Raw genomic sequence first — 57671 nt, forward strand, 5'->3', positions numbered from 1 at the left:
GCCTATTTGACCGATATGTTCCGCAAGGGCGGAACAGATTTTGCCGTGCTTGGGTTTGGCAGTGGCGGGGCCATCGAGCTGCCCGACGGCGTGAAGGACATCCGCATCGGCGGCGAAGGCGGACTGATCGACCCCGGCGGGCTCGCCGCGAAGCGCTACGACGCCGAGCCTGACACGGCCTATCTGCTGCGGCCCGACGGTTATGTCGCGGCGCGATTCCGCCATCCAACGCAGGCGAAAATCGCGGCGGCATTATCGCGCGCTCAAGGCTTGAACTGAAGGTTTTGCGAATGGCTCTCTCCACCAGCTCGAACTTCGCGCGGCCCGACGACGCTTTCCGCGCCATCGTCGAGGCGCATCGCGGCCTGACGGAGGAGCAGAGCGCAGACTTTGACGCCGCTCTGGTCCTGATCCTCGCCAACCATATCGGCGAAATCGACGTGCTCAAGGAAGCGATCGTGCTCGCGAAGCGCCGCATGGTCGACGGCCAGCAGCAACAGCAACAACAATAACCGTGCAAGGAACGAACTGATGGCGAAGAACTTCGCATCCACCGGCGATCTCGCGGAGAAGAAGGTCACCTTCTCCGAGATAGGCCCCGATCTCTACGCCTTCACTGCCGAGGGCGATCCGAACTCCGCCGTCATCGTCGGCGATGACGGCTGTCTCGTATTCGACGCGCAGGCAACGCCCGCGATGGCGAACAAGGTGATCGAGCGCGTGCGCACGGTTACCGACAAGCCGATCAAATATGTCGTGCTGTCGCATTATCACGCCGTGCGCGTGCTGGGCGCATCCGCCTACAAGGCGCAAGGCGTCGTCGCCTCACAGGAGACCTATCGGCTGATCGAGGAGCGCGGCAAGCAGGACTGGGATTCCGAGTATGGTCGATTTCCCCGCCTGTTCCAGGATGCGCAGAGCATCCCCGGGCTGACCTGGCCGACGCTCACCTTCGAAGGCGAGATGTCGATCTATCTCGGCAAGCGCGAGGTGCGGCTGATGCAGCTCGGGGCCGGCCACACCTCAGGCGACATCGTCGCCTGGGTGCCGGATGCCGAGGTGATGTTCTCCGGCGACCTCATCGAATACCACTCGGCCTGCTATTGCGGCGATGCGCATTTGCGCGAATGGCCGCTGACGTTGAACGAGATCCGCAATTTCAATCCCAAGGCGATCGCGCCGGGCCGCGGCGATGCGCTGAAGGGCACCGCGACAGTGCGCGAAGCGATCGCGATGACGCGCGACTTCGTCAACTCGCTCTATGGCGCGGCCGAAATCTCCGCCGCCAAGGGCCGCACGCTGAAGGAATCCATGGCGGCGACGCGTGAGGTGATGGATCCGAAGTTTTCGAGCTTCGCCATCTACGAGCACTGCCTGCCGTTCAACGTGTCGCGCGCCTTTGACGAGGCGTCCGGGATCGATGACCCCGTGATCTGGACCGACAAGCGCGACCAGGAGATGTGGGCTGCCTTGCAAGGAGGAGGATAGTCATGAACATCAATACCTCGCCTGATCAGATCGTTCGCAGCACCGCCCAGGTCACGCCGGGCTACATGTCCGGCTTCGGCAACAGTTTTGAGACGGAGGCGCTGCCGGGCGCGTTGCCGATGGGACGCAACTCGCCGCAGCGCTGCGCCTATGGGCTCTATGCCGAGCAATTGTCGGGCTCGCCCTTCACCGCGCCGCGCGGCACCAATGAGCGCTCCTGGCTCTATCGCATCCGCCCTTCGGTGAAGCATTCGGGACGCTTCGAGAAGGTCGATGCCGGCCTGTGGCGCTCGGCGCCGTGCCATGAAAACGATTTGCCGATCGCGCAGCTGCGCTGGGACCCGACGCCGATCCCGAAGGAGGAGATCACCTTTCTCCAGGGCGTGCAGACCATGACGACGGCCGGCGACGTCAATACGCAGGCCGGCATGGCCGCGCATGTCTATCTCATCACCAAATCGATGGTGGACCAGCATTTCTACAATGCCGACGGCGAGCTGATGTTCGTGCTCCAGCAGGGCAACCTGCGCCTCGTCACCGAGTTCGGCCGCATCGATGCCGAGCCCGGCGAGATCGTGGTGATCCCGCGCGGCGTCAAGTTCCGCGTGGAGATTCCGAACGGGCCGGCGCGCGGCTATCTCTGCGAAAATTATGGCGGCGCCTTCACGCTGCCGGAGCGCGGACCGATCGGCGCCAATTGCCTTGCCAACGCGCGCGACTTCCTGACGCCGGTCGCTTACTACGAAGACAAGGACACGCCGACCGAGCTCTATGTGAAATGGGGTGGCTCGCTGTTCAAGACGACGCTGCCGCATTCGCCGATCGACGTGGTCGCCTGGCACGGCAACTACGCACCCTACAAATACGATCTGCGCACCTTCTCGCCGGTCGGTGCGATCGCCTTCGACCATCCCGATCCTTCGATCTTCACGGTGCTGACCTCACCGTCGGAGACAGCGGGCACGGCGAATATCGACTTCGTCATCTTCCCCGAGCGCTGGATGGTTGCCGACAACACCTTCCGGCCGCCCTGGTATCACATGAACATCATGAGCGAGTTCATGGGCCTCGTGTACGGCGTCTACGACGCCAAGCCGCAAGGTTTTGTCCCCGGCGGCATGAGCCTGCACAATTGCATGCTGCCGCACGGGCCCGACCGCGACGCGTTTGACCATGCGAGCAACGGCGAATTGAAACCGGTCAAGCTCACCGGCACGCTCGCCTTCATGTTCGAAACCCGCTACCCCCAGCGTGTCACCGCGCATGCCGCAAAGTCCTCGACGTTGCAGGATGACTATGCGGATTGCTGGAAAGGGCTGGAGAAGCGTTTCGACCCGAACCGGCCGTAGCTTTCTCCCCCTCTCCCCTTGTGGGAGAGGGTGGCTCGCCGCGTAGCGGCGAGACGGGTGAGGGGTCCTCTCAGCACGGGAAATCTCTCATTGGAGTTCGCGGAGACAACCCCTCATCCGGCGCTTCGCGCCACCTTCTCCCACAAGGGGAGAAGGAAGAAAGGATCGAGCCAAAAGTGACAACGCACCCCAACGATCCCAGCCTCCGCTCCTTCATCGACGTCGATCCGTCCTCTGACTTCCCGATCCAGAACCTGCCCTATGGCGTGTTCTCGACGGCGGCCTATCCGGCGCCGCGCGTCGGCGTTGCGATTGGCGACTACGTGCTCGACCTCTGGGAGCTCGAGCAGGATTCCCGCCTCGACGTCGGTCCGCTTGGTGTCTTCTCCGCGCCATCACTCAATCCGTTCATGGCGCTGGGGCCAAAGGTCTGGGCCAGGACGCGGGCGCGGATCAGCGAGCTGCTGCGTCACGATCATCCTGAGCTGCGCGACAACGAGGAGCTGCGCAAGCAAGCCCTGCTGCCGATGCGCGAGGCGCGGCTGCATCTGCCGTTCCCGGTCTCGGGCTATACCGACTTCTATTCGTCGAAGGAGCACGCCACCAATGTCGGCGTGATGTTCCGTGGCAAGGACAATGCGCTGCAGCCGAACTGGCTCTACATGCCGATCGGCTATAACGGCCGCGCCTCGACCGTGGTCGTCAGCGGTACCAGGGTGAAGCGGCCGCGTGGGCAGTTGAAGCCGCCGACCGCCGAGGTGCCGAGCTTTGCGCCCTGCAAGCGGCTCGACTTCGAGCTGGAGATGGGCGTCGTCGTCGGACAGCCGTCGCCGATGGGCGGCATGCTGACCGAGCAGCAGGCCGAGGAGATGATCTTTGGCTTCGTGCTGCTCAACGACTGGAGCGCCCGCGACATCCAGCAATGGGAATATGTGCCGCTCGGCCCGTTCCTCGCAAAGGCGTTTGCGACCTCGATCAGCCCGTGGGTGGTGACGCGCGAGGCGCTGGAGCCGTTCCGCCTGCAAGGTCCCGAGCAGAGCCCGGCGCCGCTCGATTATCTCAAACAGGGTCGGCCGCAGAACTACGATGTCGAGCTCGACGTCTCCTTGCGCGCCGCCGGCACGAATGCGCCCGCGAGCATCAGCCGCACCAATTTCAAATACATGTACTGGTCGTCGGTGCAGCAATTGATGCATCACGCCTCGAGCGGCTGCGCCATGAATGTCGGCGATCTCCTCGGCTCCGGCACGATCTCCGGGCCCGAGAAGAACCAGCGCGGCAGCCTGCTCGAAATCTCCTGGAACGGCACCGAGCCGTTGGAATTGCCTGATGGCACCAAACGTTCGTTCCTGGAAGATGGCGACAGCCTCGTCATGCGCGGCTGGTGCCAGGGCGACGGCTACCGCGTCGGCTTCGGCGAGGTCGAGGGGACGATTCTGCCGGCGGAGTGAATTCCGCTGAAGTTGTAGGGTGGGCAAAGGCGCGTCAGCGCCGTGCCCACCATTTTGCCATGACGCTGGCAGAAGTGGTGGGCACGCTTCCGCCTTCGCTCTTCGAGCTACGGCGGACAAGTCGCTTTGCCCACCCTACAAGTTCAGCGCTCGTCCGGCGGCACGCCGCGGATCCTCGCGCAATGCGCCGCGACGTCCTCCACGCTGTACTTCAGATGCACCCGTTTGTCCGACGGCACGTGCTTCGTCACGCAGACGCCCGGCCGCCATTCCTGCTCGGGCCGGATCGGGCGCGGGGCGAAGCCGCCGCCGCAGTTGGGGCAGACGTTGAAGAGTTTCGTCTCGACGCAGTCCGCACAGAACGTGCATTCATAGGAGCAGATCCGCGCATTCGTAGCATTCGGCGGCAGGTCGCAATCGCAATATTCGCAGTTCGGCCGAAGTTGCAGGGCCATGGCTGAAATCTCCCGGAGCATGATCCGGAAAAGTGTGAAGCGGTTTTCCGAAGAGATCATGCTCAAACAAAAATAGGTTAGTGCCAATCATCGCAGATCACACCTCGCGCGCGAATGCCGCATTTCCCTCGATTTCAGCCAGGCGTGAGCCCCTTCAACGGCAGCCGCGAGCTCTCCTTCAGGCGGTCGAGCACGATCGAGGAGCGCACATGCGCGACGCTCTGGTGCGGCATCAGCACGTCGTTGACGAGGTTGGAGAGCCCCTTGAGGTCGCGCAGCACGGCCTTCAGCACATAATCGGCGTCGCCGGTGAGCGAATAGGCCTCCTGGATCTCGTCGATCCGGCCGACGAGCGTGCGGAACCGCTTGGCATTGTCGGGCGAGTGCGTCGCGAGCGTCACCTGGATGAAGGCGACGACGCCGAAGCCGAGTGCCTCGCTGGAGAGATCGGCATGGTAGCCCGCAATCACCTTCTCCTCCTCGAGCCGCGTGCGCCGTCGCGAGCATTGCGAGGCCGAGAGACCCGCGATATCGGCGAGCTCCTGGTTGGTGAGGCGTCCGTCATCCTGGAGCGCGGTCAGGAGCTTGAGATCGAAGGCGTCTACCGGGATCATGCGTCATTTGTCCGTTTTATGCACAAACCATGCATAGGGTACCGGAATCGCGTCCCGTTTGCACGCCCATTGCACGCCTCATGAAGGATAGTTCAGGCGAACAATTTGGGAGAGATCGCCAATGGGTCCGTTTCCGCACGATGCACCGCCTGCCACCATCAGCGCCGACAATCCGATGGGCACCGACGGGTTCGAGTTCGTCGAATATGCGCATCCCAATCCGCAAGAGCTGCACGCGTTGTTCACGCTGATGGGCTTTGCGCCCGTCGCGCGCCACAAGACCAAGAAGATCACGGTCTACCGCCAGGGCGACATCAACTACCTCGTCAACGAGGAGCCCGGCACCCACGGCTTCGATTTCGTCGCCGCGCATGGGCCGTGCGCGCCCTCGATGGCGTTCCGCGTGGTCGATGCCAAGCAAGCCTATGAGCGCGCCATCGCGCTCGGCGCCGAGCCGGCCGACGTCACCTCCGCGCAGAAGACGCTGGATGTGCCCGCGATCAAGGGCATCGGCGGCAGCCTGCTCTATCTCGTCGATCGCTATGGCGCGAAGGGCTCGGCCTATGATTCCGAGTTCGAATGGCTCGGCGCGCGCGATCCGCGGCCCGCCGGCGCCGGCCTGTTCTATCTCGATCATCTCACCCACAACGTCCATCGCGGCCGCATGGATGTGTGGGCCGGCTTCTACGAAAAGCTCTTCAACTTCCGCCAGATCCGTTTCTTCGACATTGAGGGCCGCGCATCCGGCCTGTTCTCGCGGGCGCTGACCAGTCCCGACGGCAAGATCCGCATTCCCATCAACGAGGACGCCGGTGATTCCGGCCAGATCGAGGAGTATCTGAAGATCTATCGCGGCGAGGGCATCCAGCACATCGCCTGCGGCTGCCGCGAGATTCACGGCACGATCGAGGGCCTGCGCGAGGCCGGCCTGCCCTTCATGCCGTCACCGCCCGGCACCTATTTCGAGAAGCTCGACGCGCGGCTGCCCAAGCACGGCGAGGACGTCGCGCGATTGCAGCGCAACGGCATCCTGATCGACGGCGAGGGTGTCGTCGACGGCGACCAGACCAAGGTGCTGCTGCAGATCTTCTCGGCCAACGCGATCGGCCCGATCTTCTTCGAGTTCATCCAGCGCAAGGGCGACGACGGCTTTGGCGAAGGCAATTTCAAGGCGCTGTTCGAATCGATCGAGGAGGATCAGATTCGCCGTGGCGTGCTGAAGGTGGACGACGCAGCGTAAGGACACTGCGGTAGGGTGGGCAAAGCGAAGCGTGCCCACCACTTCTGGCGCAATCCTGGACCGATGGTGGGCACGGCGCTATGCGCCTTTGCCCACCCTACGAGAGCGTTGCTACCGCCCCGCCTTCCACGCGCTCGTCACCGCACCGATCTCCGCAGCCTCAGGCTCCCGAACCACTGACGGCGTGCGCGAGAACCGCGGCGCGGGGGCGGGCTGCTTCACGCCGTGGCGCTCGACGAAGACGTTGCGCGCGACCATGTGCGGATGCTTCGTCGCCTCCGCCATCGTCAGCACCGGGGCGAAGCAGATGTCGGTGCCTTCCATGATGCTGCACCAGTCCTCGCGCGTCTTGCTCTTGAACACGGCCTTCAACTTCTCCTTCAGCGCCGGCCAGGCCTTGCGGTCCATCTGCGCCTCGAAATCGGCGTCAGTGAGCCCGGCGTGTTGCCGCAGCAGCGCGTAGAATTGCGGCTCGATCGAGCCGATCGAGATGAAATGGCCGCAGGCGCATTCATAGGTGCCGTAGAAATGCGCGCCGCCGTCCAAGAAGTTCTGGTCGCGGCCTTCGGTCCAGCGGCCCATCGCGGTCATGTCGAAGAAGAACGACATCAGCGACGCCGCGCCGTCACACATCGCGGTGTCGACCACCTGGCCCTTGCCGGACCTTTGCGCTTCCAGGAGCGCCGCAAGCACGCCGACCACGAGATAAAGCGCGCCGCCGCCGAAATCGCCGACCAGGTTGAGCGGCGGCACCGGTGCGTCCTTCGTGCCGATCGCAGCCAGCGCGCCAGTAATAGAGATGTAATTGATGTCGTGGCCCGCCGCATTCGCCAGCGGACCTTCCTGACCCCAGCCGGTCATGCGGCCGTAGACGAGTTTTGGGTTGCGCGCGAGCACGACGTCGGGCCCGAGCCCGAGCCGCTCCATCACGCCCGGACGAAAACCTTCGATCAGCGCGTCCGCGCTCGCGAGCAAATCGAGGACTTGCCCGATCGCCGCCTTGTCCTTCAGGTCGAGCTCGATCACCTTGCGGCCGCGGCCGGCCACCGACTTCATGCTCTTCTTCGCGCCCAAGCGATCGAGCGTGACGACTTCGGCGCCCATGTCGGCGAGCAGCATGCAGGCGAACGGGCCGGGGCCGATGCCGGCGAATTCGACGATGCGGAAACCTGCGAGCGGGCCGGAGGCGCGGACGGAAGAGCCTTCTGATTTGTCTTGGGCTGATTGATCGAGCACGTTGTTGTTTCCTCGGGGTCGCAAGACGGGCGCGCGAGAGGCGGCACCCGTTTGGACGTTCCTCTCTGGGGCGAGTTAATTGGTCGATTAAATTTTCCCGCCTTCGACCCGGCGAGGCAAGCGCTTTTGATGCATGGGCGCATAATAAAAGCGGCGCGCATCGCTGCGCGCCGCGGAAAATTTGCGTTGAGACGCTAAGATACGATCGTTGTCAGCCCGCCGCAGCCACCGCGCGCTGCGCCATCACCTTGATCAGATTGGCGCGGTAGTCGGACGAGCCGTGGAGATCCGAGAGCAGCCCGCTCGACGGGATCGAGACGCCGTCGATCGCGCTCGCGGCCCAGTTCGCCTTCAGCGCGGCTTCGATGGCGCCAACGCGCATCACGCCGCTCTGCGAGGCGCCGGTCACGGCGACGCGGACATCGCCCGACCTGGTCTGGGCAACGAACACGCCGGTCAGTGCGAAGCGCGAGGCCGGGTGCGGGAATTTTGCGTAGCCCGCCTTCGCCGGAACCGGGAACGACACGGCGGTGATGATCTCGCCGTCCTCAAGGGCGGTCGCGAACAGGCCCTTGAAGTAGTCGTCCGCCGCGATCGAGCGCTTGTTGGTCTTGATCGTCGCACCCAGTGCCAGCACTGCTGCCGGATAGTCGGCGGCCGGATCGTTGTTGGCGAGCGAGCCGCCGATCGTGCCGCGATAGCGCACCGCGGGATCGCCGATCAGCGAAGCCAGATACGCAACCGCCGGGATCGCCTTCTTCGCGGCGTCGCTGGTCGCGACGTCGTAATGCGGCGTCGCGGCCTTGATTGTCAGCGTGTCGCCGGAAGCATCAACGCCGATCAGCTCCTTGATCTTCGCAAGGTCGATCACGTCGGAGGGGCTGGCGAGCCGCTGCTTCATCACCGGCAGCAGCGTCTGGCCGCCGGAGAGATATTTTGCCTCGCTGCCCTTGGCGAACAGAGCGGCGGCCTCGTCGACGGAGGAGGCGCGATGATAAGTGGTCTGGTACATCTTCGTTCCTCCTTCTCAAGCCGCGTGGATCGTGCGCCACACCCGGTCCGGGGTTGCGGGCATTTCCAGGTTGTTTTTGCCGATCGCGTCCGTGATCGCGTTGATCACGGCAGCGGACGCGCCGATCGCGCCGGCCTCGCCGCATCCCTTGATGCCCAAGGGATTGCCCGGGCAGAGCGTCGTGGTGTGGCTGAGCTTGAACGACGGCAGGTCATCGGCGCGCGGCATGGTGTAGTCCATGAACGAGGCCGTGATCGGTTGTCCGTTGGCGTCATAGACCGCGTGCTCGAGCAGCGCCTGCCCGATGCCTTGCGCAAGGCCGCCGTGAACCTGGCCTTCGACGATCATCGGGTTGATCAGGCGCCCGAAATCGTCGGCCGCCACGAAGTTGACGAACGACGTCTTGCCGGTGCCGGGATCGACCTCAAGCTCGCAGATATAGGCGCCGGCCGGGAAGGTGAAGTTGGAGGGGTCATAGAAGGCGCTTTCCTTCAGGCCCGGCTCCATCCCGTCAGGCAGGTTGTGCGCGGTGTAGGCCGCAAGGGCGACCATCGGCAGCGCGATCGCCTTGTCGGTGCCGGTGACCTTGAGCTCGCCGTTCTCGATGACGATGTCGGCCTCCGACGCTTCCAGCTGGTGGGCCGCGATCTTCTTGGCCTTGGATTCGACTTTCTCGACGGCTTTCAGGATCGCGGTAAGCCCGACCGCCGCGGAGCGCGAGCCGTAGGTGCCCATGCCAAACTGCACCTTGTCGGTGTCGCCATGGACGATCGAGACCTGGCTGATGGGAACCCCTAAGCGTTCCGAAATGAGCTGGGCGAACGCCGTCTCATGGCCCTGGCCGTGGCTGTGCGAGCCGGTCAATACCTCGATGGTGCCGACCGGGTTGACGCGCACCTCGGCGGACTCCCACAAGCCGACGCCGGCGCCCAGGCTACCGACCGCCTTCGACGGCGCGATGCCGCAGGCCTCGATGTAGCAGGAGACGCCGATGCCGCGCAGCTTGCCTTGCGCCTTCGCCTGCGCCTTGCGGCCTGCGAAGCCGGCATAGTCGATCGCCTTCATGGCGGCATCGAGCGAGGCGTTAAAATCGCCGGTGTCATAGGCCATGATGACCGGCGTCTGGTACGGGAACTGGGTGATGAAGTTCTTCTTGCGCAGCTCGGCCGGATCGACCTTCAACTGCCGCGCCGCCGTCTCCATCATCCGCTCGACCAGGTAGCTTGCCTCGGGCCGGCCCGCGCCGCGATAGGCATCGACCGGCGTGGTGTTGGTATAGACGGCGACCACCTCGGCATGGATCGCCGGGATGACGTACTGGCCCGACAGCAGCGTCGCGTAGAGATAGGTCGGCACCGCCGAGGAGAACAGCGACATGTAGGCGCCGAAATTGGCGTAGGTCTTCACCTTCAAGCCGGTGATCTTGTTGTTGGCGTCGAACGCCATCTCCGCATGCGTGACATGGTCGCGGCCATGTGCGTCGGTGAGGAAGGCCTCGGTGCGGTCGCCGGTCCACTTCACCGGACGGCCGGTCTTCTTCGAGGCCCACAGCGCCACCATCTCTTCGGGGTAGATGTAGATCTTGGAGCCGAAGCCGCCGCCGACATCGGGCGCGATCACGCGCAGCTTGTGCTCGGGCGCGATGTTGTAGAAGGCCGACAGCACGAGGCGCGCGACGTGCGGGTTCTGCGATGTCGTGTAGAGCGTGAAGTGCTCTTCCGCCTCGTTGTAGTCGGCAACCGCCGAGCGCGGCTCCATCGGATTCGGCGCGAGGCGGTTGTTGGTGAGATCAAGCTTCACCACGTTGGCCGCCTTCGAAAAGGCGTCGTTCACGGCATTCTCGTCGCCGATGACCCAGTCATAGATCTGGTTGCCGGGTGCCTCGGGATGGAGTTGAGGTGCGCCGGCCTTGATCGCGTCGGTCACGTTCGCGACAGCCGGCAGTTCCTCATAGTCGACGACCACGGCTTCGGCGGCGTCACGCGCCAGGTTCTTGCTCTCGGCGATCACGACGGCGACGGCCTGGCCGACGAAGCGCACCGTCTCCGGCGCCATCGCCGGCCATGCCCCCATCTTCATCGGGCTGCCGTCCTTGGAGGTGATGGCCCAGCCGCAGATGAGGTTGCCGACCTTGTCGTCGACGATCTGCTTGCCGTTGAGCACGGCGACGACGCCCGGCAGCTTCAGCGCCGCGGAGGCGTCGATGCCCTTCACCTTGGCATGCGCGTGGGGGCTGCGGATGAAATGGGCATAGGTCATGCCCGGTAGCTTGACGTCGTCGACATACCGGCCCTTGCCGGTAATGAAACGCTTGTCTTCCTTGCGCACAACGCTTGCGCCAATGCCTTCAACACCCATGTCCTGTCCTCCCGACCGGAATTTGTTTGACCGCGCTTTCCATCGAAAGCTGCGGCGGTGGTTCGATTAGGTGAGGTCGCCGCTTACTCGGCGGCCTGCGCGACCTTCATGCGGCCGGCCGCATCCAGCACCGCCTTCACGATGTTGTGGTAACCGGTGCAGCGGCAGATATTGCCTTCGAGCTCGTGGCGGACGGTGGCTTCGTCGAGCTGGCCGCCGTGGCGGTGCACGATGTCGACCGCCGACATGATCATGCCCGGCGTGCAGTAGCCGCACTGCAAACCGTGATTGTCGCGGAACGCCGCCTGCATCGGATGCAGCTCGTCGCCCTTGGCAAGACCTTCGATCGTGGTGACGTTTGCGCCGTCGGCCTGGCCTGCCAGCATGGTGCAGGATTTCACCGCGCGGCCATCGATATGCACGACGCAGGCGCCGCACTGGCTGGTGTCGCAGCCGACATGGGTGCCGGTGAGGTTGAGGTGATCGCGCAGGAGATGGACCAGCAGCGTGCGGTCCTCGACATCGACAGAGACAGCCTTGCCGTTCACTGTCAGTTTGACTGTAGACACGTGAGTACCTCCCGATTGTTTGTTTGTAGTTATTCCAATTAGAGACAGCGCGAGCGGAACTTTGCAACTGGGATTTTGGGTGCCCTTCGTCATCGAAAGGTCATCGTGGCCAGTCGCGGGCGCGCGATTCGAGCATGACGTTCCGTGCCGCTGCCAGTGCGTGGCGCGACCCGAGAGACGCTTTCGGAAATCTGCGTCACGTCTGCCGCGGCGTGCTTTCGATGCCGCCGCGCGACGCCGCCCGCTCTCAGACCTCAGCCCTGTCGCGCGTCGTCTCTCCCTTTGATGCCTTGTTCGTTGCTTCGAATAGGAGCACGCGCTCAGGGCTTTGCAATCGCGATCTTGGTAGTAGGCGCGGGCGAGCTAAGTCATTGATTTTGTTGAGGGTGATCCTGGCGAGCCGCAGCCGGGCGGTGCGTTCTGCAAGCCGTGGTGATCGAGGGCGTTCTGGTGTCGTGGCTGCGACAGTCCATTCCGTCATTCCGGGGCCCGAGCGAAGCGAGGGAGCCCGGAATCCATCCGGCCGCACGGTACGTGGATGAATGGATTCTCAGATGCGCAATTGCGCATCATAGCTCGCGACTTCGTCGGCCCCGGAATGACATTGAGTGGATCAGACGTCAGAGCGACCGTGGTGCCGAGGGTTGGTCCGGTGAAGGCGGCGTTCAGCGGCAAGGAGACGCTGGCCGATAACCGCATCATCGGCGAAGGCGCCGGCGGCGTCGCAGGTTTCGCCAAGGGCGGCGCGAAAGTCAGGCGCGAGGAAGAATCACCCGACGTCACCATCCTGCGCGACGAGACCGAAGCGCAGACCGGCGGCAAGCTTGCGCAGCTCGGCTCGCGGCTGATCGATTCGACGTCGCGCAAGCTCGCTGCGAATTTCTTCGAGAACTTCGCGACGCTGGTAGCGCCGTCATCGTGATTGCTGCGGATGATCGACGCGCGACGTCAGGTGCAACGATCGGATCGCGGCACGATGTCGCCGCAAATCCGATCGTGCATTTCGAGCTGCAAAATCAGGGCAAGACGCGAGCGTCGACAATGAGATGAGTGGCAAGAGCCGCCAGTGATTTGCACTACTACCTTCCGCCTATACTAAGCGCGCAAAGCCGATGCTGTAATTTCGAACGATGGCTCGCAGGCAAACTGCGCATCACGAGCGCAGCGCGCTCAAGCGCCCAACATGGCGTGCACACCAACACCGCGGAGGGAATACATGACCTTTGGAACGAAGGGCTTTTTGGCTGGCATTTCGATGATTGCGATGCTGGCCGCCGGCACGTCCGGCGTTCGCGCCAACGACTCCTTGCTCAAGGCGCAATCCGATTCGAACCAGTGGGCCGTTGCCGGCCACGACTACGGCAACACGCGCTTCAGCCCGCTCAATCAGATCAACGCCGAGAACGCAGGCAAGCTGACGCTCGCCTATTCGTTCTCGCTGGCGTCGCTGCGCTCGAACGAATCCTCGCCGATCGTGATCGGCAACACGCTCTATGTTTCGAGCTCCTGGGGCCCGAAATACGTCTACGCGCTCGATGCCGCGACCGGCGCGCGCAAATGGACCTGGGAGCCCGACATTCCCGATGACGTGCTGCAATACGCCTGCTGTGACGTGAACAATCGCGGCGTTTCTTACGCCGACGGCAAGATCTTCGTCGGCCGCCTCGACGGCAAGCTGACGGCGCTCGATGCTGCGACCGGCAAGGCGCTGTGGACCGCCAAGGTGGTCGACTACAAGCAGGGTTCGGTCATCACGTCGCCGCCGCTCGTCGTTCGCGACAAGGTCATCACCGGCTTCGGTGGCGGCGAGTACGGTGCGCGCGGCGCGCTGCTGGCCTTCGACATCAACACCGGCAAGCAGGTGTGGCAGATCTACACCGTGCCTGCGCCGGATGAGCCCGGCGGTGATAGCTGGAAGGGAGATACCGCTCAGCATGGCGGCGGCGCGGCCTGGCTGGTCGGCTCCTACGATGCCAAGACCGACACCGTTTACTGGGGCACCAGCAACCCGGGGCCGTGGAATACGGCGGTTCGTTCGACCGGCGATGGCAATTTCGGCAAGCTGACCAACCTCTACACGGCATCGACGCTCGCGCTCGATCCCAACACCGGCAAGATCAAGTGGCACATCCAGACCACGCCGGCGGATGCCTGGGACTATGACGGCGTCAACGAGGCCGTTCTTGCCGATCTGAAGATCGGCAACGACACGGTTCCGACACTGATGAAGGCGGATCGCAACGGCTTCTTCTTCGTCGCCAACCGCGAGACCGGCAAGGTGCTTTCGGCAGAGAAATACGTGTTCACGAGCTGGGCACAGAAGTGGGATACCGCCACGATGCGCGCGGTCGAGGATCCCGACAAGCGTCCGGGACCGAACCATCCCGCCAAGGACATCTGCCCGAACCTGATCGGCGGCAAGAACTGGCAACCGATGTCGTTCAACCCGCAGACCGGTCTGGTCTACATCCCGTCCAACAATGTCTGCATGGACTGGTCGGTGTCTGACGTCGCCTACAAGCGCGGCGTGTTCTATCTCGGCGCCGAATTCCCGACCAAGGAAGGTCCCGGCGGCTTCCTCGGCGAGTTGGTCGCTTGGGATCCGGTGGCCCAGAAGAAGGTCTGGTCGATCAAGGAAGACCTGCCGTTCAACGGCGGCACGCTGACCACCGGTGGCGGCCTGGTGTTTGCCGGCAACATCCATGGCGACTTCCGCGCCATCGATGCGAAGTCCGGCAAGGTGCTGTGGAGCAAGAATCTCGGCTCCGGCATCGGCGCGGGTCCGGTGACTTACCAGGTCGACGGCAAGCAATACGTCGCAATCGTCGTCGGCCGCACGGCTTCGCTGCCTGCGTTTCTGGGCGAGGTAGGCAAGAAGATGACGGCCGCAGCTCCCGAGGGCGGTTCGCTCTTCGTGTTCTCCGTCCAGTGACCACTCGCGCGCGTATCTCAGAGGTGACGGGATACGCGCGCGCTTTTTCCAGACGATCGTTGCGGCATCGGCTGATGCCGTCTGCCGCAACGCCTGGTCCAACAATTCCCAACCACGGGAGATGAGGATGCGCCGCAATCATCTTGGAAGTGGCAAGAGCCGAAATCGCGCCATTGCCGGACTTGTCGCATGGGCTGCCGCGTCCGCGATGATCGCGCCGGCCACGACTGCTCACGGAGACGAGGCGCAGCCGTTCCGGCTCTGCGCCGATCCGACCAATCTGCCGTTCTCCAGCGATAATCCGTTGCAGCCGGGCTTCTATGTCGAGATCGGGCAGGCCCTTGCGCAGGCGCTCGGCCAGCCGATCGCGTATGACTGGTACAAATCCTATTTCGGCAAGCGCACCGTGCGCGTCACGCTGCTCGGCAAGCAGTGCGACGCCATGATCGGCCTGCCGCGCTCCGAAGATTTCATGGGACCGGCCGTGATCTTCTCCAACACTTTCGCGAAGGAAGGCTACGCCCTGGTGGCGGCGAAGGGGCAGGCGATCGGCGGCGTCGAGGGCCTCAAGGGCAAGCGCGTCGCCGTGCAGTTCGCCAGCACGCCGCAAAACCTGCTCGCGAGTCGAAACGACATCCAGATGGTCACCGTGCTGTCGCCCGAGGAAGGCATGCAGGCGCTCGACAAGGGCAAAGCGGACGTCGCCTTCATTTGGGGGCCCGTCGCCGGCTGGCTGAACAAGACCACCTACAGCGATCGCTATCAGATCGAGCTCACCGAAGGCGACGGCCTCTCATGGGATGCGGCCATCGGCTTCGCGAAGACGTCGACGGAGCTGCGCGATCGCGTCGATGCCGTCCTGCCGCAGCTTCAGAAGACGATCGCCGATCTCGCGGAGAAATACGGCCTGCCGACCGGCCAACCGGTTCGCTTCGGCGCGGCCCAGGCCGTGCCGGCGGGAACAACGACGGGAGCGGGAACCGGAGCCCAAGTGACTGCCCAAGTGACTGAGGTCGCCAACGTGGTGGCAACCGAGACCAAGGGTGACGCGGCCGCGCCAAGCGCCGAAGCCGTCGGCACGGGCAAGGAGATCTTCAACGGCACCTGCGCGCATTGTCACGGTCCCGACGCGATCCAGAGCGAGAAGAAGATCGATCTGCGGCTGCTGCGTCACCGCTACGGCGACGAGATGCGCGAGAAATACTGGGCCACCGTGCATGAAGGACGGCCTGCCAAGGGCATGCCGGCCTGGAAGGAAGTCTTCACCGACGACCAGTTCGACAGCATCTATTCCTTTCTGCTGACGGTTCAGTCCGAATCGGACGACTGAACGATCTTGACCGGACGCGATCGGGAGGATGTGGTAGCGTCCATCCGGCATCATCCCGGTGCCGGACGGTCGCCGCAGGAATGCGCCGCTTCCGCTCCTGCGGCGGACTCTTGTGCGATCGACTCTTGTGCGATCGATTCTTGGGCGATCGATTCCTGGGAAGGCGCCATGACCAGCTTCCTGATCATCGACGATCATCCGCTGTTTCGCGAGGCGCTTGGCAATGCGGTGCGGCTGGCATTGCCGGAGGCGCGGATATTCGAGGCGATGTCGATCGAGGACGCCCTGCATATTCTGTCGGCCGAACAGGGCATCGACCTCGCGCTGCTCGATCTGTCGCTGCCGGATGCGACCGGCTTCTCCGGCTTTCTCCGTTTGCGCGAGACCTATCCGCGCCTGCCTGTCGCCATCGTGTCGAGCGAGGAGGACCAGCACGTCGTCCGCGAGGCGCTGGCGCTGGGCGCCGCCGGCTATCTGCCGAAGTCGACGTCGAAGCGCGAGCTCGCGCAATCGATCGAGGGCGTGCTGAGCGGATCGGTGTCGGTGCCAAAGGATTTTGTCGCAACGCCGCAGCGGCGCCGCGCCGACACCAGCAAGGCGCTTGCGGTCAAGCTGCGCGAGCTCACGCCGCAGCAGCTTCGCGTGCTCGATCTCCTGCGCCGCGGCTATCCGAACCGGCAGATCGCCCAGGAGCTTCAACTCGCCGAATCCACCGTGAAGGCGCACATCACCGAGATCCTGCGCAAGCTCGGCCTGTTCAGCCGCAACAAGGCGATCATCGAGATCGGCAAGATGGACCTGCCCGATCCCAAGGGCCGGCCGTATGCGCGGCTCGATCGCGGCAGGCCGCAATGAGGCGCACTCTCGTTCTTGACCTGGATCAACCTGGTTCGCCCCGGCTGAGGCATTCTCATGTTAACGTCGAACCCGGCAACATATTGGGCAAGATCTTGGGATCTTAGAAATGGCTCAGGCGTGATGCGATTTCTGATTGTCGAAGACCATCCGCTGTTTTGCGAGGCGCTTGAAGGCGCGCTGCAGATGGTGGCGCCCGAGGCCGACATCCTTCAGGCGACGTCGATCGACGGCGCGCTCGAGCTGTTGTCGGCGACCGCGGGGCTCGATCTCATTCTCCTTGATCTGTCGATGCCGGGCACGACGGGTCTTTCGGGCATCATTCGCATCCGCAAGGCATTTCCCAAAATTCCCGTCGTCATCGTGTCGGGGCATCAGGATCCGCAGATCATTTCCGGTGCACTGTCGCTCGGCGTCGCCGGTTACATCCTGAAATCCTCGTCCAAGCAGGATTTCGCGCAGTCGATCGGCGAGGTGCTGCGCGGCGCGGTCTGCGTTCCCACCGCCTACCGTGCGACCCGTCCGCAGCGCGCCGCCGGCCCCGCACAGGATCTCATCAAGCGCCTGCACGAGCTGACGCCGCAGCAATTGCGCGTGCTCGAAATGCTCAAGCGCGGCCTGCAGAACAAGCAGATCGCCTATGAGCTGAAGATTTCGGAGACCACCGTGAAGGTCCACGTCTCCGACATCCTGCGCAAGCTCAATGTGCTGAGCCGCACCAAGGCGATCGTCGAGATGTCCCGTATCGACTTCGCGACGCTGGCGAGCGAAGGGGCGAGAGCGAAGCACGATCGCGCGCAGTCCGAGTAGCCGGACGGCTGCGATAGCCCTTGCCGCTCTTCGCGACGATACCCTTTTGCCGGTGATTTGCCCGACGTGTCAAACTATTTTCGGATAAAGCGCAGGGCGCGGCCACCAAGCCGCGTCTACTTTGCATGGGGTTGTTTTGGGGATTTTGTGGCGGCCGGTGTGATTACCCCGATCCCATCCCACCTCAAGTCAGCAGGAACGACAGCAGCGCGCGCATCTCGGCGGGCTTGATCGGCTTCTTCAGCACCTCGAGGCCGTGGAGGCTGGCTTCCTTCGCGGCCTTTTCGGAGTAGTCGGCCGTGATGATCATGGCCGGTACGTCCAGCTTCAAATGCGCCCTGATGTCGGCGACGGCCGACAGGCCGCTCTCGCCGTGATCGAGATGGAGATCGGCGATGACGGCATCGGGGGCGCCGCCGAGCTCGCTGAGGCGCAGCAAGGCGTCCGCGGCCGATCGCGTGGTCGCGACGTCGCAGCCCCAGCCCTCCAGCAGGGCGGCCATGGCCTCGGAGCCGTTCGGATCGTTCTCGATCAGGAGGATCTTGGCGCCTTCGAGCCCGCCATAGTGCCGCTCGGCCAGCTTGACCTCGTGCACCTCGTCGCCGACTTCAGTGAGGTCGGCCGGCTCCAGCTCGAGGGCGAAGGTCGATCCCCGGCCGACCTGCGACGACAGCCGCACCTCATGTCCGAGCACGGTTGCGAAACGGCGGACGATGGAGAGGCCGAGGCCGAAGCCGGCCTGGTCGGTGGCGCTCGCCTCGCCGCGCTGGAATTCGCGGAAGATCGCTTCCTGCTGCGCCTGCGCGATTCCCGGCCCGGTGTCGGAGACCTGGACGCAGATGCGCTCGCCCCTCGGCCGGCATCCCATGACGACGCCGCCGCTGCGGGTATAGCGAATGGCATTGGCAAGCAGGTTTTGCAGGATCCGCCGCAGCATCATCGCATCCGACGTCACCGCAAGCTGCGAGGTGCGGATGCGCAAGGAAAGACCTTGCCGCGCGGCGATCGGCTCGAACTCGTTGCGGAGCTGCTCGAACAGGGGTGCCAGTGCAATCGGGCGCACGTCGGGCCTGAGCGCGCCGGCATCGAGCTTCGCGATCTCCAGCAGCGAGCGCAGCAAATCCTCCAGCGTCACCAGCGAGCGGTCGACCTGATCGATGAGCAGGCCCGCCTCCTGCGATTCCATCATCTCGGTCAGCGCCGACAGCGTCAGGCGCGCCGCGTTCAACGGCTGCAACAGGTCGTGGGTGACCGAGATCAGCACCGAGGATTTCAGCGAGCTCGCGGCCTCGGCCTGCTGCTTGGCGCGGTAGAGCCCCTCATTGGCGCGCTCGATCGAATGCAGCGCCTCACGCAATTGATACGTCCGGTCGCGAACCTGGTGATCGAGCGCAATGGCGGTCTCGAACAGCGAGAAGGCGTTGAGCTGCTGATCCATCGAGCGCTCGACGCGGGACATCAGCGCGGCATTGATCTTCTTCAGCTTCGCGGCTTCCCGCTGAAGCTGCTCGAACGCTTGAGGGTCCTGCCACGCCTCGGTCACGCGGGGCGCCTTCCGATCGCGACGCCCGTGAACGTCTGGTTCACATGCATCGAGCCGAACTGCTCGCCATAGGTGTGAAAGCCGACGACGCGGTTCTGCCGGTACAACTCGGACATGTCGCGGGCGAGCTGATGCTGCTCGGCATCCAGCCGGCGCAACAGGCATTCGAAGCCGATGAAGAGCGACACGTCGCCGATCTCATCGCGAATTTCGGCAAACGTCTCGCGCGTCGAGCCGACCAGGCTCCGCGACGTCGCGGCGGTCAGCACCATGCCCTCATCGATGGCGCAGAAGAAATGCAAGGAGCCGTCCGGTTCGACGCGCTGGATCGACCGGGCATAATAGGAGCCGCCGACGCGCACCAGCACGGGGTGGGACGCGAAGGAAAACGGATCGAGCTTGGCGTCCATGATCCCGACCATGCGCGAATATTCCTTCGCCGCAGGCTCCGCGTTCAGCTCCCTGACCGTTCGATTTTCGATGTCGGCCTCGGTGACCACCATCTTCTGCGGCCGCGGCTCGAAATTGTCGCACTTGAAGACCCGGAACGGCAGCGACGTGTTCAGGAGGATCAGGAGGGCGGCGTTGGTGTGGGCTTGGCCGTCGAAGAACACCCAGGTCTTCTCGAAGCGCATCCCGTCGCCCGCCGATCCCCCGACCACCGGAATGTCGTCGAGCGATGCATAGATGGCCGACATCACCGCTTCCTCGCGGCGGCACAGGCCGTCGATCAAGACGAGGCCGAACGGATTGCCGCGATCGACCTGCGGAGTGGCCCGCAGCAGCTCATGCCGGAGCTCGCCGCCGATCCTGCGGCCGTCCTCGACGCGGAAGCTGTCGAGATTGAGAATGGGCCGGATCACGGCCGAGAAGTCGGCGCGGCTGAACGCCAGCGCCACGACGCTGTTCTCGTCCCAGCCGTCCGGGGCGAGCTCGCCCGCGGTCGTGCAACCGCAGACCTGGGTGTCATCGAAGTGCCGGGTGATCTCGGCGATGAAGTGATGGGGATCATAGGCGGGGGAGAGGAAGACCAGGATCAGCGCCAGCTCGTCGGATGGGAGCTGGGCCGTGAGCTCAGCCACGGCTTCATCGACGCTCGCAGCCTTCGATTTGGCAACGGCGACGCCAGACGCACCGCCAAACCGAAAATCGGTTTGCCCCACTCCGTTTCTCCCCTCGAGGACCGGCCCGGTCTGACGCCAAGAGCCTGTAAGTGCCCGACAAGTGCCCCAAGAGTAAGGTGTTTTCCGGCTAGTCGCAACACGGCGCCCGGAACGCCTTGGACAGGAACTTGCTCCGCGCGGAATGCAGGCCGGACGAATTTACCGCCCCTTGACGTTTCTGCCTTAATTTTCCGCACCGGTTCGGGAGGGGCTGCTTCCGGGCCGCATGATCGTTGCAAGAATAAGGTGGGGGTTGGAATGACCGGGCGTACCGCGTCGACGTCGAAGCGTACATTTTTTCCGACCCTGAAGTTCCGCGCGAAGATCATTCTCGGCTTTGCCGCCGTGCTCGTCATCTCGGCCGTCAGCATGGCCTTCGCCTATTTCGGCTTTGAGCGGGTGTCGACCGGCGTCGGCTCCTACCGCGCCAGCGTCTCCGAGGCCGACCTCGCCCGCAACATCGATCGCGAGTTGCTGGCCTATCGTTCGGCTGCCCGCTATTTCGTCGTCACCGGCAAGGAGGATGACGCCAAGGTTGCGCTGGAGGCCGAAGCCGGCCTGAAGAACGCCATCGAACAGGCCATCAAGGGCGCCAAGAAGCCGGCGCGGCTGGAAAGCCTCAACAAGCTCGCCAAGGAGTTTTCGAACTTCTCCGCGACCTTTGCCAAGATCCTGCAAGCCAAGCGCGATAGCGCGCTCCTGGTGCAGAACCAGCTTCAGCGCAACGCCAACCTCCTCAAGTACAAGCTCGACGACATCGGCAACAACGCGTCGGAGTCCGAGGCGCAGGCGATCGAGTTCGGCACCAAGCAGGTCAATGCCCAGTTCCAGACCGCGAGCGCGGCGGCGACCAACTTCGTCCTCAATTCCGACCAGGCGCTTGCCGCAAGCGCGCTGGCGCGGCTGAAATTCGTCGAGAATTCGCTCAATGCGATCTACTCCATGGACGACAAGATCGTCGCCGGGCTGAAGGACGCCAAGGGCCTGCTTGCGGCCTATCGCGAAGCGCTTGAGAAGCTCGTCGCCAATGCCAAGATGATCGATGACCTCGTCACCGAGATGAGCGGCTCGGCGGGCGCCATCATGCAGGGCGCAACTGCGATGAAGGCCGATCTCGTTTCCGAGCAGCAACGGCTGGAAACGGAATCCGAGACGAGTATCGACCAGACGGAACATCTGGTCCTGATGCTGGCTGCCGGCGGCACGCTGCTCGGTGCCATCTTCGCCTTCCTGCTCGGCACCGGCATCTCGCGGCCGATGATTGCGATGTGCAAGGCGATGCGGGAGCTTGCCTCGGGCAATTTCGAGGTCGTGCTGCCCGGTCTCGGCCGCAAGGACGAGATCGGTGAGATGGCCGGCGCGGTCGAAGAGTTCAAGATGCAGGCCGTGGCAAAGGCCGAGCGCGATGCGGCGGCCAGCGAAGCCCAGAACAAGGAAACGGCCGCGGAACGCCGCAATGAGCTGATCCGCTTTGCCGATGATTTCGAGACCGCGGTCGGCGCCATCGTTTCGAACGTGTCGGCTTCGGCCGTGCAGCTCGAATCGGCCGCCTCCACGCTGACCCGCACCGCCGAGACCACGCAGAGCCTGTCGAGCCAGGTCGCCGGGGTTTCCGAGCAGGCCTCCTCCAACATGCAGTCGGTCGCGACCGCGACCGAAGAGCTTTCGGCCTCGGTCGAGGAGATCGGCCGCCAGGTGCGCGACTCCAGCCGCATCGCGGAGGCCGCCGTCGTGCAGGCCAAGGAGACCGACGGCCGCATCGGAAAACTTTCGCACGCCGCCCAGCAGATCGGCGAGGTCGTCAAGCTGATCACGGCGATCGCCGAGCAGACCAATCTTCTGGCATTGAACGCCACGATCGAAGCGGCCCGCGCCGGCGAAGCCGGCCGCGGCTTTGCGGTGGTCGCCAGCGAAGTGAAGTCGCTGGCGAGCCAGACCGCGAAGGCGACCGACGAGATCTCCTCGCATATTACGGGCATGCAGGGCGCGACCGCGGAGTCGGTTGCGGCGATCAAGGAGATCGGCGCCACCATCGGCCAGATCTCGACCATCGCGACCTCGATTGCGAGCGCGGTGGAAGAGCAGGGCGCCGCCACGCAGGAGATCGCCCGCAGCGTCCAGAACGTCGCGCAGGGCACTCAGACGGCGGCCACCGACATCGGCCAGGTCAATCGCGGCGCTGCCGAGACCGGCTCGGCCTCGGAAGAGGTGCTGAACTCGGCCAAAACGCTCTCCAGCGAAAGCACCCGGCTGCGCGCCGAACTCGATCGCTTCATGGCGAATATCAGGGCGGCGTAAGGCCCAGATCGCACCACTTGCTCCGCCGTCGTCCCGGCGAAGGCCGGGACCCATTACCCCAGAATGCAGTTGTAGCGCGAGGCCGATAACCACGAGTCTTCGCCAAACTCGATCCTGTGGTTATGGGGTCCCGGGCTCGCGCTTCGCGCACCCCGGGACGACAGTTGAGGATGCTTCTCGATCCCCGGCCTAACCGCCGCCCGCAGCGCCGCAAATTTACCGCGGCTTATCCTTTCCGCCGTATTTTATCCGGGAGTCAGGGAGCGGGCTGCTCCTGGATTGCGGCTGGCTGGCCGCAGGTGAAATGGGGTGGGGCATGTCCGTCAAGTCCAAGGAAACTTCCAAGCAAACTTCGAAGGAAACGACGAAAGTAAAGCGCGCGATCCTTCCGACGTTGCGCTTCCGCGCGAAGATCATCCTCGGCTTTGCCGCCGTGCTGGTCATCCTGGCCGCCAGCATGGCCTTTGCCTATCTCGGCTTCGAGCGGGTCGCAGGCGCCGTGACGTCCTACCGGACCAGCGTGTCGGAAGCGGACCTCGCCCGGGGTGTCGATCGTGACATGATCTCCTACCAGGCGCTGGCGCGGGTCTACACGCTGACCGGCGCGGCCGATGATGAGACCGCGGCCAAGGCCGCCGAGGAGAGCCTCAAGTCGGCGATCGCGAAATCAATGGCCGCCACCACGGCGCCGGCGCGGCGCGAGCAAATCGGCAAGCTCCAACAGGAATTCCAGGCCTTCGCAAAAGTCTTCGCGGACATCGTCACGCTGACGCGCGAGAACAACAGGATTGCCGGCGAGGAGCTCAATGTCGTCGGGAACAAGATCCGCTTCAAGTTCGACGACCTCGCCGACACTGCGGCGCTGGCGGGGCTGCCGTCGGTGCAGACCACGGCCAAGGATATCACCTCGCAATATCTCGCCGTCTCCACCTCGGTCGGCGCCTTCGTCGCGAAACCCGAGACCAAGGCCGCCGACGGCATCACCGCGCGCATCAAGTTCCTGGAGACCCTTCTGGTCTCGATCTATGCCAGCGACCAGAAGATCACCGATCGCGTCACCGAGATCAGCAATCTCCTGAAGCAATACCGCGCCTCCTTCGCAAAATTGTCCGACGCCGTGAAGGCGGTTGCCAAGCTGAACGGCGAGATGACCAAGTTGGCCGCCGCCATCCTGAAACTCTCGAATGAACTGAGGTCGGACCTGACGGTTGACCAGCAGCGCATCGAGGCGAGTGCCAATGCAACGATCGGTGAGACCGAGCGGCTCATCCTGATGCTGGCGCTGGGCGGCCTTGCGATCGGCGCCGCGCTCGCGCTGACGCTCGGCAATGGCATCTCGCGGCCGATGATTGCGATGTGCAAGGCGATGCGGGAGCTTGCCTCGGGCAATTTCGAGGTCGTGCTGCCCGGTCTCGGCCGCAAGGACGAGATCGGCGAGATGGCCGGCGCGGTCGAAGAGTTCAAGATGCAGGCGGTGGCGAAAGCCGAGCGCGATGCGGCGGCCAGCGAAGCCCAGAACAAGGAGACGGCCGCGGAACGCCGCAATGAGCTGATCCGCTTTGCCGATGATTTCGAGACCGCGGTCGGCGCCATCGTCTCGAACGTGTCGGCTTCGGCCGTGCAGCTCGAATCGGCTGCCTCCACGCTGACCCGCACCGCCGAGACCACGCAGAGCCTGTCGAGCCAGGTCGCCGGGGTCTCCGAGCAGGCCTCCTCCAACATGCAGTCGGTCGCGACCGCGACCGAAGAGCTTTCGGCCTCGGTCGAAGAGATCGGCCGCCAGGTGCGGGACTCCAGCCGCATCGCGGAGGCCGCCGTCGTGCAGGCCAAGGAGACCGACGGCCGCATCGGAAAACTTTCGCACGCCGCCCAGCAGATCGGCGAGGTCGTCAAGCTGATCACGGCGATCGCCGAGCAGACCAATCTTCTGGCATTGAACGCCACGATCGAAGCGGCCCGCGCCGGCGAAGCCGGCCGCGGCTTTGCGGTGGTCGCCAGCGAAGTGAAGTCGCTGGCGAGCCAGACCGCGAAGGCGACCGACGAGATCTCCTCGCATATTACGGGCATGCAGGGCGCGACCGCGGAGTCGGTTGCGGCGATCAAGGAGATCGGCGCCACCATCGGCCAGATCTCGACCATCGCGACCTCGATTGCGAGCGCGGTGGAAGAGCAGGGCGCCGCCACGCAGGAGATCGCCCGCAGCGTGCAGAACGTCGCGCAAGGCACTCAGACGGCGGCCACCGATATCGGCCAGGTCAATCGCGGCGCCGCCGAGACCGGCTCGGCCTCGGAAGAGGTGCTGAACTCGGCCAAAACGCTCTCCAGCGAAAGCACCCGGCTGCGTGCCGAACTCGATCGCTTCATGGCGAATATCAGGGCGGCGTAAGGCCCAGATCGCACCACTTGCTCCGCCGTCGTCCCGGCGAAGGCCGGGACCCCCGCGCAAGCGTTTGCGCTCGTCGCGATACCCCCAGGGAGAAGTTGTGGCGCAAGCGGGGCGCTGCACATTTTGATGTCGTTTTCGATGTTTTGCGCAAGGCGGGATGGCGTCGCGCGCGGCTTGATGTCAGATGCGCCGCCTTGCGCCTCGCAGTTTTGCGCGAATGTGTCGACTTTCTGACTTCAGCCATGCGTCAACTCCTTGCAGATCCTCTGAAAACGGCTGCGTCGTGAGGTGGTTCCCGATGGAACCTGACCTCGACGCAAACGTTGTCGATGGACGCGGATTGAATCAGGCCGCACCTCCAGCAATAGCGCGATGGACTTGCAGCAAACCCCAGCGCTGAATTTTGATTCTGCGGTCTCGGCGGCGGCGCATGATCGCGTCGTCGAGACCAGCATCCCCTCGCGCCTCGACGCGCTGCCGTGGAGCGGCTTCCACACCCGCGTCGTGCTGGCGCTCGGCATCACCTGGATTCTCGATGGGCTGGAGGTCACATTGGCCGGCGCGCTCTCCGGCGCCTTGAAGCAAAGCGCGACGCTGCACTTCTCCAATCTGGATCTCGGCTTCGCCAACTCCGCCTATCTTGCCGGCGCGGTGCTGGGCGCGCTCGGCTTCGGCTGGCTGACCGATCGCATCGGGCGCAAGAAATTGTTCTTCATCACGCTGGCCGTCTATCTGTCCGCCACCGCCGCGACCGCGCTGTCGTGGAACATCGCGAGCTACGCGCTGTTTCGTTTCCTCACCGGCGCCGGCATCGGCGGCGAATACACCGCGATCAACTCGACCATCCAGGAGTTGGTGCCGGCGCGCTACCGCGGCTGGACCGATCTCGTCATCAACGGCAGCTTCTGGATCGGCGCCGCCATGGGCGCGGTGAGCGCCATCATCCTGCTCGATCCCGCCGTGATCGGTCCCGAGCTCGGCTGGCGCCTCGCTTATCTCATCGGCGCGACGATCGGTCTGGTCGTGCTGTTCATGCGGATGTGGATTCCGGAGAGCCCGCGCTGGCTGATGATCCACGGTCGCCCCGACGAAGCCCACGCGATCGTCGACGACATCGAGCGGTCCGTGATCGGCCATCGGCAGAGCGAGACCGCCTTGACGAAGATTCGTATCAAAATGCGCGATCACACTCCGCTTCGTGAGGTCGTGCATACGCTGTTCTCGGTCTATCGACAGCGCGCGCTGGTGGGACTGGTGCTGATGAGCGCGCAGGCCTTCTTCTACAACGCGATCTTCTTCACCTTCGCGCTGGTGCTGACCGACTTCTACGGCATCAGCGCCGATGGCGTCGGTTGGTACATCCTGCCGTTCGCCGCCGGCAATTTTCTGGGCCCGCTGCTGCTCGGCCGCCTGTTCGATACGCTCGGCCGCCGCACGATGATCGTGCTGACCTATGGCGCATCAGGCATCTTGCTTGCGATCTCGGGCTATCTGTTCTCGATCGGCGCGCTGAGCGCCCAGGGACAGACGATCGCCTGGATGGTGATCTTCTTCTTTGCTTCGCCTGCCGCGAGCGCCGCCTATCTCACCGTCAGCGAGACCTTTCCGCTGGAGGTGCGTGCGCTCGCGATCGCGGTGTTCTATGCGATCGGCACCGGCATTGGCGGGGTCGTGGGTCCCGCACTGTTCGGTGCGCTGATCGACACCGGCTCCCGCACCAGCGTGTTCGCAGGTTACCTTTTGGGATCGGTGCTGATGATCGCGGCCGCAATCGTGGCGTGGCGCTACGCCGTCGCTGCAGAGCGCAAACCGCTCGAACAAATCGCGCGGCCGCTTGCCTTTATGGAGTAGGCTATGAATTCGGAAGTGATGGACATACGAACCATGGAAGATGACGAGACGCCGGACTCGGTGCCGGTGCCGCAGGCCCTGGTGCCGCATCTCAGCGAGACGGCCATACTGCTCGACATCGACGGCACGCTTCTCGAACTGATGCCGACGCCGCGCGAGGTGTGGGTGCCGCCCGGCCTCTCGGAGACACTCAATCGCCTGGTCGAGCGGACCTCCGGTGCGCTCGCACTGGTCAGCGGACGCTCGCTCAACGACATCGATCTGATTTTCGCGCCGGATCAATTTCCGGCCGTCGGCGGCCACGGCGCAGAGATGCGCCTCGATGCCGATGCCGAGGCGGTGGCGAGCCACGCCCCGCCGATGGACAAGGAGTTGAAGCGGCGCCTGGCCGCGATCGCAAAGCTCTCACCCGGCATTCTGCTCGAGGACAAGGGTTACTCGCTTGCGCTGCATTATCGTCTCGCTCCGCATGCGGAGAAGGCGATCTATGCGGCCGTGTCGCTGATCCGTGCCGATCTGCCGAACGCGCCGATCGAGGTGCTGCCCGGCAAGTTCGTCTGCGAGATCAAGCATTCAGGCTTCACCAAAGCGAGCGGCGTGCGCGAGTTGATGACGCACGAGCCGTTCAAAGGTCGCCGTCCGCTGTTCATCGGCGATGACGTCACCGATGAAACAGTGTTCGCGATCATGCCCGACATGAACGGGCTCGCATTCTCGGTGGGACGTCGCGCGCGTGGCGTGAATGGTCACTTCGACTCACCCAGTGATGTGCGCGAGTTCCTCGCGCATCTGCTCGACGGCGATCCAAGGTAAAAGCAAGGCAGCGCCACGCGAGGGCCATAAACGCCTCGGAACCGCGTTGTGCGCGCGTGCTTCTTGCTGCGCAACAGGGAACGCAGAAAACTGTCTTTGCGTCGAATTTTTCGTTTCGGAGGACAAAATACAGTTCCGACGCGCGCGCCTGATTTTGGTTTCAATTGGTTGAAACCATGAACAGGAACCATATTGATGAACGCCAGTTAAACGAGGCGGAATAACAGGAGGGGACGACCCTGTGAATCTCGTCGTCGTGTCAAACCGCGTTGCGCGCGGCAAAGCCAACGAACCCATGACGGGCGGCCTCGCTGCCGCTCTGCTTCCCGTGGTGGAACATTCAGGAGCCATCTGGGTGGGTTCCTCGGGCCGGGTGCGCGATGGTCATCAGAAGGAACCGTTCGCCGAGATTGAAGCGCTCGGCACCGGTGCGCTGGCGACGCTGGATCTGCCGGCGGCGCATTACGGCGGCTATTACGAGGGCTTCGCCAATTCGGCGTTGTGGCCGGCGCTGCATTCGCGCAGCGATCTCATTCGCGTCTCGCACGGCGATTATCTCAGCTATCGCGAGGTCAACGCGTTCATGGCGCGCGCGCTGCTGCGTTTTCGCAAAGAGCGCACCGCCTTCTGGGTGCAGGATTATCATTTCCTCGCGCTCGGCGCGGAGCTACGCGAACTCGGCCTAGAGGATCCGATCGGCTTCTTCCTGCACACGCCGTGGCCGGTCCCCGCGGTGATCCAGGGCGTGCCGCATCATCGCGAGCTGATCGAGGCGATGCTCGGCTATGATCTCATCGGATTCCAGACCGCGGAGGATTGCCGGAATTTTCTCGGCTATGTCGGTCAGGAACTCGGATTGACGATCGAGGACGGCATCGTCACCTCCAAGCATGGCCGCACGCGATGCCAGGTGTTTCCGATCGGCATCGATGCGCAAAAATTCGCGCAGTATGCCGCCAAGTCGATCTCGCATCCCGACGTATCGCGGCTGCGCCGCAGCCTCAACGGCGAGAAGCTCGCGATCGGCGTCGACCGGCTCGACTACTCCAAGGGCCTCGTCAATCGCATCAGCGCGTTCGATCGCCTGTGGACCGAGCAGCCGCAGTTCTTGCGCAGCATCTCGCTGCTTCAGATCGCAAACCCCTCGCGCGGCGGCATCGAGGCCTATGGCAATCTCCAGAACGAGGTCGCGCGCCTCGTCACCGACGTCAACGGTCGCCACGGCGAGGTCGACTGGACGCCGATCCGGTATCTCAACAAGGGCTTTAGCCAGGCGGTGCTCGCGGGCCTCTATCGCACAGCGCAGGTCGGCGTGGTGACGCCGCTGCATGACGGCATGAACCTGGTTGCCAAGGAATATGTCGCCGCGCAAAACCCGGCCGATCCCGGCGTGCTCGTGCTGTCGAAATTCGCGGGCGCGGCCAACGAACTCGACACCGCGCTGGTGGTCAACCCGCACGACATCGACGGCATGGCGCGCGCGATCTCGATCGCAGCCTCGATGCCGCTCACCGAGCGCAAGATGCGCTGGGAGGCGATGATGAAGAAGCTGCGCGGGCACACCATCCAGCAATGGTCCGCCGACTTCGTTGCGGAGCTTGAGAAGAGCCGGACCGAGAAATCCACTGTCGCGCCATTGACCGCCCAGCCCCCGCAGGCGCTGCGCTGGCTGAAGTCGGCGATCTCGGGCGTGAGGTTGATTTAGCCCTCTTCTCTCTCTCTCTCTCTCCCCGTTCTTACGGGGCCGCGACGAGCTTCACTCGCGCTGAGAGGGTTGGGGTGAGGGGCCGCTTCCACAAAGACGGTAACAGACGGACACGCGGAGAGTCCCTCTCACCCGATCGCTTCGCGATCGACCTCTCCCCGCAAGCGGAGCGAGGTGAAAACAAGCAGCATTCAATAACAATACGACACGCCGTCCAGGATCGCGCAGCGCGTCTTGTTCGGCGCGTTGGGATCGTCCATCGGCACCATGCCGTTGCCCTGACCGACGAACACGCCCTGGCCGACATGCACCGATGATTTGTTGCCGATGATCACGCTCGGATGCGGCGACGCGCTCGAGCGGGTGCCGTCCGGCCAGAGGATGGCATTGCCCGCCAGCACCCCGCGCCGGCCGTCATCGCAGGTAACGTCGACGCCCTGGCGCGTGCACATCTGCGCGGCCGCTGGGCCTGAAATCACCGCGAAGATGGATACAAGGCCAAGCGCGGCGATGGCTCGAAAGCAGGTCATGGTGTCCCCTCTCATCTGTCGGAAGCGGGCTTCCGTGAATCGTCGCGCCAGAGCCGCCTTCGGTTCACCCCGGGGCAGTCCGGCCCACGCTTTGAAGGTCTATATATTCTCATTGAAATACAATAACTTAAGGAAATTTCGGGAGATCGGCCCGCAGTCCCTTGCAAAATCAGCGGCGCCCCTTCAAGAGAGGGCGCTCCGGAGAGATGGCCGAGTGGCTTAAGGCGCACGCTTGGAAAGCGTGTGTGCGGGAAACCGTACCGTGGGTTCGAATCCCACTCTCTCCGCCATATGTGATTGATTATACTAAAATTTTCTTGGTTTTTGGGCGCCGACTTCACACCCAAATAACTCGCTGTTTCGCTTGTCTCTTTATCTTCGCGCCATGAGATACTGCGCGTAGATCAACTGGTGCAGGTCGATCCGATGCGCGTCGCAAAATAGGATATCGGGGCGAGCAAAACGGACTCTCTGAGTGAAGCGCTATCAACCCGGAACTGAAATCATCTTTCGGACGAGGTTCACAGCGAACGCGCAGCTATTCATTGCCGTTGCTCGGCGATGAGATCGGGCCCGCTTTTTCAGTACCGAAGACGGCGTTCGATGGCATTAGCCAGCGCAGTCAACGCGTAGCAGATCACAAAGAACACGCCCAGTACGCCCAGGTAGATCTCGATAGCGTGGGACTGTCCGCTCCCAACATAGGCTAGTCTTTCGATCATTTGACGCGCCGATCCCAGGAGGTCCGAGACGCCGACAACGGAAGTCAGTGCGCTCGCTTGGACGAGGACGGTTAGCTGCCCGACATAGGGCGGTAACGCGCGCCGAAACGCTTGCGGCAGAATAACGAACACGAGAGCTTCCGTTGCGCTAAGGCCAAGCGCTCGCGCGCCCTGCTCCTGGCGGTGTGGAATGGAATTCAAGGCACCGCGAAAGACTTCACCGATGTTCGCCCCACCCCAAAGGCCCAGTCCGATGACGGCGGCCGTGAGTGGCCCCGTGCGAAGGCCAATTTGTGGAAGCGCGAAGAACACGAAGAGGAGGATCATCAGCGACGGCACGCCGCGGAACACATCGACGTAAATTCGTCCGATCAGGCGCGCGGAAGTGAGCGTGCTCTGCGACAACGCTGCGATCACGAGGCCAAGCATCGTCGCCAACACGACGGTGAGTAGCGAGATCCACAACGTGATGAGAAGTCCCTGACCAAGGTAAACGACGATGGGCCAAACCCAATTGTTCATTTAATAACTCCCAGTCCAGGAATCGCCAGCCTGCGCTCGAACGTGCGCGACACAGCGCTGAGAATGCTGCACACGAGCAGATACATGAGACAAGCAATGCCGAAGGTCTCGAACACCTTGAAGGTATCGGAGACGATCCGGTTGGCGACATAGGTCAGTTCCTGGTAGCCGACGACGATCATAAAGGACGACGACCTGAATTGCGTAATCGCCGTGGTCGTTGCTCCCGTGATTGCGATTCGCAGCGCGAGCGGCAACGTCACGTCGATAAAGGTCTGTAGTGCCGGCAAGCCGAGAGCGCGGGCCGCTGTCACTTCACCTTTCGGCACGGCGTCGAAGGCTGCTCTGAAGACTTCCGTTTGATAAGCGCCGCCCCACAATGCCAGCGCGAGCCAAGAGGTCTGGAATGGCGTCAGACTAATGCCGATATCCGGTAGCGCGTAGAACAGAAGAAAGATCTGCACGAGTAGCGGCGTGCAGCGGAATGTATTCACGAACCCGACGATCACCAGGCTGGCCACGGGGATTCGTGCATAGCGTATTGCTCCCAGCACGACTCCTATGCCGATTCCGATCGCTATACCGATCACGCTGATGAGGAGGCTGTTGCCTAGTCCCATCAGTAGCGCCGTAACCTCGGTCGCGAGATCGTCTTGCATGATAGCCGTCTCCGCCCAATCGCGTGGGGCGCCTTAGCGCCCCACGCGCCACCATCAGGACTTACACTCGAGGGGATCGACGCCGGCATAGTCGAGCTTGACCTTCGGCTCTGGGACGACATTGCGATACTTCGCGATCATGGTTGGATCCTTCACTTCGTCAGCGAAGGCCTTGTAGAAGGCGTCCTCCTCGCGCATCTTGGCGATCACGGCATTGATCCAGGCAAGCATGGCCGCATTGCCCTTCTTCACCCCGATACCCTGGATCGCGGGTGAGGCGAGTTCGCCAACGACTTTGAAGTTCTTGTTGTTCTGCACAAAATTGTAGTCGTAAACGTCGATGTAAGCGAAGGCGTCACTGCGACCCTGCACCAACATCGTCGAGGCGTCAGCCGGGCTTTGCGCTGTGATCAGGTTCGCTTTTGGGTGACACTTCTGGAGCCAGGTCTGATAGGTGCTTCCTGTCACCGTCACGACCGTGTGCCCCGCGAGGTCAGCATAATTGTTGATCGGAGAATCCTTCTTCACGACGAGCTGAAGATTGCTCAACCAGATCGGGTCCGAGAAGTCGACCTGCTCGGCTCGCGCCGGAGTGCGCGCGAGGGAGGCGAGCACGAGGTCGACCTTGCCCGATTGCAGAAATGGAATCCGGTTGCTGTCGTTCACGCATTGGGTCTGGAGACCGGCTTCACTGCCGAAGGCAAATGCGGCAATGCGCTTGACAAGTCCGTACTCAAAACCGGCTGGCTTTCCATCGAGGCCGACATAGCCCGCGGGCGGATACTGGCAGTTGATGCCGATCGTCAGGACGTTTGGTGTTGCGAGGTCCGCGGGCAGCGGCACGTCTACCTTGGTTTGCGCGATGGCCGGTAACCCCAGCATGGCAAACGACAGACCCGCGATCGCAGCTAAACATTTCGGCGTAATCATAAATCCTCTCCTGTTGAATTCCTTCGTTGCGTGGCAAGGCTCAGGCGTCGGTGTGTGATAGGAACTGCCGAGTTCGGTCGTGACTCGGTCGATCGAGGATGTCGGCCGGGTGTCCCTTTTCGACGACCACGCCGTCGGCCATGAACACGAGCGTGTCGCCGACCTCGCGCGCAAAGTTCATTTCATGCGTTACGACGAGCATGGTCATGCCGGAGCGGGCGAGATCCTTCATGACGTTCAAGACCTCGCGCACGAGCTGAGGGTCGAGCGCTGATGTGACCTCATCGAATAACATCACGTGGGGACGCATCATCAGAGCCCGAGCGATGGCGACCCGCTGCTGCTGGCCTCCGGAAAGCTGGTCCGGATAGCTGCCGGCTTTGTCCGCCAGTCCGACCTTCGCGAGCAGGTCCCGGGCTCGAGCTTCCGATTCCGCAATCGGCTCCTTCAAGACGCGTCGCGGGACCAAGGTTAGGTTTTTCAGGACGGTGAGGTGCGGAAACAGGTTGTAGTGCTGGAACACCATCCCCACGCGCTGGCGGACCTTATTCACGTCCTGCTTGCCAGAGAGCAGGTTCTCGCCCTCCAGCACGATCTCCCCGCCGGCAACCGGCTGAAGCATGTTGACCGTCCGCAGCAGCGAACTCTTGCCGCTGCCGCTCGCGCCGATAATGACGACGACCTCGCCTTGCCGGACGGACAGGTCAACACCCTTCAGGACTTCATTTGATCCGTACGAAACGCGAATTCCGCGCAAATCGAGGAAGGGTACGGTTGATCCGGTCGACATTGCGTGCCTCTCTCGGCTGTCATCGGAACGCTGGTCGAACGATCGCCGAGATCAGATCGGCCATCGCGACATGCGTCTGGAGAGGAATCCCGTCGACGTCGGCGTCGACGACGTTGCCGACCGAGTTGATCAAGCCGATATCGACACCGCGGCGCAGCAGGTTTTCCTCCATTTTGGGCGTATGGAGGAGGTCGGGCCGCTTCAGGCGTGCTGCGAGTGCCCCTAGGATGGCGTAGCAACCCCAGTTCGAGCAGGCGGCGGTGACAAGCACATCGGTACGGGTCACAGCGCCGATACCGGCACCACCTTCCGGCCGCGCATCGCCGAACTTCACGTGGCGCCGCACCGCGTCAGCGACCACGCCCATGCCGATCTCGTTGCCCCCGTCGCCCACGCAGACGCTCGGAATCCCACGCGCAAGCGCTTCGTCGAACAGGTGGTCGATCCGCGCCCGCCCCATGCCGTAGTCGATGCCGCGCATCGAGCAGTAGATGCCGTCGGCGTTACGCCCGACCCGCTCCGTTGAGAAAACCAGCGCTGGCTTCAACTCGTCGAGCAAGACGGCGGAGGCGGCCTTCGCCTCGCCGTCTGTCACAGGAAAGGAACGCGTGCTGGCGACGGCGAGGCTTCCATCGCCGCTCGCAATCCGCGCCTGATCGTAGGGCAATACCGAAAGGCCGGCGCTGGTCAGGATCTTGGCGGTACCGTCGAGCAGAGTTTCCTCCGCGACGACCACGCAGGTCACGCGCTTGGATAGAGCAAGAGCCCGAACGATCGCGGCGGCGCCGGCGGGGCCGTCGTTCTCGCCGATGGTCGGTGAGATCCAGGCACGCGAAACGGAGCCCGTGGTCACCACCACGGTCGCGCCCGCGGGAATCGCAGCGAGCGCCTCGGCGGCGGCGCCGCACAGGGAACCGCCTTGGCGTGTGCGCGCTACTTCGTAAAGATGTTCGACACCTCGGCCGCCGAGATCGAGATTAACCAGCCGATCGAGCCGGTCATCCAGGCCTGCGAATGTCGTGTTGACGGCGCTCATGCCTGATCTCCCAGAATGAGCCGCGAGATCGTGGTAACTTCGTCGATCCGCGCGGCCAGGTGATTGACTGCAGCGTCGACGGCGGCGACGACGGCGTTCTGGCCTCCAACTCGCCCGATCGCATCGAGGGTCGGTTTCAGGCGCAGTGACACGCGTGCCCCGGGCTGGCCATGGGTGTTGACCGTGAGGATCCCGGCGTCGCGCAGGAGGACCATTCCGAGCGCAGAGGAGATTTCGCAGGGGACGAGCCCAAAGTTTTCTGCGGAACGGCCAGCGCGCCGCAGGACAAGGGCGAGCAGGTCCTGCTCGTCGACCATGGGTCCGAGATCGCTGACGGACACGATGTCGCGGCCGAGCTTTTCGGCAAGCGCGACCGCGAGTGCCTGTCCGGACCGTGCTTCCTCCAGCAGATCCTCAGGTCGAAAGCTCTGGAGGGACCGCATGGCGCCAGCGGCGATCGGCGCGCGGGCTTCCATTCCGAATTCAGCACCTTTCGCCGACGCAGCCGTGACGAGATTGGCGCGGCCGGCAAGCACGCCCGCGCGCGGTCCGGCGAGACCCGCCTTGTCGCAGTTGGTGATTGCGAGGTCGGCCCCGAGGGCGAGGCCGGGCTTGCCGCCGTGGAGCACGGGACGCAGCCGGGCACCATAGGCATCGTCCACGAGAACGATGCCGCCTGCCGCGTGGGTGGCCTCGACGACGGCGGAGGTTATGGCATCATCGAGTAGTTCGAGAGCACTGGTCACGGTGGTGACGACGACGAGCTGAGGCTTCGCTTTGGCCAGTGCCGCCCGCCAGTCGCGGTCGCCTCCGATTTCGACGAGCTCAACTCGCGCGATGGCGCATCCTCGGATCACCGACGCGTGCGATCGTCCGCCAGGGGGAACGATTGAAATGACCCGGCTGCCGCCAGCAAGAGCGGCGATGGTGGCAATGATTCCCGCGCTGGTGCGGTTGAATACGGCGACACCATCCTCGCTCCTACCTCCGAGGTGGGAAATCGCGACGTCTCGGAGATCATTGGCGAAGAGGCCTGGGCCGACCCATTCCTCGCACAGTGTTGCGAGGTCCTCAGGTTTGAGCGGAAAGTCTCGCTGATTTCCGGTGAACACACCGATGGAACGCGGGCCGAGCTTGCGGACGCGATCAGCCGCTACGGCCTGCCCCTGACGAAGGCGGCGCGCTTCGTCGATACTGGATCGGATGATGGTGCCGCGCGCAAAACCGACGACCGGGTCGATAATATTGCCGAAACGATCTGTGGGCCCCGGGGACTGCGATTTCGACTCGGTGGCGGCTGTCATGAGCTTCTCCTAGAACCAGCGTGACTTGGCGGCGCGGACAACCAGGAAGCCGAGGCGACAGGTGACGCGGGATGAAATCGGCATTCGTGTTATGAGCGTTCGGCGAAAGCGTCTCGCCGCGCGAATACGCCAGGCGAGGCACTCTCGGTGCTTAGCGCCCGGGACAAGACCGATGAAGTCGGGTCCGACTGCGGGGTCGTAGCTCGGCGTCACGGCTTCACCTCCCGAGACCGCAGACGCGACGATGAGGCGCGACCAGGTTCGGTCATTGAGCTTGCGACGATGCTTTCGAGCAGGCTGACAAAGCCCCGATGACCGCTCTCAGGGACACCATCGACGCGGGGCTCGGCGCTTGCCGTCGCACCATCACGAGCGCCTGCGCCAACACAGGCTTTGATCAACTTCCCTTCGAGAGTGTCGCCGTGAAGCAGGTCAGGACTGCCAAGACCGACAGCAAGTCCGGCGCAAACGGCGTAGGCGCCCCAGTTCGATATTGCCGCGCTGACGATCACGTCAGTCTCGACAGTCGTGACCACGAAACCGTTGGGATGGAACGCGGCCAGCGGCGTCCGCACCGCGCCAAAGCCAACTTCGTTTCCGCCGTCGCCAATCCCTATGGTCAAACGCTTGGCCGTGCGGCCAGCCTGCGCGAGCAGATGGAGATGCGCCATCGTGCCGGCGGGGCGGCGATCGCCCCGGACGCCGTGGAAGTGGCCATCCTGGTTGGGGCCGTCGAGCTCGACAAAGACAATCGCCGATGGCTGGCATCTCGCGAGCAACGCTTCGACGGCTTTGGGTCCATGCTTGGGATGAGGCGGGATTGTCTCCACATTGATCGGCCTTGCCGTGGAGGATCCAACAAGTGCGGCGCAGGCTTCCACCGGCTTGGAATGAGCCTCCTCTGAGACGATCGTGACCTGGGCGCCAAGACCGAGGGCCATCGCCCGGGCAAGGACGGCGGCACCTGGCGGTCCGTCGGTCTCGCCCTGCGGCAGCTTGGGTGGAACGCCGGCGCCGGTCGCGACGATGACGTGGTCTCCGTAGGCGACGCGCGACATGAGGGTCCTGGCGGCCAACGTGGACAACGGCTCGCCATGATGGCGACGGCAGATCTCGTACATCGGAACAACGAGACCTGGTGGAAGTCCGCCCGAGAGGGGACGGGATTCGATCGTCATCAGACGATCGAACCGCTCACCCGCCATGGCCAAAAGAGGGTCCGGACCCGCGGAGTCTTCGGTTAGGAGCATGGCCATGGCGACCTCTTCGCTTATCTCGCGGCTTACACCGTGACGGTCACGCTCTTGCGATAGGTGTAGCTTTCGAGAGCTCCCTCGATCGAATATTCGGCGCCGATGCCGCTCTGTTTGGCCCCACCGTAGGACATGCCCGGAATCTGGCCGCCGGCGCGGTTGATCTGGAGCCAGCCCGCATCGATTCGCTCGGCGGCGCGCAGGGCGGTGGTGATGTCGTTCGTGAAGATGTAGGCGGCCAGGCCGTAGTGGGTGTCGTTCGCCCAGCCGATCATTTCGTCTTCGTTCGTCCATGGGATCGCAACCAGGACGGGGCCGAAAACTTCCTCGCGTACAACACGCCAGCTATTGTCGACGCCCGTCAGCACGACGGGGCCCGGCATGAAGCCGTCCGAATCATTGGCAGGAGCCGGTACCTGGCCGATCTCGACTTTCGCGCCGCGATCGACGGCCTCGCGGATGAAGGCGCAGACCTCTCCGTAGCGCTCAGCGTTGATGATCGCGCCGATGTCGGAGGTTTCGTCGAGGGCGTCGCCAACCTTCATGGCCTTCAGTTTTTCGACCACCTTTGCGACGACCGGCTTGAACACGTCGCGGTGGACGAAAAGCCGCGAGCCTGCCGTGCAGGATTGTCCTTGGCGCGCGAAGCGCATGGCGTTGATGACGTTCGTCGCGCAGGTATCGAGTTGCTCGGGCGTCGCTGCATCGGGATAGACGATGCAAGGGCTCTTGCCGCCGAGCTCAAGGGTCACCTTTGCAATGCGGTCGGCGGCGGCGTGCGCCACGAGCTTGCCGACCTCGACCGAGCCCGTGAACGAGATCTTCGAGACGTCGGGGTGGTTCGAAAGCGGCGCACCCGCCTCAATGCCCGTCCCGGTGACGACGTTGAAGACGCCGGCCGGGAAAAGGTCGGCTGCAAGCTCCGCGACCTTGATGACGGCGAGCGGCGCATCCTCGGCGGGCTTCAGCACCAGCGTGTTACCGGTGCCGAGCGCCATACCGATCTTCACGGCCGCGAGAACGAGGGGAGAGTTCCAGGGGATGATCGCGCCCACGACGCCAAGCGGCTCTCGCGTCGTGTAGCTGAAGATGCCCGGACCGAGCGGTAGCGTCTCGCCCTTCTGTTCGGATACGACACCGCCGTAGTAGCGCAGGACCTCGGCCGTGCTCGCGACCTCGGGCCGGCTTTGCGTGCGTAGCGCATTGCCGGTTTCGGCCGCGAGAACCTTGGCGATTTCTTCCGCATGAGCCGTAACGCGATTGCCAAGCTCCGTCAGGAGTGCTCCGCGAGCTCGGGCTGCCATGCGCCGCCAGGCAGGAAAGGCCTTCTTCGCCGCCGCGACGGCGGCGTCGACGTCTTGCTTGTCCGCGGCGCCGACCCTGGCAATGGTGTCGCGCCGACAGGGGTTCTCGACCGCCATCGTGCGGTCCGAGATCGGCTTGACCCATTGGCCGCCGATGAGGTTGCCGGCAAGCCCGGCGCGGGGCAGCGTCAGTTCGGAGTCGTAGCGGGAAGTGGCGCGTTGCGCGGTCATGAGATCTTTCCTTGGCCTTTGAAATTATGCTGCCGGCTGACGGAGATTGACCTTGAGCAGCCGCTCATAGACCTCCGAGACACTCGTGGAATCTTTTCCGCCGAGACCTTCCGCGCGGGCGGTGTTGTAGATCTGGCGAACGAGCTGCCCGAGGTACATTGGCGAAGCCGTGAATTCGTCGAGTGCGAGCGAGATGTCCTTGTGCATCAGGTCGAGCGCGAAGAACGCGGGGCGCTCCTGAGTGAAGAGCGTCTTGCCCAGCCAATCGAGCATCTTGCTGCCGGCGAGGCCGCCGCCGAGGACCTCAAGCAGCACGTCGAGCTTCGCGCCCGACTTCACGCTTGCCGCGAGAACCTCGCCGAGCGCCACCGTGTTGATGGCGGTCAGCAGGTTGTGGCTGAGCTTCATGAGTTGCCCCGAACCCACCGGTCCGCAATGAATGATCTTGCCCGCCAGCGTCTCGAGGACGGGGCGCGTCGCGCCCAGCACGGCCTGGTCGCCCCCGATCATGATGAGAAGCTTGCCGTTCTCTGCGCCGGCGACGCCGCCGCTGACCGGAGCATCCAGATATCCGACGCCGGCTCCGTTACAGATCGCAGCGACCGCCTTGGTGGTGGCGGGATCGACCGTGCTGAAATCGACCACGATCGCGCCCTTCTTTGCCGCGGCGAGGATCCCGTCCTCGCCGGTCACTGCCGTGCGCAGGGCCGCTGGCGAGGGGAGGCTCGCGAGAATGAAATCGGCGCCGTTAGCTGCTGCTTTCGGACTCGTGGCAGCTTCGACGCCAGCCGCGGCAAGGCTGGCGACAGCCGGCGTGTTGGGATCGAAGGCCCGCACCTTGTGACCGGCTGCGGCAAGCCGCCGCGCCATATGTGAACCCATGCGGCCAACACCCAAGAAGGCGATCGTCGGCATCGATAAATCCTCGCGATATTGGCCAAAAGGCCGATGGAATGGCCGGCAATCACGAGCGCATCTTTGGCGGCGATCGCGATCACAGGCGTGATGCTGGCCGTTTTAGGTCCAGTCCGGCGGGACCCGGAAGACCAGTCCAATTGACGCGAGGCGAAAGAAATTCTTACTGTGAGGGTCTGAGGGGATTTGCGAGTTTGGCGCTCAATCTTTCACGGCTACGACTCTTTCATGAGCTTTCCGAGCTCGGCACGATTTCGGCGGTTGCACGGGCACTCGGCCAAACGCGGCCGGCCGTGTCTCAGCAGTTGGCGCTGCTTGAACGCGAAGCTGGTGCGGTGCTCTTCGAGCGTTCAGCCGGTGGGTTGCGCCTGACGACCAAAGGACAGCAGCTCCTGGACCGCGTCACTCCGCTCCTGCAACTCGCTGATCGCATCGAGGCTGAGCTGAGCGAGAGTGACGGTCCTCCCGCGGGTGAACTGCGGCTTGCCGCTTTCGGGAGCGTCGCGACCAGCATCGTTCCCAGAGCCTTCGGTTATCTGCACAAGACGCATCCTCTGATCGATGCAAGCTTCGTCGAACTCGAGCCGACTGAAGGCCTCAAGGCAACTGTCGCCAAGCAGGTCGATATTGCAATTGTCGATGATTATGTGGACGCAAATGCGTATCAGCAGGCTCTCGAATTTCACCCGCTTTATGTCGATGGCTTGAACGCCATTCTTTCGTCAGACCACCGCTTTGGAAAGGCCGACCTGACGAGCATAGAACTCAAGGATCTCTCGAACGAGAAATGGGCGATCAACCAAACGGCGGTCGCGTACCAGCTCAACTTGACTAACGCATGCCACGCCGCTGGCTTCGAGATGAAAATTGGTTGCAGCGCCCGTAATATTTCCGCCACCCTTGAGATGGTACGCACCGGGCATTTCGTGACGGTGCTGCCCGGCCTGGCGGTGCATCACTTGAAGAAAGACCCCGACTTTCTGGTTCTTCCTCTTGCGCCTGCCTTGCACCGGCACATCTTCAGCGCCGTCCCGAAAGGTACGTCCCGGCGCCCCGTCGTCGCGGCTGCGCTGGCCGCACTGGAGCGGGCGGCGATCAACTGCCGCCTCTAGATCGTTCATGGCGTAATTATTTCTAACGTGCTCCGTCAGAAGCCGTGTTCTTTCGCCGTGCCCGGCGGAGCGCTAGTCGTAGCCGAATGCCACGTTTTCTATCTTCCAACAACCAATGGAGCACGGAAATGCGATGCCTTTCGCGGCGGTTTGTCATCGGTCTGGTTGCGGCATTCAGCGGGTTCGCGCTCTCGGTCGGGACGAGCCACGCTCAGGAAAAGTCCAGGCTCGATGAAATCATGGGGCGAGGCAAGCTGATCGTCGGCGTGTCCAGCGAGTCGCCGCCGTTCGGCTTCGTCGATGAAAAGGGTGAACTGGTCGGCTTCGATATCGACGTTGCGCGGCTGATCGCCAAGGCGACCTTCGGCGATTCCAACAAGATCGAGTTCATCCGCCAGAGCGCCGCGCAGCGCTGGCCCAACGCCCAGAACGGCACGATCGACTTCGGCGCGCAAACGACCACCATTTACGCCGACCGCGCCCAGCGGGTCGCCTTTACCCGAAACTATATCGACGGCGGCATCGTCCTGATCGTCCGCAAGGACGCGCCCTTCAAGACGCTCGAGGATCTCAACAAGCCGAACGTCACGATCGCCAATCTCACTACGCCGACCCAGGAGGAGCGCGCCAAGCGCCTCTTCCCTCAGGCCAAACTCCAGACTTTTGACGGTATCGCTTCGCAATTCAACTCGGTGAAGCTCGGACGAGCTCAGGCCGCCCAGCTCGATGCTCCCGTCGCCGCCTGGTACGTCAAGAACAATCCGGACATGCGCGTGATGGAAACTCGACTGACCGATGTCGTCAACACAGGCATCTTCATGAAGCCAGGCGACTTCAGGCTCTGGCAGTACCTCGATCTCGTGGTGTCCGAAATGACCGGCGGCTACCTCTTCGCCGAATACAGCGCGATCTACGAGAAATGGTTCGGCGAGAAACCGAAGAACGCGAAGTGGTATCTCAACAATAACTGATGAGCGGGTAGGGGGCGGTGATGGATTGGTCACAGTTCGGCAGCTTCGCCGCCCGCTACCTTCCACAACTCTGGAGCGGGATGCTCGTTACCATCCTCGTCGCGACGCTCGCGGCGCCGACGGCTCTCGCGATCGGCGTTCTTCTCACAGTCCCGCGCGTCGCCGGCTGGCGGGCGCTCAGCGGTCTGGTGCGGGCCTATGTGGAGGTGATGCGGAACACGCCGCTCCTCGTCCAGATGTACCTTCTCTTCTTCGGCCTGCCGATCCTCGGCATCTTCTGGGACGAGATCACCTGCGGCGTCCTCGCCGTCGCACTTCAACACGCCGCGTTTTTGTCTGAACTCTTTCGCAGCGGCATCGGCGCCGTGGGCAACAAGCAATGGGAGGCTGGGCAAGCGATCGGTATGCGCCGATGGATGACTTTCCGCAAGATCATTCTCCCGCAAGCCGTGATCAAGGTCCTTGCACCAGTCTCGAACCAATTGATCGTCCTCGTGAAGGACACCTCTCTCGTATCGGCTATCGGTGTGCTCGACCTGACGCTATCCGGCAAGGTCATCATCGAAAGATCGGGGGCATCCTTCGAAGTCTTCATCCTCGTTGCAGCGCTCTATCTGATCCTGACGTCGGTCATTGGCGTCGGCTTCCGAGTCGGCGAAACACGTTTCGCACGGAGGCTCGGATGAGCATATCCATCCTTCTCGCCAATTTTCCCTATCTGTTGCAGGGGGCGCTCGTCACGCTATGGCTCGCCTTCATCGTCGTCACGGCAGGCACGCTTCTTGGCGCAATCGTTGGAACGATCGCGAGCAGCGGCGGACCGATCCTCCGGTCGATCATCACGACTTATGTCTTCGTGTTTCGAGGCATTCCGGTGCTGGTCGTTATGTTTCTCGGCTTCTACACATTCCCGGCGTTCGGAATTCGCCTTAGCGCCTATGCCGCGGTCACGATCTCGATGATCGTTTACGTCGGTGCCTTCGTTACGGAAGCGGTCCGTGGAGCCATCGCGGCTGTGCCGGCCGGCCAGGTCGCGGCAGCCAAAAGTCTTGGCATGCGACGGTTGACGATGCTGCGTGAGGTCATCCTGCCTCAGGCGGCCAGGCTGGCGATCGCACCGGTCCTCAACATTTCGCTGATGGCGATCAAGCAGACGTCTTACGCCTCGGTCGTTGGAGCCTGGGAGCTTTCTTTCGCGGCTCGCGAAGTCGTCGAGAGAACGCTCGCGGCTTTCCAGATATTCCTGGGCGTCATGCTGATCTACTTTCTGATTTGCTACCCGGTTTCGCTGCTCGCGAGCTACTGCGAGCGGAAAATATCCTTCGATCACTGAGGCAGCCCATGACCATCTCAGCCGAGTCTCCCGTCATCGTATCAGTGAACGGCCTTGTGAAGTCCTTCGGAGCCCATCGGGTTTTGAACGGTGTCTCGTTCGATGTCCGGCGCGGTGAAGTCGTTGTCGTTCTCGGCCCGAGCGGATCGGGCAAGTCTACCATACTGCGTTGCGTTAATTTCCTCGAAACGTTCGAGGACGGCACAATCACGGTTGATGGCGCTCCAGTCGGCTATCAGAGCGACGGCGAAGGTCGTCGTCGCATGCTCGATGAGAAGGCGGTTGCGAAGAACCGCGAGCATGTCGGCATGGTCTTTCAAAGTTTCAACTTGTTCCCGCATCGGACCGTGCTCCAGAACATCATGATGGGGCCTGTGTCGGTCCAGCAGCGAGACCGAGTCGAGGTGAAGAAGCAGGCGCAGGAGTTGCTCGATAAGGTGGGCCTTGCCGACAAGGCCGACCAATATCCCGCCCGTCTCTCCGGAGGCCAGCAGCAGCGCGTAGCAATCGCCCGCGCTCTCGCAATGCGTCCGGCTGTCATGCTCTTCGACGAGGCGACATCGGCCCTCGATCCCGAACTCGTCGGCGAAGTGCTCCGCGTCATGCGGGAATTGGCCACCGAGGGAACGACGATGATCGTTGTCACGCATGAGATGGGCTTCGCCCGCGAGGTTGCCGATCGCGTCATCTTCATGGACGGTGGCGTGATCGTCGAGCAGGGTGCGCCGAACGAGATCATGACAGATCCTCAAACCGAGAGGTTTCGGGCGTTTCTGGGGCGTCACTACAACTGAGGCCATGGCGTCACTCCTTCAAGCCGCTGGAGGCGACGCCACGCACGAAATTTCGACGCATCAGCGAGAAGAACAGCGCACTCGGAACCAGGGCCAGGGCCGCGGCGGCGCTGAGATGACCGATATCCACGGTGAAGCCGGTCTGAAACAATGCCAGCCCAACCTCAAGCGTATAGGTCTCCTTGTTGGTCATGACGACGAGAGGCCACGCGAATGCGGTCCAGGCCTGAAAGAACGCCAGCACGGCCAGCGCGCCCAATGGGCCGCGCATCAGCGGCAGTACGATCCACAGGAAGATCCAGCCCTCCGCGGCCCCATCCACCCGCGCAGCTTCCAGAAGCTCGTCGGGGATCGACGCCATCACGTATTGCCTCACCAGGAAGATGCCGAAACTCATGACGAGATAGCCGACCAGGAGCCCGGGCCAAGTGTTCAACAGTCCAGCGGATTGGACGTTGAGGTAGAGTGGGATCATGTACACTTCGAAGGGAACGACAGCCGTCGCGATGATGATGCCGAAGATGACCGTGAACCCCGGCAGATCGAACTTGCCGAGCACATAACCTGCGATCGCGGAGGTCGTGACGATGCTGACCGTCGAGAGCGTTGCGAAAATGAGCGTGTTACCGATCCAATGAAACAGCGGCGTTTCGCGCAGGACGCTGACAATGTTTTCCAGCGTCGGCTGATGTGGAACGATGGTCGGCGGCCAAGCCAGCAGCTCCGGTGGCGTCTTGAACGCGTTACTGATCAGGAACACGAGCGGCAGGAGCATCATCAGGCTGACTGCGCAAAGAATGGCGTCAATCACGAGGCCGGCAATTCGGCTTTGACCGGCGCCGCCGGCAAGATGATCGGACTCGCTCACGCGCGGCTCCGATCGCGGAAAAGTCTGAACTGCGCGCCCGTCAGAATAAGGACGATGGCGAGGAGGATGACGGCTTCGGCGGCTGCATAGCCGACCCGATAGTTTCGAAAACTGTTTTCGAGCATGTCCAGGACAAGGACGCGAACGAGGTGTCCCGGCGCACCCTGGACATCCGATGCCAGCACGAAGGCCTGCGCATAGATATTGTAGGACGAGATCAGCGTAATGACCGACACGTACAGCATGACAGGCTTCAACAGTGGCACAGCTATGTAGCGGAATGCTTGAAGCGACGATGCGCCGTCGAGCCGCGCTGCCTCGTAGAGCGCATCCGGAACGTTCTTGAGTCCGACAAGGAAGATCAGGACGGCATAGCCGATGGCCTGCCAGGAGCACAGTATGATCAGGCACAGCAAAGACAGGACGGGGTCGAACAGCCACGACTGGGCCGGGATCGCGATCAGCCCTATCAGGGCGTTGAGCGGTCCGAGCCGCGCGTCGAAGATCCATTTCCAGGCCATCGCCGCCGGTACCAGTGATACGACGTGTGGCAGGAAAACCGAGGCTTCGTAGAAGCCGCTGCGTCGCAGCCCTTGCCGACTATTGATCAGGGCAGCGAGCGCGAGCCCGACGGGAATGGTAATCATGACGACGCTGAAGGCGATGATGGTGGTGTTGAAGATCGCCTCGAGAAACAGCGGGTCGCCAGCCAACTCGATGAAGTTGGCGAATCCGACGAATGGCTTGCGCCGCGAGATGATGTTCCATTGGTAGAGGCTGAGCCGCAGCGTCTCGACGATCGGATAGACGCGGATACAACCATAGAGCCCGAGGATCGGAAGAAGCGCCAGAACTGGAAACAGCCACTTCGGCTTGGTGAGCATGAATCCTCCCGCAAGCGGCGGTCCGCGGCCGACGCCTGGATTGAGTGGGTCACCCCTGTCGGTAAAGGTCTAGCAGGCTGTTGAAGAAGTCTCTGGCGAAGCGTTTTGGATCGTGATTCCCTAGGATCAGGATTTTGCTGGGGTGGCACGATGCGGGGAAGTGACGAACGGTCTGGCTCGCTGTTCAGTTATGTTGACCTGGAGGCTCGGGTTCGCGTCGACCACCCGCTGCGGGCGATCAGGGATCTGGCAAATGCGGCGCTGGGCGATCTTTCTGGGGAGTTTGGCAAGCTCTACACGGACTTCGGTCGGCCCTCGATCGCACCGGAGAAACTGCTTCGGGCGATGCTCCTACAGGCGTTCTATGGGGTTCGCTCGGAAAGGCATCTGATGGAACGGATGGAGTTCGATCTTCTGTTCCGCTGGTTCGTCGGGCTTGGGGTGGACGATGCGGTTTGGGACCATTCAACCTTCTCGAAGAACCGCGACCGGCTGCTTGAAGGTGAGATTGCGGCCAAGTTCTTGAACGCGCTTTTGGCGCAGCCGAAGGTGAAGCGTCTTTTGTCGAGCGATCACTTCTCGGTGGACGGCACGCTCATTGAAGCCTGGGCTTCGATCAAGAGCTTCCGGAGGAAGGATGGCAGCGACAAAGATCAGGACGGTCCGGGACGCAATGCCGAGCGCAGCTTCCACAAGGAGAAGCGATCCAACGAGACCCATGAGAGCACGACCGATCCTGAGGCCAGGCTCTATAAAAAGGGCGACGGCCAGCCGGCCAAACTCTGCTATATGGGCCATGCGCTGATGGAGAACCGCAATGGTTTGGCGGTTTTAGGTGGAGTGAGCCAAGCTACTGGCACCGCCGAACGAGAGATTGCGCTTGCCATGATCGACAGGCGCGGGTGTGCGAAGCGGGTCACTCTGGGGGCGGACAAAGCCTACGACGTCACGCAGTTCGTGCATGACCTGAGAGATAGATCGGTTACTCCGCATATCGCGATCAATGGACATCTGAGTAAGACCGGCAAGCGGCGCAAGACGGCGGTCGACGCGCGTACCACGCGTCACGACGGCTATGACATCAGCCAACGCTGCCGCAAACGCATCGAAGAAGTCTTCGGCTGGATCAAGAGTTCCGCTGGCCTGGCCAAGGTCAAGCTGCGAGGCCGCGACCGGGTGGATGCCGTCTTCGTCCTGGCGCTTGCGGCCTATAATCTGATCCGGCTGCCCAAGCTTCTGGCGGCACCGGCATGAGCATCCGAGGTAGATGGCGGGTCGTCGAGACACCAGGCTACGACATGGCCGTGGCGGGCGCCTACATCCTGTTCGATGACGACGGCGGCGAGTTCGCCTTCGATTGCCTCACGGGCTGCATTCATGGAGCCTGTGACGGCGATGCCGTCCAGTTCGGCTGGCAGGGAAACGACGAAATGGAGCCAGCCAACGGTGATGGCTAGGCCGAACTGCGGGATGACGGCTCACTCGAAGGTGAAATCTGCCTCCTTAATGGCGACGACATCCCATTTATCGCGCGTCGCTCGAAGACTTCTTCAACAGCCTGCTAGAGCATGATCCGGAAAAGTGTGGAGCGGTTTTCCCTCGCGACAAGCGCGGAACGCGTTTGCGCGGAGATCATGCTCAAACAACAACCTAAAGCGCGATGACGATTCATCCTAATCTCATCGCGCTTTAGGGTTTGGCCAGCAGGTCTTCGCGGGCGAGGATCTTGTCGCTTTCCTCAGACGCAGACTTCAGGAAAGCATCGATCGCAGCGTCGTTGCCTGCCAGCGACTTGTCGGTGAATGCTTTCTCCAGCCGCGCCGCAAGCCTCGTGAGGATTTCACTCGCAGGACTGATCGCCGGAACCGTGAAGAAAGCGTAGTCGGCCGGAACGTTGACGAATGCGCCGAACTGCGGGATCTTTTTGAGGACTGCGGCGTAGTCGAGCCCCTTGCGGTTAGGCACCCAAGCCGTGTTCTCGAGCAGCCAGAGCAAATTTTCCGGCTCGCTTGCCTTTTGAACGAAATCCCAGGCGATCTGGTTTTTTGGTCCTTTGTTCGGCACGTAAAGATCGACAGGGACCATCAGCGTGCCCTTGGGCAATGGGGCCGTGGCGTACTTCAGGTTGGGCGCCTTCTTGGCGATGTCGCCAATCACCCAAGATTCCCGGATGAACATCGTCGTCTGGCCGAGTTCGAAGGCTTCCGCATCCGCCTTCATCTCGGGCGTCACCGTCCGATAAACCACGACGTTGTCGAGATACTGCTTGAGTGCGTTGCGACCGGCCTCGCTCGCGTAGGCGGCGCGCCATTTTCCGCCCTTCTCCTCCAGCAGCGTCCCACCGTGGTTATAGAGGATGGGCGGTTCCTGAATGACGCCGGCCTCGAGATACCGCGCCGCCTCGACCTCCATCTCGATGACGTCCCCGGCCGCGCCGGATGGAAGCGACAGCGCAAGCCGCTTCTCGTGCTCACGCAAGGCAATTGCCTCGACGCTGACTTCGAGATCCGGGTATTTGCTCTTCAGCTGGTCGCCGACGCGCTTGTAGAACGGGGTAAGATCAGGCCACCCGCTCCATATGGTCAGCTTCTCGGCCGACGCCGGAGAGGCAAACACCGGTACAGCGACAGCCAGAGCCAGCAATAGCGCTGCCGACATCCACGAACGACGACCGGACGTCGCTGGGCGATCTCTGTCCTCGGGAAGCGTCATGTAGCCGAACCTGCCGACGGGATTCACCATGAAGGTCTCTCTCGCATCCGGAATTGGACAAATCCTGCGAAAAAGCTCGCATGCAACCGGTTGCGTGTCAATTGTGATCAGCTGCCGCTTTCCGAGGCCACTGATTAAATCGTCAGCGACTTCTCCGCTTCACCGGAGCCGGGCCGGTGCTGGCGCGAATAACGAGATGGGAATTCAGCTTGTGGCGGATCTCTCCCGACCCGCCGCCACTCATCTGGCTGAGCAAGAGGCCGACCGCGACATCGCCTGCATCGGCGCAGCGCGCTGACACGGTGGTGAGCGATGGGTAGGTGGTTTCACCGAGGACATCATCGCAGCCGACGACACTGAACGATTGCGGCACGCTGACATCGAGCGCAGCGAGCCCTGCCAGCAGACCCTGAGCGACCAGGTCATCGAACGCGATCGCTGCGGTTACCCCGCTGGCGACGATCTGGGTGGCTGCGAGTCGGCCGGTGTCGTAGGATGGCGGGCGCGCGGGAACGGCGATCACCTTGAGCCCGCGCTTCGCCGCTTCGCGCCGGACCGCGTTGCGTCGTTGCTGGTTTGACCACGATGTCGTGGGGCCGCTGACATAGGCGATTTGGCGGTGTCCCAGCTCGGCAAGATGTGCGATCGCAGCGGCTACGCCCGGCGCTGTGTCGATCAATACCCTTGTAATACCTTCGATATCGCGATTGATGAGAACCAACGGCCGACGCGTCGCATGGCGCCGGATGTGCACTTCGTCCAAACGGGATGAGGCGAGGACAAGCCCCTCCACTTGGCCGATGAAGCGGCCGACCAGCAGCTCCTCACGAGCAGGATCCTCGTCCGAATTGCCCAGGAAAACGCACAACCCCGCTTGGTCAGCACGAAGTTGAGCAGCTCGGATGAGCGGCGGAAAGAACGGGTTCGCGACATCGGAGACGATAAGAGCGACATTGCCATGGCGCCCGGTCGAAAGTGCGCGGGCGACCTGGTTTGGCACGTAGCCCAACTTGTCGGCGACCTCCTTGACACGTCGGACGGTCTCTTCGGTCAGCATCTCAGGCCGCGAGAAGGCGCGCGATACGGTCGCACGGGAGACCCCGGAGACCTTCGCCACCTGACTTATCGTCGGCACGACCGATGGACGCCCCTCCCCACCGCTATCAGGATCGCGCTTCACCGCAGGCCGCCTCCCATCCGTGGCTTCCAACTACACATGCCTCGATAGGGTCTGGGGTGCAAGCTTGACATGCAACCGGTTGCACCACATTCTCTTCGTCGGGGGTGACGGGCAGGCCCAGCAGAACCATGGATGAGCATGACGGCTTCGGTCACTCCTGGAATCTCGACATTTAAATCGCGGGATGCAATGGGCCGGGCCGCCGCTGCGGACATCCTTGTCGCGGTCCGCGACCGGCTGACGCGGCAAAGCACCGTGCGGATGATATTTGCCGCGGCCCCGAGCCAGATGGAGTTGCTGGACGCCCTTGCAGGGGAGCGCAATATCGACTGGCGGCGCGTGACAGCCTTCCACATGGACGAATATCTCGGACTCCCCCCGGATGCGCCGGAGCGCTTTGGGGCATGGCTCACGCGTCACTTCTTCTCGCGTGTCGCTTTCGGCGCCGTTCACTTGATCGGACAGGATCCAGATCCGGACCGAGAAGCGGAGCGCTATGCGACCCTTCTTGCAGAAGCTCCGATCGACGTCATATGCCTCGGAATAGGTGTCAACGGTCACCTGGCGTTCAATGACCCGCCGGTCGCCGACCTGCACGACACGAAGCAGGTCAAGATCGTCGAACTCGACGCGATCTGCCGACAGCAGCAAGTCGACGATGGGTGCTTCCCGACCCTCGGGGATGTTCCAACACACGCGATCACGCTGACAATTCCCCGGCTGCTGGATGCTGACCGGCTTTTTTGCGTCGTGCCCGGCGCGTCCAAACGCACCGCCGTTGAGCGATCCTTGTACGGCCCGATCGGACCCGCCTGCCCGGCGAGTGCTCTCCGCATGCATCCGCGATGTGCGCTGTATCTCGACCAGGATTCCACGCCGCCACAGCTCTCGCTGCAAACACCGGCGCGCGCATGACGGATATGGCAACGCGCGTCTCGGGCCGCGACCCGGAAACCGGACAGCCTCGCACCGTCGTCATTCAGGACGGTCGAATTTCAGACATCCTTCCCGGCGGACCGGATGATGGGCTATGGCTATCGCTCGGCCTGTTCGATCTGCAATTGAATGGCTTTGGGGGCCACGATCTCAATGCCCGCCCCGATCCCGAGACCGTCCGCGATCTGGCCACGGCCGTCCACGAGAGCGGCGTGTCGCGTTTTGCGCCCACGCTCATCACGGCATCGCACGCTGCGATCATCGATGCGTTGCAAGCTATTTCGCAGGCGCGCGATAGCGATCCGCTTGTCAGGCACGCGATACCGTTCGTCCATATTGAAGGGCCGCATATTGCGCCGGAGGACGGTGCGCGCGGTGCGCATCCGGCCGAGCATGTCAGACCGCCGAGTCTCAGTGAGTTCGACGCGTGGCAGGCCGCCAGTGGAAACCTCGTTGGCCTCGTGACGATGTCGCCGCACTGGCCGGAAACCAGCGCGTATGTGCATGGTCTTCAGGCTCGCGGAGTACGTGTTGCGCTCGGCCACACCAGCGCGAGATCAGATCAGATCTCCGCTGCCGTCGCGGCGGGTGCAATCTTGTCAACACACCTCGGCAATGGCATCGCAGTCACGCTGCCCCGGCATCCAAACCCGATCTGGACACAACTGGCAGAGGACAGGCTGTGGGCGAGCTTCATCGCTGATGGCCATCACCTTCCTCCCGAGACCTTCAAGGCAATGCTGCGTGCAAAGGGGCTGGAACGATCAATCCTGGTTTCGGACGCCGTCGCGCTCGCGGGTTGCGCGCCCGGAATCTATAACGTGCCTATTGGAGGCAAGGTCGAACTGAAAGCGGCCGGCCGGCTGGAAGTCGTCGGCACGTCCATTCTCGCGGGAGCAGCAGTCAGCCTCACCTTCGGAATAGCGACGGCCAGACGCATGGCCGGATTGACCCTGGCAGAGGCGCTGAGGCTGGCGACGATCAATCCCCGTATGCTGTTCAACCTTCCGGCGCTGACGGTGGGAGCGCCTGCCGATCTGTTGCGATTTCGTCTCTGCGAAGATGGGTCTCTGGCGCCTGAGACGGTCTATGTTGCGGGCCGACCTTACCCGTTCCGCCCTTGAGGGATGAGAAATGAACCGGCTTCGCATCGGGTTGATCGGTCCAGGCGCAATCGGTGAAACGCATGCGCGAGCGATCCGGGCACTCGACGACACCGTTTTGTCCGCGATCGCCGGCGGCACGCCCGAGCAAGTTGCAGCGTGCTCCAATGGCGAACCTGTTCCGACATTTGCAACCGCCGGCGCGATGCTGGCGGATGCCGCGATCGATGCAGTCGTGGTCTGCACCCCGAGCGGGGCTCACCATGACGCAGCGCTTGCTGCGATCGAGTTCGGACGGCACGTGCTTGTCGAGAAACCGCTCTGCGTCGATCCAGCCGAGGCTGCGTCCCTGGTCCGCGCGGCCGAGCGCTCGCAACTGACGTGCGGCGTGGTTTCGCAGCGCCGTCTCGAACCGCAACACCAGGCGATCAAAAATCTGCTCGATGCAGGTCGCCTCGGACAGGCTCGCCTGATCGAGACGGCGATCCATTGGTACCGCGCCGATGCATACTACGCAGAGAAGCCGTGGCGCAGCGAAGCGGAGCACGGCGGGGGATCGCTTCTGAATCAAGGCGTTCACAATCTCGATCTGATGCTTTGGCTGTTCGGGACAGTGGAGAGTGTTCAGGGCACGACGGCGACGCTCGGACACGCGCACGTCGTCGAGGACACGACGGCGGCGCTGCTCTCCTTCGCGTCCGGCACGCTCGGCGTAATCGTGACGAGCACGGCGCTTCCCCCGGGGCGGCCGGCCATGCTTCGGCTGTTCACGGATCGTGGCAGTTGTGAACTCGCAAACGACCATATCATCCGTTGGGATTTTCCCTGCGTTGCGGCGCCGTCAAGTGCGGCCGGAGTTGGAAGTGCCGCCAGCGATCCCAAGGCCATCGGGATCGAAGGACATATCGCGCAATGGCGCGACTTTGCCCGGGCCGTCCGTGAGCGACGGCCAACCGCGAGTTCATTCAGGGATGGGTTCGAAGCTGCGAGAGTGGCTGACGCCATCTATCGCTCGGCCACGGAAGGTCGGACCGTTCGCCCCAGCGAGGTCGCGCCGGAGGTCAATCATGCCGGCTAGTACCTCGCAGACGCTCGACATCGCCATCATTGGAGCAGCCCACCCGCATGTCGAATATGTGCTTTCAGAGATTGCGAACCGAACCGACGTCAGGGTTGTGGCCGTCGCCGATTACGACGCTGCGCGCCGCGCCGAGCTCGAACGACGCACGATGTCGCCCGGCTACGCCGACGCGAATGCGCTTTTGGATGCACATAAGGTTCAGGCCGTAGCGGTCTTCACCGAATTCGGTCTTCGGGCTCCAATCGTGACCGAACTTTTGCGTCGCGGCATATTCGCGATCGCCGACAAGCCCATGGCGGTGACCTCGGCCCAGCTCGCACTCATCGAGCACGCGCTCGCCGGTCGCAATCTGCTGACGCTTCTGCTCGAGAAGCGCTTCTATCCAGTCACGCTTGCGCTCCGCTCGATCATCGACAGTGGCGAGCTTGGAGACGTCGTATCCATCACCACAACCGGACCGCACAAGCTCGTCCCAAGCCGTCGTCCGGCGTGGATGTTCGAGCCGTCGACCTATGGAGGCATCCTCGCTGACCTGACAGTCCACGACATTGATCTCGCGCTTTGGTTGACGGGATACACCAGTGGTACGGTCAGCGGCTGGATCTCGTCGATCCCGGCTGCCGGCACGACGGACTTTCCCGCTCTGGGGCGTGCCATCCTCGCCTGCGATGGTGGCCCGCAATTCGCGATTGAAGTCGATTGGATTCAGCCCGAAGCTTCTCCGCGGCATGGCGACTATGCCATGCGGATTGCCGGGACGAAGGGGCGTGCCGACGTTCTCTTCGCTGAAAATCGGCTGCTTGTGGAGACGGCGACAAGACCCTTGCGCGAAGTCGACCTGCCCGCGGGCGCCTCGCCTGCCAGCTTCGTCTTCGATCATCTGGTTCGCGGCGAAATCCTGCAAATTCCGGCAAGTGAGGCCCTGCGCGCCACGCGCATCGCGATACTCGCCCAGGAAAGCGCAACGAATGGCAGCAAGCCCATGCGATGGGGGTGAACTTCCTCGCGATGGTTCGCTGTTCTGTTCCAAATAGTGGGAAATGGCGCGCGGGGATTGACTGACACTCTCTCCGCCACTCCCTCGGCCGTGCCGCTCTCCGACGAGGAGTACAACAAGCGCCTGAAAGAGATGCTGCCGGACCACAAGCAGCTCTTGCCGGGCGATCGCCACTGACAATACGCCGCATCGCTCATTCACGTTTGCATCCAGAAACGCACCTGTACATGCGCGCGTGCCGCCCGTAACCTCCGCGACGCAAAATCAGGAGAAAAGAGTGGCCAAGGCTGCAACGAAGAAAAAGAGTGCGTCAAGAACGATGATAACGAAGAAGGCGGCCGGCAAGCCCTCCGCGCGCAAGGGCGCCGTCGTCAAGGCAGCCAAAAAGCCAGCTAAGAAAACAGCCAGAAAGATAACGAAGACGACCACCAAAGCTGCCACAGTCCGGCGGCCCAAGGGCGCGATCTGGCAATGGTCGGCAGCCGACACCGCGGCCGCGATCCGCGCCGGCGCCGTTTCGGCGGTCGAGGCTGTCGAGGCGCATCTGGCGCGGATGCGTGCGGTCAATGCGAAGCTCAATGCCGTCGTCGTCGATCTCTCGGAGGAGGCGCTCGCGGCGGCGCATGTCGCGGACAGGCAGCGGGCGAAGGGCGGCGAGCTCGGCCTGCTGCACGGGGTGCCGATCACCATCAAGGAGAACGTCGATTATCAGGGTCGGCCCAATTTCAACGGCGTGCCGGCAAACAAAGATTTCATCGCGCCGTCGGATTCGCCGGTCGTGCGCAATTTCAAGAAGGCCGGTGCGATCGTCATCGGGCTGACCAACACGCCGGAATTCTCCTTCCGGGGCTTCACCGACAATCCCCTGCACGGACTGACGCTCAATCCCTGGGATCAGAACATCACCTGCGGCGGCTCCTCCGGCGGTGCAGGCGCGGCGGTCGCCGCCGGCATCGGCACCATCGCGCATGGCAACGACATCGGCGGCTCGCTGCGCTGGCCGGCGCATTGCAACGGCGTCGCCACCATCAAGCCGACACAGGGGCGTATCCCCGCGTTCAACCAGAGCGCCACCTCAGAGCGTCCGATGCTTGCACATCTGATGTCGGCGCAAGGACCGCTTGCGCGCCATGTCGGCGACATCAGATTGGCGCTCGAGGTCATGAGTCAGCGCGATCCGCGCGATCCCTGGTGGGTACCGGCGCCGCTGTCGGGCCCGAAGCCGAACGGCCAGGTCAAGGTTGCGCTGGCCAAGATCCCGGACGACATGGACGTCGATCCGTCGGTACGCGAGGCGCTACGGCAGGCGGCCGATCATCTCGAACGCGCCGGTTATCGTGTCAGCGAGGTCGAGGTGCCCGACATCAGCGGCGTCTGGCAGACCTGGTGCGACATCATCACCAACGAGACCGTGGTGATGCAGGAAGCCGGTATGCTGAAGGTGACCTCGGAAGACTTCCACAAAGCGTGGAACGGCATGAAGACCAAGGCCAACGTGCTCGATCTCAAGGCCTGGATGCAGGCCACCGCCGCGCGTAACGGCCATATCCGCGCCTGGCAGTTGTTCTTCGAGGACTATCCGGTGGTGCTGGCGCCGACCACGGTGAAACCGACGCCGGGACCGCGCGAAGATACGCTCAGTGCCGAGCGCGTGCGCGAGATCTTCTGGAACGACATCCGCTTCATCTCCGCGATCAACGTGCTCGGGCTGCCCGGCGCCGTGGTCCCCGTGACCCTGCATGACGGCAAGCCGATCGGCGTGCAGCTGATCGCCGGCCGCTATCGCGAGGATCTCGCGCTCGACGCCGCGGCGGCGATCGAGAAGCGCGCCGGCGTGCTGGCGCACCGGCTCTGGGAGATGATGGACTGAGCTCGCCCGCAAAGCTCCGTCCTAGAGGCTTCGTCCGCAAGGCTTCGTCCGCAACGCTTTGTCCGAGGACTTCGCGCGAAAGGCGCGAAGCCTCTTGGCGGCGGCTATTGCGTCAGGTGTGCAGAGGAGATGGCCTTCTGAAACAGCGCGGTCAGCGCGTCGCTGATGCTGCTGTCGCTCGACACCTCGTAGTAATAGCCGGAGGTTGCGCAGGCCTTCATCTGGGTCGCGATCGAGCTGCGCCAGGGCGCGATGTAGGTGGTGTACCAGCTGTTGTTGGTGATCGCGAGATACGTGGTGTAAAGGATCGCGATGTTGATGCCACGATTCTTGATGGTATCGCAGATCGTGGTCGTGAGCGGCTCCTGGCATCGCCCTGACGAAGTGATGACGGTCTCGGAGCAACTTGACGGGTAGTAGTAGTCGGCGACCCCGTCCGAGATGAAGAATAGCCACTTTTGCGGCGAGGATGAAGTGCCGGTTCCGGGAGTCGGAATCGTGCTGTTCATCGAGGACAGAATGCCGTCGAAGTCGGTGCACATATCGTTGTTGTAGTTGGTGTAGGGAATCGTCATCAGGTCGACCGAAGAGACGGCCGTCTTGACCGACGAGAGGCTCGACGTGAGCGATGAGATCGTCGTCAGGCCGATGGAGCTGCAATCGCTTCCCATTGTGTAGACGGCCATGCGGTATTGGTTGCTGACGAGCTCGCTTGACGTCGCCGTATCCGTCAATGACTGCGTCGCGGTCCTCACCAGGTCGATCCGCATCGTAATGCCGAGCTTCTTCGCGATCGAATAGTAGCTGCTGGTTTGCTTCGTCTTCTTGGAGCTCGACGTATAGGTGTCGTGGCAGGCGAAGGCGCAACTGTCGGAGGTTGCGGCTTGCAAGGCGGTCATATCAGCGGTGGTCGCGCCCAGCCCCTGCGATGGCGAGTTGTCGAGAAGCACGTAGAAGTCGATGTAGCTCGGCAGCGAGGCCGCCGCCGACGAGCTCGCCGACACCGTCATGGTCTTGTAACCCAGCAGACCCATGAAATAATTCGAAACAGACAATGTTGCCGTGCCGGTAGCCGTCCGGGTGGTCACGGTGTCCGACACGGTGATGGTCACTGAGCTCGTTGTCATGCCGTAGGCGGACATCTGCGCGGCGTACGTGTTCAGTGCATTGCTCTGTGCCGTGGCTGCGGCGTTCGTGATCTCGCTCTTGGCGGTGGCGACCAGCACCGCGGTGTCGAGTGCCGCCATCAGCTTGGCTCGCGCCCGCACTGCGAGGGAGTAATCGACCGCGGCGCCGACGGACGCGAGAACGGGCAGTGATGCAACGGCGAAAATCACGGCGATATTTCCGCGGCGATCGGAGCGGAAACGCGAGAGCAGGCGACCAAAACGCGTGGCTGCAAACGTCAACTTGGCGTACCCTTAAGCGAAGAATTGGACGCTTCAACGTAGCGTCCGGATGCTTACGGGTCGGTTGCTCGATGCGTGAGGAGACGTTTCCGATGCGTTGCTGATGATGTCGCGCGCTCGCGGCAAACCGTATCGAACCATCGTCATGGAGAGGTGGGCGTCGATCATCCCATAGTACTGCGGAGATTCGAGTCCGTAGTCGTCCTGAAGTGCCGCTTGGAGTCTCTCTCCGTGAATAGAGTCTCCTTCATTTGAGCGCGCAGATGGAATGTCTCATGCGGCGCGATAACCGAAGCTTCGCGGCGTTCTTTAAAGACGACTGCCGGAGGCAGCCAATGCCACCTTCCCACGCAACGGGAGGAGGAAGAAGCTCACCCTCTTGCGCTCAGCACCGCTCGGGCCGCTGCCACATATTCGCGCCAATGCGTTTCCGCGTAGCGCTCGGCGTGCCGTGCGCGCGTGATGTCGGGCGCGTGCGCGGCTGCGATCAGCCTGGCGAAGCGTTCTTCGGCGACCGTCATGTCCACGGCATCGGCGGTCGATGCGAAGGCGTTGCTTGCGGCCTGCGGTGCGGCGACGAGTCCTGCCATTCCGGCCAGCAAAACACGGCGTGATGTCTTCATTGCTTTCATCCTCTCTCGTCCTGGTTGCTCGAGCCTGCAGGCGAGTGTGTCGTTGCGATCACGGCAGGGTAACGGTGCGCGCCCGGGTAGTCCACAGATTGCGGATACGGCTTGACGCTGCGGGCGATCGAGGCCCAACTTGTG

General features: G+C 63.0%; 52 protein-coding genes, 1 tRNA gene and 1 pseudogene (1 of these 54 cut by a window edge). 29 read left to right on the forward strand and 25 right to left on the reverse strand.

Annotation, left to right across the window (positions count from 1 at the left end; all coding sequences use genetic code 11):
• The 5 genes from NLM33_RS31385 to fahA all read left to right on the forward strand — a co-directional run.
• Positions 1-279 carry the final stretch of an FAD-dependent oxidoreductase gene (locus NLM33_RS31385; RefSeq protein ID WP_254101991.1) on the forward strand. It extends 1335 nt beyond the left edge of the window, so only the last 279 of its 1614 coding nucleotides appear in the window; the start codon falls outside the window, past its left edge; the stop codon is at positions 277-279.
• An 11-nt stretch (positions 280-290) separates the two neighbouring features.
• On the forward strand, positions 291-512 hold the full coding sequence (locus tag NLM33_RS31390; RefSeq protein WP_254101993.1) for a DUF2783 domain-containing protein: 222 nt from the start codon (positions 291-293) through the stop codon (positions 510-512).
• Between the two features lie 19 nt (positions 513-531).
• Positions 532-1488 carry an MBL fold metallo-hydrolase gene (locus tag NLM33_RS31395; RefSeq protein WP_254101995.1) on the forward strand — a complete coding sequence of 319 codons (957 nt, stop codon included), beginning with the start codon at positions 532-534 and terminating at the stop codon, positions 1486-1488.
• A gap of 2 nt (positions 1489-1490) precedes the next feature.
• Positions 1491-2837 carry a homogentisate 1,2-dioxygenase gene (gene hmgA, locus NLM33_RS31400; RefSeq protein WP_254101997.1) on the forward strand — a complete coding sequence of 449 codons (1347 nt, stop codon included), beginning with the start codon at positions 1491-1493 and terminating at the stop codon, positions 2835-2837.
• A 176-nt stretch (positions 2838-3013) separates the two neighbouring features.
• Positions 3014-4288: a fumarylacetoacetase gene (gene fahA, locus NLM33_RS31405; RefSeq protein ID WP_254101999.1), complete on the forward strand. Its 1275-nt coding sequence runs from the start codon at positions 3014-3016 to the stop codon at positions 4286-4288.
• A 143-nt stretch (positions 4289-4431) separates the two neighbouring features.
• On the opposite strand, the gene NLM33_RS31410 is transcribed toward fahA, so the two are convergent.
• Together NLM33_RS31410 and NLM33_RS31415 are read right to left on the reverse strand one after the other, a co-directional pair.
• Positions 4432-4743: a DUF1272 domain-containing protein gene (locus NLM33_RS31410; RefSeq protein WP_254102001.1), complete on the reverse strand. Its 312-nt coding sequence runs from the start codon at positions 4741-4743 to the stop codon at positions 4432-4434.
• 134 nt (positions 4744-4877) lie between these two features.
• Entirely contained in the window at positions 4878-5357 is a 480-nt protein-coding gene (locus NLM33_RS31415) for an Lrp/AsnC family transcriptional regulator (protein WP_254102003.1), read from the reverse strand.
• Positions 5358-5478: 121 nt separating this feature from the next.
• Here NLM33_RS31415 and hppD point away from each other — a divergent pair, with 121 nt between their 5' ends.
• Entirely contained in the window at positions 5479-6597 is a 1119-nt protein-coding gene (hppD, locus tag NLM33_RS31420; protein ID WP_254102005.1) for a 4-hydroxyphenylpyruvate dioxygenase, read from the forward strand.
• Positions 6598-6708: 111 nt separating this feature from the next.
• Here the strand turns inward: hppD and NLM33_RS31425 are convergent, their stop codons facing one another.
• The 4 genes from NLM33_RS31425 to NLM33_RS31440 form a co-directional block, all read right to left on the reverse strand.
• Entirely contained in the window at positions 6709-7833 is a 1125-nt protein-coding gene (locus tag NLM33_RS31425) for a CaiB/BaiF CoA-transferase family protein (protein WP_254102006.1), read from the reverse strand.
• Positions 7834-8044: 211 nt separating this feature from the next.
• Positions 8045-8845, reverse strand: coding sequence for a xanthine dehydrogenase family protein subunit M (locus tag NLM33_RS31430; RefSeq protein WP_254102007.1), 801 nt, complete (start codon positions 8843-8845; stop codon positions 8045-8047).
• Between the two features lie 15 nt (positions 8846-8860).
• Positions 8861-11203, reverse strand: a complete 2343-nt coding sequence (locus NLM33_RS31435; RefSeq protein WP_254102008.1) for a xanthine dehydrogenase family protein molybdopterin-binding subunit — start codon at positions 11201-11203, stop codon at positions 8861-8863.
• Positions 11204-11286: 83 nt separating this feature from the next.
• The gene (locus NLM33_RS31440) at positions 11287-11772 is read right to left on the reverse strand and encodes a (2Fe-2S)-binding protein (protein WP_254102009.1); all 486 of its coding nucleotides are present in this window, start codon (positions 11770-11772) and stop codon (positions 11287-11289) included.
• Between the two features lie 538 nt (positions 11773-12310).
• Here NLM33_RS31440 and NLM33_RS31445 point away from each other — a divergent pair.
• From NLM33_RS31445 to NLM33_RS31465, 5 genes are all read left to right on the forward strand, one after another.
• A complete protein-coding gene (locus NLM33_RS31445; RefSeq protein WP_371930003.1) occupies positions 12311-12694 on the forward strand; it encodes an SRPBCC domain-containing protein in 384 nt (127 codons plus the stop codon).
• Positions 12695-12988: 294 nt separating this feature from the next.
• Entirely contained in the window at positions 12989-14704 is a 1716-nt protein-coding gene (locus tag NLM33_RS31450) for a PQQ-dependent dehydrogenase, methanol/ethanol family (protein ID WP_254102010.1), read from the forward strand.
• Positions 14705-14831: 127 nt separating this feature from the next.
• Positions 14832-16034 carry a c-type cytochrome gene (locus NLM33_RS31455; protein ID WP_371930004.1) on the forward strand — a complete coding sequence of 401 codons (1203 nt, stop codon included), beginning with the start codon at positions 14832-14834 and terminating at the stop codon, positions 16032-16034.
• A gap of 168 nt (positions 16035-16202) precedes the next feature.
• A complete protein-coding gene (locus NLM33_RS31460; protein WP_254102012.1) occupies positions 16203-16889 on the forward strand; it encodes a response regulator transcription factor in 687 nt (228 codons plus the stop codon).
• Between the two features lie 123 nt (positions 16890-17012).
• Complete coding sequence (locus NLM33_RS31465; protein WP_254102014.1) at positions 17013-17699, forward strand: response regulator transcription factor; 687 nt, start codon at positions 17013-17015, stop codon at positions 17697-17699.
• A gap of 184 nt (positions 17700-17883) precedes the next feature.
• Here the strand turns inward: NLM33_RS31465 and NLM33_RS31470 are convergent, their stop codons facing one another.
• Positions 17884-19242, reverse strand: coding sequence for a hybrid sensor histidine kinase/response regulator (locus NLM33_RS31470; RefSeq protein ID WP_254102016.1), 1359 nt, complete (start codon positions 19240-19242; stop codon positions 17884-17886).
• Positions 19239-20405 (reverse strand): FIST N-terminal domain-containing protein, encoded by a 1167-nt coding sequence (locus tag NLM33_RS31475; RefSeq protein WP_254102018.1) that lies wholly within the window; start codon positions 20403-20405, stop codon positions 19239-19241. The genes NLM33_RS31470 and NLM33_RS31475 overlap by 4 nt, the downstream gene beginning before the upstream one ends.
• 258 nt (positions 20406-20663) lie before the next feature.
• On the opposite strand from NLM33_RS31475, the gene NLM33_RS31480 reads away from it, so the two are divergent.
• From NLM33_RS31480 to NLM33_RS31500, 5 genes are all read left to right on the forward strand, one after another.
• Entirely contained in the window at positions 20664-22703 is a 2040-nt protein-coding gene (locus NLM33_RS31480) for a methyl-accepting chemotaxis protein (protein ID WP_254102019.1), read from the forward strand.
• A gap of 316 nt (positions 22704-23019) precedes the next feature.
• Positions 23020-25089 carry a methyl-accepting chemotaxis protein gene (locus NLM33_RS31485; protein ID WP_254102020.1) on the forward strand — a complete coding sequence of 690 codons (2070 nt, stop codon included), beginning with the start codon at positions 23020-23022 and terminating at the stop codon, positions 25087-25089.
• Positions 25090-25461: 372 nt separating this feature from the next.
• Entirely contained in the window at positions 25462-26940 is a 1479-nt protein-coding gene (locus NLM33_RS31490; protein ID WP_254102021.1) for an MFS transporter, read from the forward strand.
• A 3-nt stretch (positions 26941-26943) separates the two neighbouring features.
• Positions 26944-27753, forward strand: a complete 810-nt coding sequence (gene otsB, locus NLM33_RS31495) for a trehalose-phosphatase (RefSeq protein ID WP_254102022.1) — start codon at positions 26944-26946, stop codon at positions 27751-27753.
• A 241-nt stretch (positions 27754-27994) separates the two neighbouring features.
• The gene (locus tag NLM33_RS31500; RefSeq protein WP_254102023.1) at positions 27995-29458 is read left to right on the forward strand and encodes a trehalose-6-phosphate synthase; all 1464 of its coding nucleotides are present in this window, start codon (positions 27995-27997) and stop codon (positions 29456-29458) included.
• A gap of 191 nt (positions 29459-29649) precedes the next feature.
• Here NLM33_RS31500 and NLM33_RS31505 read toward each other — a convergent pair whose 3' ends face one another.
• Positions 29650-29988: a hypothetical protein gene (locus NLM33_RS31505; RefSeq protein WP_254102025.1), complete on the reverse strand. Its 339-nt coding sequence runs from the start codon at positions 29986-29988 to the stop codon at positions 29650-29652.
• Positions 29989-30188: 200 nt separating this feature from the next.
• Here NLM33_RS31505 and NLM33_RS31510 point away from each other — a divergent pair.
• Positions 30189-30278, forward strand: a tRNA-Ser gene (locus NLM33_RS31510).
• A 291-nt stretch (positions 30279-30569) separates the two neighbouring features.
• Here the strand turns inward: NLM33_RS31510 and NLM33_RS31515 are convergent.
• From NLM33_RS31515 to NLM33_RS49325, 10 genes and pseudogenes are all read right to left on the reverse strand, one after another.
• On the reverse strand, positions 30570-31232 hold the full coding sequence (locus NLM33_RS31515) for an amino acid ABC transporter permease (protein WP_254102027.1): 663 nt from the start codon (positions 31230-31232) through the stop codon (positions 30570-30572).
• On the reverse strand, positions 31229-31891 hold the full coding sequence (locus NLM33_RS31520; protein ID WP_254102030.1) for an amino acid ABC transporter permease: 663 nt from the start codon (positions 31889-31891) through the stop codon (positions 31229-31231). Before NLM33_RS31520 ends, NLM33_RS31515 begins: the two co-directional genes overlap by 4 nt.
• Before the next feature lie 54 nt (positions 31892-31945).
• On the reverse strand, positions 31946-32821 hold the full coding sequence (locus NLM33_RS31525) for a transporter substrate-binding domain-containing protein (protein ID WP_254102032.1): 876 nt from the start codon (positions 32819-32821) through the stop codon (positions 31946-31948).
• A gap of 40 nt (positions 32822-32861) precedes the next feature.
• On the reverse strand, positions 32862-33611 hold the full coding sequence (locus NLM33_RS31530) for an amino acid ABC transporter ATP-binding protein (protein ID WP_254102034.1): 750 nt from the start codon (positions 33609-33611) through the stop codon (positions 32862-32864).
• Positions 33612-33630: 19 nt separating this feature from the next.
• Positions 33631-34647 carry a glutamate cyclase domain-containing protein gene (locus NLM33_RS31535; protein ID WP_254102036.1) on the reverse strand — a complete coding sequence of 339 codons (1017 nt, stop codon included), beginning with the start codon at positions 34645-34647 and terminating at the stop codon, positions 33631-33633.
• Positions 34644-35951: an aminotransferase class I/II-fold pyridoxal phosphate-dependent enzyme gene (locus NLM33_RS31540; RefSeq protein ID WP_254102038.1), complete on the reverse strand. Its 1308-nt coding sequence runs from the start codon at positions 35949-35951 to the stop codon at positions 34644-34646. The genes NLM33_RS31535 and NLM33_RS31540 overlap by 4 nt, the downstream gene beginning before the upstream one ends.
• Positions 35952-36160: 209 nt before the next feature.
• Entirely contained in the window at positions 36161-37207 is a 1047-nt protein-coding gene (locus NLM33_RS31545; RefSeq protein WP_254102040.1) for a glutamate cyclase domain-containing protein, read from the reverse strand.
• 26 nt (positions 37208-37233) lie between these two features.
• Positions 37234-38739: an aldehyde dehydrogenase family protein gene (locus NLM33_RS31550; RefSeq protein ID WP_254102042.1), complete on the reverse strand. Its 1506-nt coding sequence runs from the start codon at positions 38737-38739 to the stop codon at positions 37234-37236.
• A 24-nt stretch (positions 38740-38763) separates the two neighbouring features.
• A complete protein-coding gene (locus NLM33_RS49320) occupies positions 38764-39165 on the reverse strand; it encodes an NAD-binding protein (RefSeq protein WP_256570612.1) in 402 nt (133 codons plus the stop codon).
• Between the two features lie 15 nt (positions 39166-39180).
• Positions 39181-39663: pseudogene (locus NLM33_RS49325) on the reverse strand (NAD(P)-dependent oxidoreductase); the annotation flags it as partial.
• Positions 39664-39848: 185 nt separating this feature from the next.
• Between NLM33_RS49325 and NLM33_RS31560 the strand changes: the two are divergent.
• The 5 genes from NLM33_RS31560 to NLM33_RS31580 all read left to right on the forward strand — a co-directional run bounded on the left by NLM33_RS31560 (position 39849) and on the right by NLM33_RS31580 (position 43864).
• Entirely contained in the window at positions 39849-40766 is a 918-nt protein-coding gene (locus NLM33_RS31560; RefSeq protein WP_254102047.1) for a LysR family transcriptional regulator, read from the forward strand.
• A gap of 128 nt (positions 40767-40894) precedes the next feature.
• Entirely contained in the window at positions 40895-41737 is an 843-nt protein-coding gene (locus tag NLM33_RS31565; protein ID WP_254102049.1) for a transporter substrate-binding domain-containing protein, read from the forward strand.
• 20 nt (positions 41738-41757) lie between these two features.
• The gene (locus NLM33_RS31570) at positions 41758-42423 is read left to right on the forward strand and encodes an amino acid ABC transporter permease (protein WP_254102051.1); all 666 of its coding nucleotides are present in this window, start codon (positions 41758-41760) and stop codon (positions 42421-42423) included.
• On the forward strand, positions 42420-43070 hold the full coding sequence (locus NLM33_RS31575; RefSeq protein WP_254102054.1) for an amino acid ABC transporter permease: 651 nt from the start codon (positions 42420-42422) through the stop codon (positions 43068-43070). The genes NLM33_RS31570 and NLM33_RS31575 overlap by 4 nt, the downstream gene beginning before the upstream one ends.
• A gap of 8 nt (positions 43071-43078) precedes the next feature.
• A complete protein-coding gene (locus NLM33_RS31580) occupies positions 43079-43864 on the forward strand; it encodes an amino acid ABC transporter ATP-binding protein (protein WP_305880494.1) in 786 nt (261 codons plus the stop codon).
• Between the two features lie 10 nt (positions 43865-43874).
• Here the strand turns inward: NLM33_RS31580 and NLM33_RS31585 are convergent, their stop codons facing one another.
• Both NLM33_RS31585 and NLM33_RS31590 read right to left on the reverse strand, forming a co-directional pair.
• Complete coding sequence (locus NLM33_RS31585) at positions 43875-44732, reverse strand: carbohydrate ABC transporter permease (RefSeq protein ID WP_254102056.1); 858 nt, start codon at positions 44730-44732, stop codon at positions 43875-43877.
• A complete protein-coding gene (locus NLM33_RS31590) occupies positions 44729-45616 on the reverse strand; it encodes a carbohydrate ABC transporter permease (RefSeq protein WP_254102058.1) in 888 nt (295 codons plus the stop codon). The genes NLM33_RS31585 and NLM33_RS31590 overlap by 4 nt, the downstream gene beginning before the upstream one ends.
• 150 nt (positions 45617-45766) lie before the next feature.
• Here NLM33_RS31590 and NLM33_RS31595 point away from each other — a divergent pair, with 150 nt between their 5' ends.
• Both NLM33_RS31595 and NLM33_RS31600 read left to right on the forward strand, forming a co-directional pair.
• Entirely contained in the window at positions 45767-46870 is a 1104-nt protein-coding gene (locus tag NLM33_RS31595; RefSeq protein WP_254094633.1) for an IS5 family transposase, read from the forward strand.
• Entirely contained in the window at positions 46867-47073 is a 207-nt protein-coding gene (locus tag NLM33_RS31600; RefSeq protein WP_254094631.1) for a hypothetical protein, read from the forward strand. Before NLM33_RS31595 ends, NLM33_RS31600 begins: the two co-directional genes overlap by 4 nt.
• A gap of 232 nt (positions 47074-47305) precedes the next feature.
• Here the strand turns inward: NLM33_RS31600 and NLM33_RS31605 are convergent, their stop codons facing one another.
• Together NLM33_RS31605 and NLM33_RS31610 are read right to left on the reverse strand one after the other, a co-directional pair.
• Positions 47306-48358 carry an extracellular solute-binding protein gene (locus NLM33_RS31605; RefSeq protein ID WP_254102060.1) on the reverse strand — a complete coding sequence of 351 codons (1053 nt, stop codon included), beginning with the start codon at positions 48356-48358 and terminating at the stop codon, positions 47306-47308.
• A 112-nt stretch (positions 48359-48470) separates the two neighbouring features.
• Positions 48471-49508 carry a LacI family DNA-binding transcriptional regulator gene (locus NLM33_RS31610; protein ID WP_254102062.1) on the reverse strand — a complete coding sequence of 346 codons (1038 nt, stop codon included), beginning with the start codon at positions 49506-49508 and terminating at the stop codon, positions 48471-48473.
• A 132-nt stretch (positions 49509-49640) separates the two neighbouring features.
• Between NLM33_RS31610 and NLM33_RS31615 the strand changes: the two genes are divergently transcribed.
• The 5 genes from NLM33_RS31615 (at position 49641) to NLM33_RS31635 (ending at position 55495) form a co-directional block, all read left to right on the forward strand.
• Complete coding sequence (locus NLM33_RS31615; protein WP_254102064.1) at positions 49641-50423, forward strand: glucosamine-6-phosphate deaminase; 783 nt, start codon at positions 49641-49643, stop codon at positions 50421-50423.
• Positions 50424-50428: 5 nt separating this feature from the next.
• On the forward strand, positions 50429-51568 hold the full coding sequence (locus NLM33_RS31620; protein ID WP_254102066.1) for an N-acetylglucosamine-6-phosphate deacetylase: 1140 nt from the start codon (positions 50429-50431) through the stop codon (positions 51566-51568).
• Positions 51569-51578: 10 nt separating this feature from the next.
• The gene (locus NLM33_RS31625; RefSeq protein ID WP_254102069.1) at positions 51579-52625 is read left to right on the forward strand and encodes a Gfo/Idh/MocA family protein; all 1047 of its coding nucleotides are present in this window, start codon (positions 51579-51581) and stop codon (positions 52623-52625) included.
• On the forward strand, positions 52615-53625 hold the full coding sequence (locus NLM33_RS31630) for a Gfo/Idh/MocA family protein (RefSeq protein WP_254102071.1): 1011 nt from the start codon (positions 52615-52617) through the stop codon (positions 53623-53625). The genes NLM33_RS31625 and NLM33_RS31630 overlap by 11 nt, the downstream gene beginning before the upstream one ends.
• Positions 53626-53944: 319 nt before the next feature.
• Positions 53945-55495, forward strand: coding sequence for an amidase family protein (locus tag NLM33_RS31635; protein WP_254105992.1), 1551 nt, complete (start codon positions 53945-53947; stop codon positions 55493-55495).
• Between the two features lie 104 nt (positions 55496-55599).
• Here NLM33_RS31635 and NLM33_RS31640 read toward each other — a convergent pair whose 3' ends face one another.
• Both NLM33_RS31640 and NLM33_RS31645 read right to left on the reverse strand, forming a co-directional pair.
• Positions 55600-56904: a TadE/TadG family type IV pilus assembly protein gene (locus NLM33_RS31640; protein ID WP_254102073.1), complete on the reverse strand. Its 1305-nt coding sequence runs from the start codon at positions 56902-56904 to the stop codon at positions 55600-55602.
• A gap of 371 nt (positions 56905-57275) precedes the next feature.
• Positions 57276-57527, reverse strand: coding sequence for a hypothetical protein (locus NLM33_RS31645; RefSeq protein WP_254105995.1), 252 nt, complete (start codon positions 57525-57527; stop codon positions 57276-57278).
• Positions 57528-57671: the final 144 nt, after the last annotated feature.

This window comes from Bradyrhizobium sp. CCGUVB1N3, from assembly GCF_024199925.1.
Taxonomy (GTDB): Bacteria; Pseudomonadota; Alphaproteobacteria; order Rhizobiales; family Xanthobacteraceae; genus Bradyrhizobium.

Coding starts and splice junctions, on each gene's coding strand:
- NLM33_RS31530 (WP_254102034.1), bottom strand. CDS start 33,611: ATGTCGACCGGATCAACCGTACCCTTCCTCGATTTGCGCGGAATTCGC.
- NLM33_RS31630 (WP_254102071.1), top strand. CDS start 52,615: ATGCCGGCTAGTACCTCGCAGACGCTCGACATCGCCATCATTGGAGCA.
- NLM33_RS31520 (WP_254102030.1), bottom strand. CDS start 31,891: ATGCAAGACGATCTCGCGACCGAGGTTACGGCGCTACTGATGGGACTA.
- NLM33_RS31410 (WP_254102001.1), bottom strand. CDS start 4,743: ATGGCCCTGCAACTTCGGCCGAACTGCGAATATTGCGATTGCGACCTG.
- NLM33_RS31570 (WP_254102051.1), top strand. CDS start 41,758: ATGGATTGGTCACAGTTCGGCAGCTTCGCCGCCCGCTACCTTCCACAA.
- NLM33_RS31575 (WP_254102054.1), top strand. CDS start 42,420: ATGAGCATATCCATCCTTCTCGCCAATTTTCCCTATCTGTTGCAGGGG.
- NLM33_RS31645 (WP_254105995.1), bottom strand. CDS start 57,527: ATGAAGACATCACGCCGTGTTTTGCTGGCCGGAATGGCAGGACTCGTC.
- NLM33_RS31465 (WP_254102014.1), top strand. CDS start 17,013: ATGCGATTTCTGATTGTCGAAGACCATCCGCTGTTTTGCGAGGCGCTT.
- NLM33_RS31535 (WP_254102036.1), bottom strand. CDS start 34,647: ATGAGCGCCGTCAACACGACATTCGCAGGCCTGGATGACCGGCTCGAT.
- NLM33_RS31595 (WP_254094633.1), top strand. CDS start 45,767: ATGCGGGGAAGTGACGAACGGTCTGGCTCGCTGTTCAGTTATGTTGAC.
- NLM33_RS31605 (WP_254102060.1), bottom strand. CDS start 48,358: ATGGTGAATCCCGTCGGCAGGTTCGGCTACATGACGCTTCCCGAGGAC.
- NLM33_RS31590 (WP_254102058.1), bottom strand. CDS start 45,616: ATGCTCACCAAGCCGAAGTGGCTGTTTCCAGTTCTGGCGCTTCTTCCG.
- NLM33_RS31505 (WP_254102025.1), bottom strand. CDS start 29,988: ATGACCTGCTTTCGAGCCATCGCCGCGCTTGGCCTTGTATCCATCTTC.
- NLM33_RS31540 (WP_254102038.1), bottom strand. CDS start 35,951: ATGACAGCCGCCACCGAGTCGAAATCGCAGTCCCCGGGGCCCACAGAT.
- NLM33_RS31395 (WP_254101995.1), top strand. CDS start 532: ATGGCGAAGAACTTCGCATCCACCGGCGATCTCGCGGAGAAGAAGGTC.
- NLM33_RS31580 (WP_305880494.1), top strand. CDS start 43,079: ATGACCATCTCAGCCGAGTCTCCCGTCATCGTATCAGTGAACGGCCTT.
- NLM33_RS31390 (WP_254101993.1), top strand. CDS start 291: ATGGCTCTCTCCACCAGCTCGAACTTCGCGCGGCCCGACGACGCTTTC.
- NLM33_RS31550 (WP_254102042.1), bottom strand. CDS start 38,739: ATGACCGCGCAACGCGCCACTTCCCGCTACGACTCCGAACTGACGCTG.
- NLM33_RS31435 (WP_254102008.1), bottom strand. CDS start 11,203: ATGGGTGTTGAAGGCATTGGCGCAAGCGTTGTGCGCAAGGAAGACAAG.
- NLM33_RS31625 (WP_254102069.1), top strand. CDS start 51,579: ATGAACCGGCTTCGCATCGGGTTGATCGGTCCAGGCGCAATCGGTGAA.
- NLM33_RS31485 (WP_254102020.1), top strand. CDS start 23,020: ATGTCCGTCAAGTCCAAGGAAACTTCCAAGCAAACTTCGAAGGAAACG.
- NLM33_RS31445 (WP_371930003.1), top strand. CDS start 12,311: ATGAATGGATTCTCAGATGCGCAATTGCGCATCATAGCTCGCGACTTC.
- NLM33_RS31460 (WP_254102012.1), top strand. CDS start 16,203: ATGACCAGCTTCCTGATCATCGACGATCATCCGCTGTTTCGCGAGGCG.
- NLM33_RS31635 (WP_254105992.1), top strand. CDS start 53,945: ATGATAACGAAGAAGGCGGCCGGCAAGCCCTCCGCGCGCAAGGGCGCC.
- NLM33_RS31415 (WP_254102003.1), bottom strand. CDS start 5,357: ATGATCCCGGTAGACGCCTTCGATCTCAAGCTCCTGACCGCGCTCCAG.
- NLM33_RS31430 (WP_254102007.1), bottom strand. CDS start 8,845: ATGTACCAGACCACTTATCATCGCGCCTCCTCCGTCGACGAGGCCGCC.
- hmgA (WP_254101997.1), top strand. CDS start 1,491: ATGAACATCAATACCTCGCCTGATCAGATCGTTCGCAGCACCGCCCAG.
- NLM33_RS31525 (WP_254102032.1), bottom strand. CDS start 32,821: ATGATTACGCCGAAATGTTTAGCTGCGATCGCGGGTCTGTCGTTTGCC.
- hppD (WP_254102005.1), top strand. CDS start 5,479: ATGGGTCCGTTTCCGCACGATGCACCGCCTGCCACCATCAGCGCCGAC.
- NLM33_RS31620 (WP_254102066.1), top strand. CDS start 50,429: ATGGCAACGCGCGTCTCGGGCCGCGACCCGGAAACCGGACAGCCTCGC.
- NLM33_RS31450 (WP_254102010.1), top strand. CDS start 12,989: ATGACCTTTGGAACGAAGGGCTTTTTGGCTGGCATTTCGATGATTGCG.
- NLM33_RS31480 (WP_254102019.1), top strand. CDS start 20,664: ATGACCGGGCGTACCGCGTCGACGTCGAAGCGTACATTTTTTCCGACC.
- otsB (WP_254102022.1), top strand. CDS start 26,944: ATGAATTCGGAAGTGATGGACATACGAACCATGGAAGATGACGAGACG.
- NLM33_RS31615 (WP_254102064.1), top strand. CDS start 49,641: ATGAGCATGACGGCTTCGGTCACTCCTGGAATCTCGACATTTAAATCG.
- NLM33_RS31545 (WP_254102040.1), bottom strand. CDS start 37,207: ATGGCCATGCTCCTAACCGAAGACTCCGCGGGTCCGGACCCTCTTTTG.
- NLM33_RS31515 (WP_254102027.1), bottom strand. CDS start 31,232: ATGAACAATTGGGTTTGGCCCATCGTCGTTTACCTTGGTCAGGGACTT.
- NLM33_RS31600 (WP_254094631.1), top strand. CDS start 46,867: ATGAGCATCCGAGGTAGATGGCGGGTCGTCGAGACACCAGGCTACGAC.
- NLM33_RS31565 (WP_254102049.1), top strand. CDS start 40,895: ATGCGATGCCTTTCGCGGCGGTTTGTCATCGGTCTGGTTGCGGCATTC.
- NLM33_RS31455 (WP_371930004.1), top strand. CDS start 14,832: ATGCGCCGCAATCATCTTGGAAGTGGCAAGAGCCGAAATCGCGCCATT.
- NLM33_RS31490 (WP_254102021.1), top strand. CDS start 25,462: ATGGACTTGCAGCAAACCCCAGCGCTGAATTTTGATTCTGCGGTCTCG.